The organism is Kitasatospora sp. NPDC051984 (genome assembly GCF_044593455.1).
Classification (GTDB): domain Bacteria; phylum Actinomycetota; class Actinomycetes; order Streptomycetales; family Streptomycetaceae; genus Kitasatospora.
The window spans coordinates 49,646-93,819 of sequence record NZ_JBIUCB010000008.1 but is presented as its reverse complement, the minus strand read 5'-3'; the positions used below and the strand labels follow the sequence as shown (position 1 = coordinate 93,819).

The window sequence follows — 44,174 nt, the reverse complement described above, 5'->3', positions numbered from 1 at the left end:
CTTCGGATCATCCCCGCGCGATTAGCTCAGCGGGAGAGCACTACCTTGACACGGTAGGGGTCACTGGTTCAATCCCAGTATCGCGCACCAGACATGAGAGCCGCCGTCCGATATTCGGACGGCGGCTCTCGGCATTTGCGGCAGCGGGCAGGTGCGGCAACAGCCGGGCGTGGCAGCGGACATGGGTATGGCCGGGAACAACACGCCCTCACCGACGTGTTGTTCCCGGCCACCGGGTGAGCCGGAGCTGCAGCCTGCGCCACTCATTTCGTCCGTCCACGACTTGATGAGGGTTGCTCCGGCCGGCGAAGACCCCTACCCCATTGGGGGTCAGCGCCCGATCAGGTCGGCGACCGCTTGGGTCTGCGTCGCCAGTTGGTCCCACGCCCCGAATAGACCCATCAGCAGGACCGCGCAGGGCAGGGCGATGGCAAGGGCGACCATCGGGTGCCGGGTCTCCGCGGGGTGCGGGGACAGGGGCCGGCGGCGAGGGGCTCTGTTGAGCGGTGCCATGTCTGCTGTGCTCCTGCCGGGCTGCGGTGCTGCGGTCGGGTCGGGGACGGGTGGTGCTGCTTGGCAGCGAGGACGGTCATTCTCGGGGGACGAGCGGGGCCGTCCTCGCTGTGAACAACGGTAGGCGGGACGGCTTTCCGGGTCGTCATGCCGTCGTACTGTTCCGATCGCCTCCGCTGGTAGGAGGAGGGATGGGGCGGTGTACGCCTGGAGGCGGAGACGGGAGTACGCCGACCCCTTAGGCGACCCTGACAGCGCCCCTTGGGGGACGGCCGGATTGCCGGTGGAGCAAGGGATTTGGGGGTGCGCCAGCAACCCTGATCTGACAATCCGACCGGCGGTTCCAGTGTTGCGTGTCGGCACGGGGCCGCTACCAGTCCGTAAGCTGTGCCGAGACAGTTGTCTGACGATGCCCCAAATCCGACGGGGCCTCACCCCACAGGCTGACGGAACGGGAACGGGTACGGGCAAATGGCAATGATGCGGCTGCGGCGTGAGGACCCCCGCATCGTCGGCCCGTACCGGCTGCACCGGCGGCTGGGTGCCGGCGGGATGGGCGTGGTCTTCCTCGGTTCGGACCGGAAGGGGCAGCGGGTCGCGCTGAAGCTGATCCGCGCCGAACTCGCGGAGGACGCCGAGTTCCGCACCCGGTTCGCCCGGGAGATCGCGGCGGCCTCCCGGATCCGCGGCGCCTGCACGGCCCGGGTGATGGGCTCCGACATCGAGGCCGACCGACCGTGGCTGGCCACCGCGTACGTGCCCGGGCCGTCGCTGTACAAGCAGGTCTCCGAAGAAGGCACGCTGGCCTGGCCGGACGCCGCGCGGATCGGCGCGGCGCTGGCCGACGGGCTGGTGAAGGTGCACGAGGCAGGGGTGGTGCACCGCGACCTCAAACCGTCGAACATCCTGCTCTCCCCCAAGGGCCCGCGAATCATCGACTTCGGCATCGCCTGGTCGCGCGGCGCGTCCACCCTCACGCATGTCGGCACCGCCGTCGGCTCGCCGGGCTTCCTGGCGCCCGAGCAGGTGCGCGGCGCGGCCGTGACACCCGCCACCGACGTGTTCGCGTTCGGGGCGACGCTGGCGTTCGCGCTGACCGGGGAGTCGCCGTTCGGGTCGGGCGCCTCCTCCGAGGTGATGCTGTACCGGGTGGTGCACGAGGAACCGGACCTGACCGGGATTCCGCCGGTGCTGGCCCCGGTGGTGCGGGCCTGCCTGGCCAAGGAGCCGTCCGAACGCCCGCCGGCGGCCGCGCTGCACGAGCGCCTGAGCGAACTCGCCGCGCGCGGCCCCGGCGGCCGGGCCGCCCGGGCCGCGGCCCTGGCCGAGGAGCAGGCCGCACCCGCGCCCGCCGCCCCGGCCGGAAACCCGGCGGGCGGACGGCCGGACGGTGCGCCGGTGCGCCGCGCGGCCGGCCCGCAGGGCGCCCCGGTGCCCGGCGCGGGCCGGCGGCCCGCCGACCCCGCACGTGCCTCGGCCGGTGCGCCGCCCGTCCGCCCGGCGCCCGTCCCGGCGCCGAATGCGGACGGTGCGGCAGTAGCTGCCGCGATGCCCCGGCCGGAGGTGCATCCGGACGCCCGCACCGAGCGGGTGCGGCGCCCGGTCCGGGACGGCGACACGGTGCGCGAGCGCCGGCCCGCCGCCCCCGCCGGGCGGGAGCGCACCCCTGTGCCCGGCCGCGACCGCACTCCCCCGCCCGGGCGCCCCGCGGGCCCCGCCCGGCCGACCGCGCGTCAACGGCTGATGCGCCAGCGGCTGGTGGTGTTCGTCACCGTGACGCTCGGGGTCGCGCTGGCCATCGCGGTCGCGCAGGGCTGCGAGAGCCGTGCCACCCACAGCCTCGGGCCGACGCCGACCGCGACCGCACCCGTGAAGCCGACCTCCGGCGCGACGCTGTCGGTGGACGGCGTGAACACCGTCGGCCACAGCGGCTCGGGTCTGGGCCCGGCGCTCGGCAGCCCGCCGCCCGTGGACTGGCTCAACCGCAGCTACCACGACCCGTCCGGCGGCCCCGGGATCCAGCTGCGCGACGGCCACTCGACCGACGCGGGCGCGCCCGTCACGCTGACCGCCGTGCTGCCGGCCCGCTTCCGGGACGCCCAGGCGACGCTGGTGGTGCTGCGCCGGGGCGAGGGCTCCGTCCCGACCGACCTGGTGCAGCTGTACGGCTTCACCGGCGACACCCCCGTGCTGATCGCCGGCCGGACGTCCGCCGCCAACCCGGAGGCCGGGGCGGTGTGGCGGGTGGAGAACGGCGCGCTGATCCGCGAGGAGCGGGTGGACCGCACCGGCGCGGTCTCCTCGACCCGGTACACCGTCCGCCCGGACGGCAGCCTGGAGGAGTCCTTCCCGGGCGCGGGCGTCTCCGGGAACTGAAGCCACCGCTCAACTGCCGGTGACGGTCTGTCAGTGCCCGGCGGGAGCATGTGCCGCATGATGTGGACGACCGACGCGATGCACGTCGCGTACTGCCAGTATTTCCTGTACGGCCCGGAACTGCCGGACGGCTGGGACGCGCACGCGCTGGCCCGGCTGTTCCACGGCAACGGGGTGGCGGCCGGGTGCCCTGACCACCTGACGGTGCTGTGCGGCACCCACACCGGGCTGATCCGGCTCGGTGTGGAGCGCGCGGTCGAACGGCCCGCGGAGCCAGGGCCGGAGTGGGAGAGCGCCGTGGAGCTGTCGCTGTACAGCAGCGGCGAGCTGCGGCTGCGGGCCTGGGACGGCGTGGACATCGCCGAGGCCGGCAACCTGGCGCACGCCGGCCGCGGCTGGTACCGGGTCCGGGTGCAGACCCGGGGCCGCGACCGCGGCCGGGAGACCGACACCGCCGCCCGCCCCGTCGAGGAACACCGGCTGACGATCTGGCCCGCTCCCCCGGCCCCCGACCTGGTGCTGCGGGTCGGCGACCTGACGGGCCGCCGCCACCACAACCCGCGGCGGCCCGCGCCGCAACCGATATCGCCTCCGGCGGCGCGTCGTGCGGCCTGACCTGCGGGCCGGTCGCCGGTGGCGGCGGATAATGATCCGCAGTGCACGGCGAGCCGGGAGGTGGCGGAGCAATGACGCTGGTGGCAGGGCAGCGCGTCACGTTGGTGACGGATCTGACGCTGGGTGAGGCGTTCGGTGACGGGGAGGCAGCAGTCGGGTTCCTGCTGCTGGCGGCGGGTGTCGAGGGCACCGTCGAGCAGGTGGCCGAGGTGCCGCCGTCCGAGGAGGTCCGCGAGTACCAGCGGCTGCGGGCGCTGTTCGACGACTACGGGCACACCATGCCCGCGGAGAGCCGCAAGGCGCTGGAGGGGCAGATCGCGTCCCTGGAGCCGCACTGGGAGGCGTACGGCGAGCGCGGGCCGCAGGTGTCCGTCCGGGTCCGCTTCGACAACGGGTACGTGCTGGACGCGGCGGACGAGACGGTGCTGAAGGCGCTCTGAGGACGCTTCGGGGCCGTCAGAAGCGGTCGGGGCCGGACCACTCGTACCAGTCGTTGCCCAGCGGGGTGTAGTAGCCGAATGCGGGCGCGCCGGACGGGAAGTACGCGTAGCCGTGGTGGGCGAACAGGCCGGTGCCGGCGATGGCGAACTTGACGCCGTCGTGGGTAACTTCGGTCTCGGTGAGACGGTAGCCCGCGACCCATTCGGGGCGCGCCTCGTGGGTGGCCAGGGCGTGTGCGGCCCAGTCGGTGAGTGCCGGGCGGGCCAGCGCGAAGCGGGCCTCGGCCGGGTCGGTCTGGGTGACCGTCAGCGCGGTGGCGGCCACCAGCAGCGGAGCCACCGCCCAGCGCCAACGGCCGGCCGGACCTCCGGCGGGCCCGGCAACGGACCACTGCTGCCACAGCAGCCAGGCGAACGGCAGGCCGATCAGGGTTAGCACGCCGACGCTGAGCAGCGCCACGTCCTGGCCGGGGACGCTCATGCCCAGCACGATGGCGGCGCAGCCCAGCGCGACGCCGAGCAGTGCGCTGGTGCCGGGGCGACGCAGCCGGGTGAGCGGCCAGGACACCGTCGCGCCGACCACCACCACGCCGATCAGCAGCAGGGGGAAGATGAGCCCGATCATGAACAGCGGGAGCAGCGTGAACCGGTTGTGCAGTCGCCCGTCCGGCAGCGCCACGACGGCGGTCAGCATGGCCGCGACCAGGATCGGGCCGCGGAAGCCCGGGAACGTCAGGCGGCGGAGCGCGGCGGTGCCGTTGGTGATCATGGCGCCATGTCTACCGTAGATCTGCCCGGCGCGGAACCCTCAACTTCCGTTGTAGCGGCGGTAGTCAGCCGTGGTTGACCGCGTAGAACGCGATCGCGGCGGCGGCGCCGACGTTGAGCGAGTCGATGCCGTGTGCCATCGGGATGCGCACCCGCTGATCGGCGGCGGCGAGGGCCTTCGGGGTGAGGCCGTCGCCCTCGGCGCCCAGCATCAGGGCCGCCCTGGGGAGGAGATGGGACTTGGCGACCGTGAAGTCCTCGGCGCCGGACGGGGTGAGGGCGAGCAGTTCGAAGCCGGCCTCGCGGACGGCGGCGAGAGAATCCGGCCACGGGTCGAGGCGGGCGTACGGGACGGAGAACACCGCACCCATGGACGTCTTCACGGCGCGGCGGTAGAGCGGGTCGGCGCAGTCCGGGGAGAGCAGCACGGCGTCCATGCCGAGAGCGGCCGCCGAGCGGAAGATCGCGCCGAGGTTGGTGTGGTCGACCAGGCCCTCCAGCACCGCGACGCGGCGTGCGCCGTCGAGGACTTCGGCGGCGGTCGGGAGGGGCTTGCGTTCCATCGAGGCGAGGGCGCCGCGGTGAACGTGGTAGCCGGTCACCTGCTCGGCGAGAGCGGGTTCGACGAGGTGCACGGGTGCGTCGGTCTCGGCGATCACGTCGCCCATCACGCCGAGCCACTTCGCGGTGAGCAGCATCGACCGCATCCGGAAGCCCGCGGCGAGGGCGCGGCGGATCACCTTCTCGCCCTCCGCGATGAACAGCCCTTCGGCGGGTTCGCGCCGACGGCGCAGCTCGACGTCGGTGAGGTCGGTGTAGTCGCTCAGCCGGGGGTCGGCGGCGTCGGTGACGGTGATGGGGGCGGACATTGGACGATTTTCGCACGTGGGCGGGGTGGGGCGGGGAGGGGAGGGGACCAGAAACGGCGGAACGCTCAGCGCCCCGTTGACCACCAGCAGTCTCGGCCCCGCCGTTCCCCGGGCCCCTGAAGGGCCCTCCGGGCCCCTGGTTTCGCACCCATCAGCCCCCTGAGGGGGCTCTCACTCCCCCAGGACGTTGACCACGTCGCCGATGACGATGACCGCCGGGGGCTTGATGCCCTCCGTCAGGACGGTTTCGCCGATGGTGGCGAGGGTGGCGTCGATGCGGCGTTGGGCGCTGGTGGTGCCCTCCTGGACGACGGCGACCGGGGTGTCTGCGGGGCGCCCGTGCTTCAGCAGCTCCGCGGCGATCTTGGCGATCTTGTCGACGGCCATCAGGAGGACCAGGGTGCCGGTCATGCCGGCGACGGCCTGCCAGTTGGTGAGGGAGCGTTCGCCGGGGCCGACGTGGCCGGAGATGACGGTGAACTCGTGGGTGAGGCCGCGGTGGGTGACGGGGATGCCCGCGGCGGCCGGGACGCTGATCGAGGAGGAGATGCCGGGGACGACGGTGACGGGCACGCCGGCGTCCAGGCAGGCGAGGAGTTCTTCGCCGCCGCGGCCGAAGACGTACGGGTCGCCGCCCTTGAGGCGGACCACGAACTTGCCGGCCTTGGCGTGTTCGATCAGCGTCGCGTTGATCGCCTCCTGGGCCATGTAGCGGCCGTAGGGGATCTTGGAGGCGTCGATCACCTCGACGTGCGGCGGGAGTTCGGCGAGGAGTTCGCGCGGGGCGAGCCGGTCGGCGACGACGACGTCGGCGTCGGCGAGGAGGCGGCGGCCGCGGACCGTGATCAGGTCGGGGTCGCCGGGGCCGCCGCCGACCAGGGCGACGCCGGCGCCGCGGGCGCGGTACTGGCGGGCGGCGAGGGAGCCGTCGCGCAGGCCGGCGACGATGGAGTCGCGCAGTGCGGCGGAGTGCCGGGGGTCGCCGGTGAGGACGGCGACGGTCGCGCCGGCGTCGTGGCCGGAGGCGGGCGTCCAGGCGGTGGCGGCGGAGGCGTCGTCGCTGCGGGAGCAGAACACCCGCAGGCGCTCGGCCTCGGCGGAGACGGCGGTGTTGACGTCCGGGTCGTCGGTGGCGACCAGCACGTACCAGGTGTCGGCGAGGTCGCCGTCCGCGTACGGGCGCTGGTGCCAGGTGAGTTCACCGGCGTCGGCCATCGCGGAGACGGCCGGGGTGGTGGCCGGGGATATCAGGTGCAGGTCGGCGCCGGCGGCGATCAGCGCGGGCAGGCGGCGCTGGGCGACCTGGCCGCCGCCGATCACGACGACGCGGCGGCCGGCCAGTAGCAGCCCGACGGGGTACGGGGTGAGGCCCTGGGTGGACGGGTGCGGGTGCGGCGCGGTCATCGGCGGAGCTCCTGGGTGGGCGGCGGTGCGAGTCCCGTACCGGGCCGGGGTACGGGCCGACGGGCCGCCCCCCTGGGTGCGAGGGGCGGCCCGTCCGGTGGATCAGGCCTTCTCGGTGACTCCGGCGGAGTCGAAGGTGGCTACATCGTGCATCGCCCGGGCGGCGCTCTGCACCAGCGGCAGGGCGAGCAGGGCACCGGTGCCCTCGCCCAGACGCAGGTCCAGGTCGATCAGCGGACGCAGGCCGAGCCTGGCGAGCGCGGTCTGGTGGCCCGGCTCGGCGGAGCGGTGGCCCGCGATGCAGGCGGACAGCACCTCCGGCGCGATGGCCTTGGCGACCAGCGCGGCCGAGCCGGCGATCACGCCGTCCAGGATCACCGGGATGCGCAGCGAGGCCGCGCCGAGCAGGAAGCCCGCCAGCGCGGCGTGCTCCAGCCCGCCGACGGCGGCGAGCACGCCGATCGGGTCGGCCGGGTCCGGCTTGTGCAGTTCCAGGGCCTGCCGGACCACCTCGACCTTGCGGGCGTGGGTGGCGTCGTCGATGCCGGTGCCGCGCCCGGTCACCTCGGCCGGGTCGGTGTCGGTGAACACCGAGATCAGCGCGGCGGAGGCGGTGGTGTTGGCGATGCCCATGTCGCCGGTGATCAGCACCTTGTTGCCGGCCGCGACCAGGTCGCGGGCGGTCTCGATGCCGACCTCGATCGCGCGCACCGCCTCGTCCCGGCTCATCGCCGGGCCCTGCGTCATGTCGTCGGTGCCGGGCTTGACCTTGCGCGGCAGCAGGCCGGTGGTGCGGCCCTGCTGGATGGCGTCCGGGAGTTCGGCCGCAACGCCGACGTCCACCACGCACACCTCGGTGCCGACCTGCGCGGCGAACGCGTTGACCACTGCTCCCCCGGCCAGGAAGTTCCCGACCATCTGTGCGGTGACCTCCTGCGGCCACGGCGTCACGCCCTGGGCGTGCACCCCGTGGTCACCGGCGAAGATCGCCACGCAACCCGGCTCCGGGATCGGCGGCGGGCACTTGCGGGCCAGGCCGGACAGCTGCGCCGCGATGATCTCCAGCACGCCGAGCGACCCGGCGGGCTTGGTCATCCGCTTCTGCCGGTCCCACGCCTCGCCGAGCGCCTTGGCGTCCAGCGGACGGATGTTGCGCAGCGTGTCGGACAGCAGGTCGTGCGGCTCCTCGCCGGGCAGCGCGCGGTTGCCGTACTGCTCCTCGTGCACCACCCAGGACAGCGGGCGCTTCTTCGCCCAGCCCTGCTGCTGCAGTTCCGGCTCGTCCGGGAACGCGTCCACGAAGCCGACGCACAGGTAGGCGACGACCTCCAGGTGCTCGGGCAGGCCGAGCTCGCGGACCAGCTCCTCGTCGTCGAAGAAGCTCACCCAGCCGACGCCCAGCCCCTCGGCGCGGGCCGCCAGCCACAGGTTCTCCACCGCCAGGGCCGCCGAGTACGGGGCCATCTGCGGCTGGGTGTGGCGGCCCAGCGTGTGCCGGCCGCCGCGGGTGCGGTCGGCGGTCACCACGATGTTGACCGGCGTCTCGAGGATCGCCTCGATCTTGATTTCCTTGAACTGCTTCGCCCGGCCCTTGGGCAGCGAGTCCGCGTACGCCTCGCGCTGACGCTCCGCCAGCTCGTGCATCTTCCGGCGGGTCTTCGCGGACCGGATCACCACGAAGTCCCACGGCTGCGAGTAGCCGACGCTCGGCGCGGTGTGCGCCGCCTCCAGCACCCGGATCAGCACCTCGTGCGGGATCGGGTCCGGCCGGAAGCCGTTGCGGACGTCGCGGCGCTCGCGGATCACCTGGTGCACGGCCTCGCGGCTCGCGTCGTCGAAGCCGGGGGCGGCGGGGCCGCGGGGCTCCTCCGGGACGGGGGTGACATCGGCGTCGGGGGTGGGAGTGGAGTCGGTTTCCGGGGCGGGGGCCTCGACGGCGGATTCGGCGTCGGGGGCGGAGACGGGGACGGGGTCCGCGGTGGGCTCGGCCGCTGCTTCGGCGTCGGCCGGGGCCTCGGCGGGTTCGGCGGCCTCCGGGGCTTCCTCGGACTTGGCGGCCTCGGGAGCCTCGCCGGGCTCCGGCGCGGTCTCCGGTTCGGCGGCAGGCTCGGCGACGGGCTCGGCCTCGGCGGCGGGGTCGGGCTCGGTAGCGGGCTCGGGCTCGGTAGCGGGCTCGGGCTCGGTAGCGGGCTCGGCCTCGACCTCGGGGGTCGGCTCGGCGGCCGGTTCCGGGGTCTCGGCGGCCGGCTGCTCGGCAACGGCCGGGGTCTCGGCCTCCGCAGCCGCCTGAACGGGCGCGGCAGGCACCGCTCCCTCGGTCGGCGCGGCGTCCTCGGTGGCCTCCGCGGTCTCGGCAACCTCGGCGGCGGGCTGCGGCTCGGCCGACGGCGTCTCGGGCGTCAGCAGCGGCAGACCGGCGGGCGCGGCGAGGAACGCCGAGATGCGGCGGTGCGCACCCCGTCCGGCCGACTTGGTGGCCTGCGCGGGGATCGGCTGCTCCGCGGCCTCGCCCTCGGCGGCCTCCGCCTGGGCGGCCTGCGGCGCGGGCTCCTCGGTGGTGGCGGCTTCCGGCTGCTCGGCCGACGGGGTTTCGGCAGCGGCGGCCTCGGCCTGCGGCTCCGACGGCGCGTCAGCCGCCTCGGCCACGACCGACTCGACGGCGACGGGCTCGACCGCAACGGGCTCGGCGGACACAGTCTCGGCAGCCGGCTGGGCCTCGGGCTCGGCGGCGGGCGCCTCCGCAGCCGGGGCGTCCGCGGCCGGTGCTTCGGCAGCCGGTTCCTCGGCAGTCGGCGTCTCCGCCGGGGCCGCCTCGGCAGCGGGCGCCTCGACCACGACCGGCTCGGCGGCGACCGGCTCGGCGGCGGGCTGCTCGGCGGCAGCCGGGGCCTCGGGGGCCGGGGTGGTCTCGGCGGTGGGCGCCGGGGCGTTCGCGGGTGCGGTGGGCTCGACCGGCTCGACGAACACGGGCGTCAGGTTGGCGGCGGGCGCGGGGATCGCCACGGCCTCCGGCGCCGGCTGTGCGGGGGCCTCGGCGGCGGCGGGCGCGGGCTCGGTGACGACCGGTTCGGCCGCGACGGGGGCGACCGCGATCGGTTCGGCGGCCACCGGCTCGACGGCGATCGGCTGCGCGGCGGCGGCCTCCGGCTCGGCGGCGGGCGATTCCTCGGCGGGGGCGACCGGCTCGGCGACGGCTGCGGCAGCGGCGGCCTCCACCACGTGCGGCTGCACGGACGCGGGCACCTGCGCAGCAGTCGGCGCGGGTGCGGTCGCCTGGGCGGGCACCGGCACCGGCTGGGCCTGCATGGCCTGCGGCTGGACCGGTTGCTGCACCGTTTCGGCGTTGACCACGGGCACCCCGAAGGCGGGCGTGCCGCCGGGGGTGGACGGGCCGCGGTCGGCCAGCGAGCGGACCGGGACCTGGCCGGTCATCAGCGACGGGTCCGGGATCGGCGGGCCGGCGTGCAGCGGGCGGCGCTGGTGAGGAGGGGTCAGCAGCGGGGCCGCGGCGGGCTGCGCCTGCGGGGTACCGGCTGCGGGAGCGCTCTCCGCCACCGGCTCGGCGGTGAGCACCGGCGGGGCGAGCGGCGGCCAGGACGGCGCGACGGGGGTGCCGGGCGGCTGCTCGGCGACCGGCTCGGCGACGGCGGCCTCGGCGGCTGCCGGGGCGTCAGCGGGCCCGGCCGCCGCCTCGGCGGTGCCGTTCACGGCGTCGCCCCAGGCGGTCTGGGGGCCGGGCATCAGCAGCACGTCGTCGTCCTCGTCGCCGTCGGGCTGGTCGAGGAAGGTGTAGGCGGGCCGCTGCTCGCCGTGCCATCCGGCGGCGGCAGGCGGAAGGGGCGCGCCGAGGTGGTGCTCCGGGGCGGACCCGCCGGGCCCGGGTTCGGGCGCGAGGGGACCGGCGTGGGGGGCGTGGCCGCCGTCGGTCATGTCAATGCTCCTTCCAGGCCGCTTGCGCGTCCTTGGCGGGTGTCCCGGAGGTCCCGCCCACTTCGCCGGGGCGGAGCCGCACCGACCCGTCCCTTACTCCATCGGTCGTCACCCTCAGGGGTGGCGTGCCATCAGAAACAACGACAGCCCCGGGCAACCGGCACGACGGCACGGCCGCTTTCGGACGCTCACGGCATTCTTCCGGGCTGGTGCGCACCGCGTCGAATGCCCGCGAAGCGGGCTGTTCGGGTTGCAGTGCGTCAAATCGGCGGTAATCATGCCTGATCGGACACGGTGCTGCCGTGACGAATTGCGCCCCGGGGAAACCCTACCGGCCGCGACCGAACCGTTCTCGAAACCTTGTCCGGATGCGACGGGGATCACCGTACCGTCCGGGTCTGACGGTCAGTCGCGCGGTTCGGCCCAGATCAGCAGGGTGTAGTCGCCGCGCCCGAAGGAGGGTCCGGCGCCGCCGGCCGGTTCGGCGCGCAGCGGGGCCGATTGGAGCAGCAGTCCGTCGGTGCGGTAGCCGGCGGTGTCGAGGATCTGCCGGGTCTCGCCGGCTTCGGCGAGGCTGCGGGCGACGGCGACGACGCGTTCGGGTCGGCGGTCGACGACGGCGCGGACCATGACGGGTCCGCCGTGTTCGACGGCGACGGCGTCGGGTTCGGGGAGGGCGCCGAGGACGTCGGGTCCGGTGCCGGTGGCGGTTTCGATCTCGACGCCGGCCTTGCGGGCGTTGGCGGCTATCCGGGCGCAGTCGGAGGGTTCGGCTTCGACGGCGACGACGGCGGCGCCGAACCGGGCGGCTTCGACGGCGAGTGCGCCGTCGCCCGCGCCGACGGTCCAGAGCAGGTCGCCGGGGGTGGGTGCGAGGCGGGCGAGGGCGAGCGCGCGGACGTGCGGGGGCAGTGCGCGGGGGCGCCTGGTGTCGGCGTCCGCGCCGGCGTACGCCCGGTTGGGAAGCGCCCAGCCGCGCTGCGGTCCGGGGTGGTCGAGGGGTTTGCCGGCCAGCCAGCCCGAAGCGGCCTCGGTGGGCGGGACGTTGCCGATGACCAGGACGACGGAGGGGTCGCGCCAGTCGTGGTCGGGGACGCGTTCGGAGGTGAGGACGGTGACGTCCTCCTCGGGGGTGCCGAGGGCTTCGCAGACCACGAAGGTGCGGGGGACGCCGCGCAGCATCAGGGCGAGTTCGCTGGGTCCGGCACCGGCGGTGGTGAGGACGGCGACCTTGGGGTGGGCGCGGCAGACGTTGGCGGCGCGGCGCAGTCGTCCGCCGTGGGCGGAGACCACCTGGGCGTCCTCCCAGGGCATGCCGGCCCGGGCGAAGGCGGCGGCCACCGAGGAGACGGCGGGCAGCACTTCGAGTTCGAGTCCGTATTCGGGGCGGCGCAGGGTGCGGACGACGCCGAAGAAGCCGGGGTCGCCCTCGGCGACGACGACGGCGGTGCCGCGGTGGTCGGCGAGGCGGCGGGCGGCGGCCCGCAGGTCGGCGAGGCCGATGCGTTCGGCGCGTTCGGGGACGGGGAGTGCGGCGAGCTGGTAGCCCGCTCCGGCGACCAGGGTGGCGGCGGCGAGTGCGCCGGCGGCTGCCTGGGTCAGTGGGGTGCCGTCCCACCCGATGACCGTGATCCGGTCAGCCATCTGCGGCTGTTCTCCCTATGCCGTGTTCCGCCCCTGGTGGGTGCGCCGGTGGCGGATTCCGCCGTCGGTGTTCCCTGGGCAGAGGCTACCGCCTGCCGGGGGTGTGCGGAGCAGGGGCACGCGCCCGGGGGCGCGTTCAGTGGCGCAGGGCACAGAACGCGTCGGTGGCGCGGCGCGGGTCAGTGGCGCAGCGCGTGGTGCTGGTCGGCGGGGTGGGCGGGTTCGGGCGGGTCGAGGTCCTCGGGGAGGAGGCTCCACACGATCAGGTCGGTGTGTTCCTCCGGGCCGGGGCCCCATTCGCCGCCGCGGACTATCGCGGCGTTGCGCAGGACGCCTTCGCTGATCGCGCCGGTTTTCTGGGCGACCTGCTGGGCGGCGGTGTTGCCGGCGGCGGTGCGCAGTTCGAGGCGTTGGAAGCCGCGGTCCTCGAACAGCCACTGGGCGGTGCCGAGGACGGCTTCGGGGGCGTAGCCCTCGCCGCGGGCCCAGGGGGCGGTGATGTACCGGACCTCGGTGGCGCGCAAGTGCCAGTCGGTGTGGTCGAGTTCGAGGAGGCCGACCAGGCGCTGGGTGAGGTGTTCGGTGACGGCGAAAACGATTCCGCGGCCGCCGGTGCGGCGCTCGGGTGCCTGGCGGGTGATCAGGTCGTGGGCGTCGGCCTGGGTGTAGGGCCGGGGGTACTCGGACCAGATCTGGACGAGTTCGTCGGAGAGCATGGTGATCAGGCCGGGGGCGTCCTGGTCCTCAAGGGCGCGCAGCAGCAGCCTTTCGGTGCTGATGGCTGTCTCGGGGAAGTTCGCAACCATGCCGTCTCTCCTCGCCGGGTCGTGGACACACCGTACGCCCCGCCCTTGTCGGGCGTGTCAGCGTACCTGTTCCGCTCCTGACAGCTGGTCGGCACGGTGCCCCCGGCGGGGAGGCCGGGGGCACCGTGGGAGCCGATCGGGTCAGCGGGTGGTTCAGAACGCGGGGATGACGGCGCCCTGGAAGTTGTCGTCGATGTACTTCTTGACGGCGTCGGAGTGCAGCAGCTCGGCGAGCTTCTTGACCCGCGGGTCGCTCTCGTGGCCCTTCTTGACGACCAGGATGTTGGCGTACGGGTTGCCCTGGGCCTTCTCGACCAGCAGCGCGTCGCTGGACGGCTTGAGGCCGGCGCCGAGCGCGTAGTTGCCGTTGATGACGGAGGCGTCGACGTCGTCGAGCGAGCGCGGCAGCTGGGCGGCCTCCAGCTCCTTGATCTTCAGGTGCTTGGGGTTGGAGGCGATGTCGTCGGCGGTGGCGGTGGTTCCGGCGCCGTCCTTGAGGGTGATGATGTTGTTGTCGGCCAGCAGCTTGAGGGCGCGGCCCTCGTTGGTGGCGTCGCTGGGGACGGAAACCACGGCGCCGTCCTTGAGGTCCGCGAGGTTCTTGACCTTCTTGGAGTAGACGCCGAGCGGCTCGAGGTGGACGGTCCCGACGGAGACCAGGTCGGTGCCGTTCTTCTTGTTGAAGTCGTCGAGGTACGGCTGGTGCTGGAAGAAGTTCGCGTCCGCGGATCCGTCCTGGACCGTGGTGTTGGGGGTCACGTAGTCGCTGACCTCCTTGACGTCCAGCTTGAGGCCGGCCTGGGCCGCCAGGTTGTCCTGCACGAACTTGAGGATCTGCGCGTGCGGGGTGGCGCTGGCGGCGACCACCAGGGGCTTGTTGGGGTCGGCCGAGGCGCCGGAGTCGGAGCTGCCGCCGCTGGAGCAGGCGGTGAGGCCGGCGACGAGTCCGGCGGCGGTGGCGGTCAGGACGGTGGTCTTCAGAAACTTACGCACGAAAAGTGCCTTTCTGCGGGTGCGAACGGCCCGGGTGGGCCGGGGACCGCTTCCGGGTGGGGAGCGGTGGTCAGTGGGAGGAGACGAGGTCCTCTTCGACCGCCTCGGCGGTCTTCCGGGCGCGCGGCGCGGCCTTCGTGGCCTTCGCGGCGCGCAGCAGGCTCAGTCCGCTGCGGTAGTTGCCGCGGTGGCCGAGCCGGCGGGCGATCAGGTCGCCGAGCAGTTGCAGCGCGGTGACGATGATCACGATTTCGGCGACGATGACCCACATGAAGGTGGTCTCGAAGCGCTGGTAGCCGTAGCGGATGGCGAGGTCGCCGAGTCCGCCGCCGCCGACCACGCCGGCCATCGCGGAGTATCCGATCAGGGCGATCAGCGTGGTGGTGAAGGCGGAGACCAGCGAGGGCAGGCTCTCCGGCAGCAGGGTCTTGCGGACGATGGTGCCGGTGCCGGCGCCCATCGCCTTGAGCGCCTCGACCAGTCCGCCGTTCACCTCGCGCACGGCGGTCTCCACCAGGCGGGCGAAGAACGGGATCGCGCCGATGGCGAGCGGGACGGTGGCGGCCTGCCAGCCGAGCGAGGTGCCGCCCGCGACCACCTTGGTGAACGGGATCACCGCGACGATCAGGATGACGAACGGGATGGAACGCCCGACGTTGACGATCGCCCCGAGCACCCGGCTGACGGCGCGGTTCTGCAGCAGGCCGCCCTTGTCGGTGAGCACCAGCAGCAGCCCGATCGGCAGTCCGACCACCAGGGTGGCGAGGCCGGCGAGGCCGACCATGCTGAGGGTCTCCCAGGTGGCGGGCCACATCAGTTCCTGCATCCGGTCCCAGGTCATGCCGCCACTCCGTTCGACAGGTCGAGGACGTCCACCTGGAGTCCCTGTTGGCGCAGGTAGCCGATCGGCACCACGTTGTCGGTGTGGCTGCCGGGCAGTTCGACCCGCATGCGGCCGACCAGGCGGCCGGCGATGGTCTCCACGGCGGCGCCGAGGATGTTGATGTCGATCTGGTAGGTGCGGGCCAGCTGGGAGACGAACGGCTGGGCGGGTGCGTCGCCCTGGAAGGTGATCTCCAGGACGGTGCGGTCGGGGTTGCCGGAGCCGAAGTCGCCGAGCGGGAACAGGTCGCGGGCGATCCGCGAGTGGCCGTCGGCGAGCAGGTCGGTGAGCTGTCCGCTCTCCACGACCTTGCCGCCACGCATCAGGGCCGCGGAGTCGCAGACCGACTTGATGACGTCCATCTCGTGGGTGATCAGCAGCACGGTGAGGCCGAGCTGCTGGTTGAGGTCGCGCAGCAGCGCCAGGATCGAGCGGGTGGTCTCCGGGTCGAGGGCGCTGGTGGCCTCGTCGGAGAGCAGCACCTTGGGGTCGCCGGCCAGGGCGCGGGCGATGCCGACGCGCTGCTTCTGGCCGCCGGAGAGCTGGCCGGGGTAGCTGCGCGCCTTGTCGGCGAGGCCGACCAGGTCGAGCAGTTCGGCGGCCTTGCGGCGGCGGTCGTGCCGGTCGAGGCCGATGATCTCCAGCGGGAGTTCGACGTTCTGCTGCACGGTGCGCGAGGACAGCAGGTTGAAGTGCTGGAACACCATGCCGATCCGGCGGCGGGCCTCGCGGAGTTCGCGGCCGGCCCGGTGTTCGCTGCCGGCCAGCGCGGTCAGCTCGACGCCGTCCACGGTGACGGTGCCGGAGGTGGGCCGCTCCAGCAGGTTGACGCACCGGATCAGGGTGGACTTGCCGGCGCCGCTGGTGCCGACGACTCCGAACACCTCGCCCTGCCGCACGTGCAGGTCGACGCTGTCCAGCGCCAGGACGTCACGGCCCCGGGAACGGTAGACCTTGGTCAGGTCCTTGGTGGTGATCACAGCTGCTTCCGTTTGTTCGTCAGCGGACGACCCTTGGGGCATCCGCGCCAATGGAACGGCACCTGGTGCCGGGAGGAAGATCGGGGGCTGACGTCTTGTCGATCACGGCCGCCGGTCGGACGGACCGCGCACGGGCGCGGCCTTGTCGGGACATCGGAGGACGGAACGTCAGCGGGCGCTGGGCAGAGCTCTCAGCGACAACACATTCGACGGCACATGCGTCGCTCACCTGCCGGCGTTGCGCCGGTGGGGATGCATGTCGTCGTCGTGGTCATGGAACCCAGTAAATCAGACAATTGGTGAACGTCCCAACTTCCAGGACTCACTGTCCGACATGCGGACACGACCCTTGCGGGACAAGCACTGCGGCACCCGACCGGTGTCCGGTTCGGGTGCCGCAGTGGGTGGTTCAGGCCGCCAGCGAGGCCGCGCCGGGCTTGGCCAGGGTGACGATCGACAGCCGGCGGGAGACCTCGCGCACCTCGGTCTCGCGGTAGCCGAGGCTCTGGTAGAGCCGCAGGTTGCCGAGGCTGCGGTGGCCGGTGAACAGCTCGAAGCCGGCGGCGCCGTCCTCGGTGAGCTGCGCCTCCAGGGCGGTCAGCAGGCGGCGGCCGAGGCCGTGCCGCTGCATCCGCGGGTGCACCACCAGCTTGCCGATCCGGCCGGTGCCGGTCTCGTCCACCGAGCCGCGCACCGAGCCGACCACCTCGTCGCCCAGGCGGGCCACCAGGACGCGGTGCCCGGCGAGTTCGGCCTTCAGGCTCTCCAGGCTCTGGGTCAGCGGCTCGAGGGTCCAGTCGCTGTACAGCTCCGCCTCGCTCTGGTAGCCGAGGTACTGGAGCTTGAGGATCTGCTCCGCTTCATCAGGTCGTGCCGCTGCGATGATCACACTCATGCCCATGTGCGGGGGCCTCCATCGTCAATCGCCCGGCGCGCACGAGTGAGGGTCTGGCACCGGCCTTGTCCGAGGTGTGCCCGGACGGGGATCGGCCCGGCCCGGGAAAAGCGCGACACGTCCCGCCGGACGGTGGCCCGACGGACCGGAACTGACGCGCTCACGCTCAGTATCCGGACGGTCGGACTACGGTCAAGAGAGACGTTCGCCACCGCTCTACCCAGCCGACCACTGTTCTCAACCTCCTGGACGCCCCGACGTGGCGAGCGTCACGCCGGCCCCGGCCGTCACCCGTTCGGACGGATGTTCTGGTTCACCCGGAACAGGTTCCCCGGGTCGTAGCGCTCCTTCAGCGCCACCAGCCGCTCGTACTTCGCCAGCCCGTACGCCTCCACCACCCGCCCCTGGCCCTCCATGCCCATCAGGTTCACGTACGCCCCGCCCGAGGAGAACGGCCGCATCGCCTCCCAGCACTGCCGCACCCACGCCACCTGCGGCTCCGCCGGGCCGGTGGTCCACCGGCCCACCGCGCTCAGCAGGTACGGGGCCTGCCGGTAGGTGTACGCACTGTCCTCCGCGCCCACCCGCGCCACCGCGCCGCCCAGGAACGCCAGCTGGGCGTACGCGTCCGGCGAGGGCAGCGCGGCCGTCTGCTCCGCCAGGCAGCCGATCGCCGCGTCGTCCAGCACCGACAGGAACTCCGACCGGCCGAACACGCCCGCACCCGGGCCCCGGCCGGTGTCCAGCATCTGCTGCCACAGCGTGTACGGGCGGGTCTGCACGGTGTCCGCCACCACGCCCGGCAGAGCACGCAACGGCGCCAGCACCTCCCGGCCCCGATCGGCCCGGCCGGCCCAGCACAGGCCGATCCGCACCGCCGCCCCCGCCGGCAGCTCCGGCACCCCGCGCGGGTGGCCGAACTCGCACGCCACCGTCAGCCCGTCCGGGGCCTGCGCCATGAAGTCCCGCACCGCCGCCACCGTCTCCGCCAGCGCCTCCCCCGGCAGGTACAGCGCCCCGCACAGCACGTGCGGGCCAACCCGGTGCAGCCGGTACGTGAACGAGGTGACCACCCCGAAGTTCCCGCCGCCGCCGCGCAGCCCCGCGAACAGCTCCGGGTGCGAGGCCGCGCTCGCCGTCAGCAACCGGCCCTCGGCGGTCACCACGTCCGCCTCGACCAGGTTGTCGCAGGTCAGACCGTACGCCCGGGTCAGCCAGCCGATGCCGCCGCCGAGCGTCGTCCCGGCGATGCCCGCCCCCGAGTACGGCGCGCCCGGCGTGGCCAGGCCGAACGCCTGCGTCTCGTGGTCGAAGCCGCCCCAGGTCGCGCCCGGCTGCGCCCGGGCGGTCCGCCGCTCCGGGTCCACCCGCACCCCTGTCAGGCCGGACAGGTCGATCAGCATCGCGCCCTCGCCCGTCCCGAGCCCCGCCAGGCTGTGCCCGGCGCCGCGGACGGCCACCGGCAGGCCGTGCTCGCGGGCCACCGCGACGGCCTGCAGCACGTCCGCGACCCCGGTGCAGCGGGCGATCACCTCGGGCCGGCGGTCCACCGCCGCGTTCCACACCCCCCGCGCCCGGTCGTAGTCCACGTCCCCGGGCACCACGATCTCGCCCCGGAACCCTTCGGCAAGCGCCACGGCTGCGTCGGCCATGGATCCAGCCTAGGCGGGCCGGCCGCCGCCCGCTCCGGCGCGGACCGGCCATCGGGTGACGCACGTCACCGGCAGTTCCCGCCGATTCCGGCCGCCGGACGCGGGCGGACGGCATGCTCGGAACCGATGATTCGCGCGATCCTGCACGGGAACCCCGGCCTGCTGCCCGCGTTCCTGGTCACCGCCCTGCTGCTCGGGGCTCTCGTTCGTCGATTGCGGTCTCAGCCGAGCCAGGCCTGCTGGACGGCCAGGTCCTGCTTGATCTCGGCGAGCTGCACCGCGACGGCCGAGGGGGCGGTGCCGCCGCGGCCGTTGCGGGAGGCGATCGCGCCGTGGACGGACAGGACGGTGCGGACGTCCGGCGTCAGGTGGGAGGAGATGGCGGCGAACTGCTCGTCCGTCAGGTCGGACAGTTCGATGCCCTCGGCCTCGCAGACCTTGACGCAGGCGCCGGCCACCTCGTGCGCGACGCGGAACGGGACGCCCTGCTTGACCAGCCACTCGGCGATGTCGGTGGCGAGCGAGAAGCCGGCCGGGGCGAGCTCCTCGAGGCGCTCGCGGTGCACGGTGAGGGTGGCGATCATGCCGGTGAAGGCGGGGAGCAGGACCTCGAGGGTGTCGCAGGAGTCGAAGACCGGCTCCTTGTCCTCCTGGAGGTCGCGGTTGTAGGCCAGCGGCAGCGCCTTGAGGGTGGCGAGCAGGCCGGTCAGGTTGCCGATCAGGCGGCCGGACTTGCCGCGGGCGAGCTCCGCGATGTCGGGGTTCTTCTTCTGCGGCATGATCGACGACCCGGTGGAGAAGGCGTCGTGCAGCGTGATGAAGCCGAACTCCTTGGTGTTCCAGATGATGATCTCCTCCGCGATCCGCGAGAGGTTGATGCCGATCATCGCGGTGACGAAGGCGAACTCGGCGACGAAGTCGCGGGAGGCGGTGCCGTCGATGGAGTTGCCCACCGAGCCGCGCTCGAAGCCGAGTTCGGCGGCGACGGCCTGCGGGTCGAGGCCCAGCGAGGAGCCGGCCAGCGCGCCCGAGCCGTACGGGGAGACGGCGGTGCGGGTGTCCCACTGGCGCAGCCGCTCGGCGTCCCGGCCCAGCGACTGGACGTGGGCGAGCACGTGGTGGGCGAACAGCACGGGCTGGGCGTGCTGGAGGTGGGTGCGGCCGGGCATCGCGGTGTTCGGGTGCGCCTCGGCGAGGCCGACCAGGGCGTGCTGGAGGTCGAGGATCAGCGCGCCGATGGTCTTGGCGTGGTCGCGCAGGTACATCCGGAACAGGGTGGCGATCTGGTCGTTGCGCGAGCGGCCGGCCCGCAGCTTGCCGCCGAGGTCGGCGCCGAGGCGCTCCAGCAGGCCGCGCTCCAGGGCGGTGTGCACGTCCTCGTCGGCGACGGTGCCGACGAACGCGCCGGACTCGACGTCGGCCAGCAGCTGGTCCAGCCCGCCGAGCATGCCGGTGAGCTCGTCGTCGCTGAGCAGGCCCGCCTTGTGCAGGACCCGGGCGTGGGCCTTGGAGCCGGCGATGTCGTAGGGGGCGAGCCGCCAGTCGAAGTGGACGGAGGCGGAGAGCTTGGCGAGGGCCTCGGAGGGGCCGTCGGCGAAGCGCGCGCCCCAGAGGCGAACGTCTGCGGGCTGGTTCGCGGTCATCGCGTGGACTCCTTCGAGGGTGGGACTGAGTGTGGAGATGCCCCGGCCGCCGTGGCGGATACGGCGGGCCGGGGCAGGTACTGCGGGTGGATCAGGCCAGGTCGCGGCGGGCGGCGATCTTCGAGGACATGCCGAAGATCTCGATGAAGCCCTTGGACATGGACTGGTCGAAGGTGTCGCCGGTGTCGTAGGTGGCGAGGTTGAAGTCGTACAGCGACTGGTCCGACTTGCGGCCGTTGACGACGGCGCGGCCGCCGTGCAGGACCATCCGGATCTCGCCGGAGACGGCCTGGTTGGCCTCGTTGACGAAGCCGTCCAGGGCGCGCTTGAGCGGGGAGAACCACAGGCCGTCGTAGACCAGCTCGGCCCAGCGCTGCTCGACCTGCCGCTTGTAGCGGGCGAGTTCGCGCTCGACGGTGACGTTCTCCAGGGCCTGGTGGGCGGTGATCAGGGCGATCGCGCCGGGGGCCTCGTAGATCTCGCGGGACTTGATGCCGACCAGGCGGTCCTCGACCATGTCGAGGCGGCCGATGCCCTGGGCGCCGGCCCGCTTGTTCAGCTCCTCGATGGCCTGCAGGACGGTGACCTTGCGGCCGTCGATGGCGACCGGGACGCCCGCCTCGAAGGTGATGACGACCTCGTCGGCCTCGCGCGGGGTGGCCGGGTTCTGGGTGTACTCGTAGACGTCCTCGATCGGGGCGTTCCAGATGTCCTCGAGGAAGCCGGTCTCGACGGCGCGGCCGAAAACGTTCTGGTCGATCGAGTACGGGTTCTTCTTGGTGGTGACGATCGGGAGGTTCTTGGCCTCGGCGAAGGCGATCGCCTTGTCGCGGGTCATCGCGTAGTCGCGGACCGGGGCGATGCACTTCAGGTTCGGGGCCAGCGACTGGATGCCGACCTCGAAGCGGACCTGGTCGTTGCCCTTGCCGGTGCAGCCGTGGGCGACGGTGGTGGCGCCGTGCTTCTGCGCGGCGGCGACCAGGTGCTTGACGATGACCGGGCGGGACAGCGCGGAGACCAGCGGGTACTGGCCCTGGTACAGGGCGTTGGCCTTGAGGGCGGGCAGGCAGTACTCGTTCGCGAACTCGTCGCGGGCGTCGGCGACCTCGGCCTCGACGGCGCCGCAGTCGAGCGCGCGCTGGCGGATGACGTCGAGGTCCTCGCCGCCCTGGCCGACGTCGACCGCGACGGCGATGACCTCGGCGCCGGTCTCCTCGGCGATCCAGCCGATGCAGACGGACGTGTCCAGACCGCCCGAGTAGGCGAGTACGACGCGCTCAGTCACGGCTTTCTCCTTCAGTACAGGTTTCATGCGGCGTTAGGCATAAGTATGCACGAGTGCGTATGCATTGCCAAACCGGTGGCACTCAGTGAGACGGATAAGGGGTGGAGGGCTACTGCGACTTGGCCTGGGCGAGCTGCATCAGGTGGTCGGCGAGCGCCTGGCCGCCGGCCGCGTCGCGGCTGATCAGCAGGACGGTGTCGTCGCCGGCGATGGTGCCGATGATCTCGAACACCTCGGCGGTGTCGATCGCGGAGGCCAGGAACTGGGCGGCGCCGGGCGGGGTGCGCAGCACGACCAGGTTGCCGGAGGCGGTCGCGGAGACCATCAGCTCGCCCGCCAGCCGGGCCATCCGGGCCTCGCTGGCGGACTCGCCCATGGGGGCGCGCGGGGTGCGGTCGCCGCCCTCGGCCGGGACGGCGTAGATGAGCGCGCCGTCCCGGTTGCGGATCTTCACCGCTCCGAGTTCGTCCAGGTCCCGGGAGAGGGTGGCCTGGGTGACCACCAGGCCGTCGTCGGCGAGCAGCTTGGCCAGCTGGCTCTGCGAGCGGACGGGCTGACGGGTCAGCAGGTCCACGATCCGGCGGTGGCGCGCGGTGCGGGTCTGCGGGACCTGCGGCGTGGGCGCCGTGGTCGACTCGGGGCGGGGTTCGGTCATAACTGAAGATTCTCCTGAAAGACGCTCAGCTGTTCGCGTCGGGGGCCGTTTCGCGGACCGTTCGGAGGATCGCGGGCAGTGCGGCGAGGAACCGGTCGGCCTGCTCCTCGGTCAGGATCAGCGGCGGAACCAGCCGTACGGCGTCCGCGACGGCCGCGTTGACCAGGAAACCGGCGTCCTGCGCGGCGGCCTGGACCTGGGCGGCGACGGGCTGCGTGAGCACGATACCCAGCAGCAGGCCCTTCCCGCGCACCTGTGCGACCAGTGGATCGCCGATCGCCTCGATGCCGTGGCGCAGCCGCTCGCCGATCTTGGTGACGTGCTCCAGCAGGCCCTGCTCCTCGATGGTGCGCAGCACGGCGAGGCCGGCGGCGGCGACCACGGGGTTGCCGCCGAAGGTGGTGCCGTGCTGGCCGGGGGCGAGCAGTTCGGCGGTGTCGCCGAAGGCGAGCACGGCGCCGATCGGCAGGCCGCCGCCGAGGCCCTTGGCGAGGGTGACGATGTCCGGGTCGGCGCCGTCCTCGGCCTGGTGGGCGTACCAGTGGCCGGTGCGGCCGATGCCGGTCTGGATCTCGTCCATGACCAGCAGGGTGCCGGTGGCGCGGGTGATCTCGCGGGCGGCCAGCAGGTAGCCGTCGGGCAGCGGGACGGCGCCGTTCTCGCCCTGGACGGGCTCCAGGAAGACGGCGGCGGTCTCGGTGGTGACGGCCTGGCGCAGGGCTTCGATGTCGCCGAGCGGGACGTGCGTGACCTCGCCGGGCAGCGGCTTGAAGGGTTCCTGTTTGGCGGGCTGGGCGGTGAGCGCGAGGGCGCCCATGGTGCGGCCGTGGAAGGCGCCCTGGACGGAGACCAGGTGGGTGCGGCCGGTCAGCCGGGAGATCTTGAAGGCGGCCTCGTTGGCCTCGGCGCCGGAGTTGCAGAAGAACACCCGGGCCGGGCGGCCGGCCAACTCGACGAGCTTCTCGGCGAGTTGGATGGTCGGCTCGGCCATGAACAGGTTGGAGACGTGGCCGAGGGTGGCGATCTGCTCGGTGACGGCGGTGACGATCGCGGGGTGCGCGGTGCCGAGCGCGTTGACGGCGATGCCGCCGACCAGGTCGAGGTACTCGTTGCCGTCGGCGTCCCACAGCAGGGCGCCCTCGCCGCGGACCAGCGGGATGCGCGGGGTGCCGTAGTTGTGCATCAGGGTGTGCCGGTACCGCTCGGTGATCGACGCGTTGCTGATGGCTTCGTGCTCGCTCATGCCAGGCCCCCCAGGACGGTGGTGTCGTCGTCGGGCACGACCATGGTGCCGATGCCCTCGTCGGTGAAGATCTCCAGCAGCAGGCTGTGCTGGACCCGCCCGTCCAGCACGCGGGCGGTGCCCACGCCGGAGCGGACGGCGCGCAGGCAGCCCTCCATCTTGGGGAGCATGCCGCTGGCCAGGGTCGGCAGCATCTCCTCCAGTTCGGAGGCGTTGAGCTGGCTGATCACGTCGTCGGAGTTCGGCCAGTCCTTGTAGAGGCCCTCGACATCGGTGAGCACGACCAGCATTTCGGCGCCGAGCGCGACGGCCATCGCGGCGGCGGCGGTGTCGGCGTTGATGTTGTAGATGTGGCCGTCGGCGCCGCGGGCGATCGAGGAGATCACCGGGATGCGGCCGTCGGCGATCAGCGCCTTGACCGCGCCGGCCTCGATGTTGACGATGTCGCCGACCAGGCCGATGTCGACCTGTTCGCCGTCGACCACGGCGTAGCGCTTGACCGCGGTCATGGTGTGGGCGTCCTCGCCGGTCATGCCGACGGCGAACGGGCCGTGCGCGTTGAGCAGACCGACCAGTTCGCGCTGGACCTGCCCGGCGAGCACCATCCGGACCACGTCCATGGTCTCGGGGGTGGTGACACGCAGGCCGGCGGTGAACGAGGACTCCAGGCCGAGCTTGTCGAGCTGGGCGCTGATCTGCGGGCCGCCGCCGTGCACCACGACGGGGTGCAGGCCGGCGTAGCGGAGGAAGACCACGTCCTGGGCGAAGGCGGCCTTCAGGTCCTCGTCGACCATGGCGTTGCCGCCGAACTTGATGACGACGGTCTTGCCGTGGAAGCGCTCCAGCCAGGGCAGCGCCTCGATCAGGGTGCGGGCCTTGGGCAGGGCGGCGTTGCTGCGGGCCTGTTCGCCCTTGGGTGCGATCTGCATGGCGTGTGTCGATTCCCCCGGGTCAGCTGGAGTAGGCGCTGTTCTCGTGCACGTATTCGGCGGTCAGGTCGTTGGTCCAGATGCTGGCGGAGGCCTGACCGGCCTTCAGGTCGGCGGTGATGACGACCTCGCGGCCCTTCATCGAGACGAGGTCGCGGTCCTCGCCGACACCGCCGCCCCGGCACACCCAGACGCCGTTGATGGCGACGTCCAGCTGGTCCGGGTCGAAGGCGGCGGAGGTGGTGCCGATCGCGGACAGCACCCGGCCCCAGTTCGGGTCCTCGCCGTGGATGGCGCACTTGAGCAGGTTGCTGCGGGAGATGGTGCGGGCGACGTCGACGGCCTCGTCCTCGGTGGCGGCGTTCACGATGTCGATCCGGATGTCCTTGGACGCGCCCTCGGCGTCGCCGATCAGCTGGCGGGCCAGGTCGGCGCAGACGGTGCGCACGGCCTCGGCGAACTCGGCCTGCTCCGGGGCGAGTTCACTGGCGCCGGAGGCGAGCAGCAGCACCGTGTCGTTGGTGGACATGCAGCCGTCGGAGTCGACCCGGTCGAAGGTGGTGCGGGTGGCGTCGCGCAGCGCGGCGTCCAGGGCCTCCGCATTCACCACCGCGTCGGTGGTGAGCACGACCAGCATGGTGGCCAGGCCCGGGGCGAGCATGCCCGCGCCCTTGGCCATGCCGCCGACCGTCCAGCCGGCCGGGCTGGTGACCTGGGCGGTCTTGTGCACGGTGTCGGTGGTCTTGATGGCGATCGCGGCGCTCTCGCCGCCGGTGGGGCTGAGCGCCTCGGCGGCCTGCTCGATGCCGGGCAGCAGCTTGTCCATCGGCAGCCGGACGCCGATCAGGCCGGTGGAGCAGACCGCGACGTCGATCGCGCCGACGCCGAGTTCGGCGGCGACCTTCTCGGCGGTGGCGTGGGTGTCCTGGAAGCCCTCCGGGCCGGTGCAGGCGTTCGCGCCACCGGAGTTGAGGACGACGGCGGTCAGCTCGCCGTCCTTCAGCACCTGCCGCGACCACTTCACCGGCGCGGCGTGCACCCGGTTCGAGGTGAACACGCCCGCGGCGGCGTGCAGCGGGCCGTCGTTGACGACCAGCGCCAGGTCCGGGGTGCCGGACGCCTTGATGCCGGCGGTGACGCCCGCCGCGCGGAAGCCCTTCGCCGCGGTGACGCCGATGTTCTGGGTGTCCGTCATGGTGCGACTCCGTTCAGCGGGAGGCCGAGCTCCTCGGGGAGGCCGAGGGCGATGTTCATGCTCTGCACCGCGCCGCCGGCGGTGCCCTTCACCAGGTTGTCGATCGCGCTGATCGCGATGATCCGCCCGGCGTGTTCGTCCAGCACGACCTGCAGCACGGCCGCGTTCGACCCGTACACGGACGAGGTGTGCGGCCACTGCCCCTCGGGCAGCAGGTGGACGAACGGCTCGTCGCCGTACGCCTCCTGGTACGCGGCTCTGATTTTCGCGGCGGTGGTGCCGGGCTTCGCCTTGGCGGAGCAGGTGGCGAGGATGCCGCGCGGCATCGGCGCGAGCGTCGGCGTGAAGGAGACGGTGACCGGCTCGCCCGCGAGCGGCGTCAGGTTCTGCGCCATCTCCGGGGTGTGCCGGTGGCCGCCGCCGACGCCGTAGGGGCTCATCGAGCCCATCACCTCGCTGCCCAGCAGGTGCGTCTTGGCGGCCTTGCCCGCGCCGGACGTACCGGACGCGGCGGTGATCACCGCCTCCGGCTCGGCCAGGCCCGCGGCGAACATCGGGAACATCGCGAGCGTCACCGCGGTCGGGTAGCAACCCGGCACCGCGATCCGCTTGCTGCCCTTCAACGCGTCACGGTGGCCCGGAAGTTCGGGCAGACCGTAGGGCCAGGTGCCGGCGTGCGGGGAGCCGTAGAACTGCTCCCAGTCGGCCGACGACCTCAGCCGGTGATCGGCGCCGAGGTCGACCACCAGGACGTCCTCGCCGAGCTGGGCGGCGATCTCGGCGGACTGGCCGTGCGGCAGACCGAGGAACACGATGTCGTGCCCCGCCAACGTCTGCGCGTTCGTCGGCTCCAGCACCCGGTCGGCCAGCCCGATCAGGTGCGGCTGCAGCGCGCCGAAGCGCTGACCCGCGTTGGAGCCGCCGGTCAGCGCCCCGATCTCCACCTCCGGATGCCCTTGCAGCAGGCGCAGCACCTCACCGCCCGCATACCCGCTCGCTCCGGCGACGGCAACTCGCAATACCATGGCATTCCCTCCTGAAGCCCAGCATGAATATACGCAGCTCGGCAAAATCATGCAAGAATGACGACTGTGGTACCGGCTGTCGTACACGCGTCCTAGCCTGCCGCCATGACCGAACTCGCCGTACTGGACCGCCTTCTGGACGACAGCGACTTCCCGGTGGAGCAGCTGACCTGCCATCCGCGACTGCCGCTGGCCGTCGGCACCTCGACCGACTGCCGTACCGTCCGCGTCTTCGACTGCGCCGAGGGGCGGCTGCGCGAGCTCGCCGCGCTCGACGCCGAGCCGGGCACCTCGCCCTGGGGCGACTCGGCCCCGCAGGCGGTGGCCTGGCACCCGCACCGGCCGCTGCTGGTGGTGGCCGACGGGGAGTTCCTGCTGCGGTGGACCGCTGACGACCCGTCCGGCCCGGTGCGCGTCCCGGCCGGGGCCGAGTACGACGCGCTGGCGTTCAGCCCGGACGGCGGCCGGCTGTGGGCCACGCCGTCCGCCGACGACGGCTGGACGGGCTCGGACGTCCTCGACCCCGCCACCGGCGCGGTCACCGGCACCGCCCGGCACTGGGACACCGGCGTCGCCGTCCACCCGTCCGGCGAGCTGGTCGCCACCCTGGCCAGCGACCAGGGCGCCACCTACTGCCTGTTCGCCCGCCCCGGCGACGGCCCCGCCGCGGCGATGCGGACACTGCGACAGGCGCTGATCCTGGACTGCGACGGCTACGGAGCCCCGCTGTTCAGCGCCGACGGGCGGCACTTCGCGATCCGCGGCAACGCGTACGTCGACATGCTGGAGGTCTTCGCCTTCCCCTCGCTGCGGAAGGTCCTGTCGACGACGCTCGCCGAGGACAGCTCCGAGGAATGGCCGCGCGGCAACCTCGCCTGGAGCGCCCGGCCCGGCGTGCTGTGGATCGGCACGCCGACCGGCTCGCTCCTCGAACTCGACGTCGAGGCCCGGGAAGCCGCCGAACACGCCTCCCCCGACGGCGTCCCGGTCGCCGCCCTGGCCGCCACCGCGAACGGCGACCTGCTGCTCGCCCGCACCGACGGCGAACTCGTCCTGCTGTCGGTACGGCCCGCCTTCGCTGCCGCGGAGCCGAACGACGACGTCGCGGTGTTCCTCGCGGGGACGGAAGAAGCGCCCCTGGACGGTGCGGTGGACGAACACCTGGAGGTCACCGACGGCATCCGCAGCTGGACGGACGACGATCTCGACTCGGTGACCGAGACCTCCGACGACGACCCGACCTGGTTGCAGATCCAGGCCTCGATGAACCGCTTCCGCGGCACTCGGGCCACCTGACACCGAAATCGGCCACGCTCCGGCCGCACAGATCCGACCGCGCGGATCGGGGTGCGCGTTCCGCCTACCGCTGCCGGGCGGGCCGGGGCGTTCCGGCTGCCGCGCCGCGCCGGTCGAGGATCTGGACGGCCAGCTCCCGCGCGAAGGCGACCGGGCCGGTGTCCGGGCGGGTGGCCGCGGCTGCCAGGGCTCCGTCGATCAGGAGCAGGAGTTGGTCGGCGGCGCGAGTCGGCCGGGGAAGGGCCAGGGGACAGCAAGTTGACGTCACGTCAGGTATTTACGCCGATAACGGTCATCGTCAACGAGGCCGGGGCCCGACCGGCGGCCGGGCAGCGACAGCGCCCCGCACGGCGGTTGGCCGAGCGGGGCGTTCTGCTGTCCGGACACCCGCCGGGCGGGTGGGGCGGGTCAGTCGTGGGGGACGATGGCGACCGGCGACTTGGCGTGGTGGCTGACCGCGTGGGCGACCCGGCCCAGGCGGTGGCGGCGGCGGCCGACCACCACCAGGGCGGCGCCGGCGGAGGCGTCCACCACTGCCCCGGCACCGCTGCCGATCCGGCTGTCCTCGACCACCGTGACCTGCGGGTACTTGGCCCGCCACACGCCGAGCGCCTGGGTGAGCAGCTCCGCCTCGAGGACGCGGAACTGCTCGGCCTCGGTCGCCGGCGCCACCCCGCCCGCGTAGCCCCAGACCGGGGGCGGAGTCCAGCCGTGGACGGCGCGCAGCACCGCGCCGCGGGCCTCGGCCGCGCGGAAGGCGAATTCGACGACGGCGTCCGCCGGGGCGTGGGTGTCGATCCCGACGACCACCTCGCCGGGGGTCTCGCCCGGCTGCGGCTGCGCGGCCCGCACCAGCACGACCGGCACCTCGCAGCGCGCCGCGACGTCGAGGCCGATCGACCCCACCAGCAGGCCCTCGAAGCGGCCCAGGCCCAGCGAACCGACGGCGAACAGCTCCGCCTCGGCCGCCGCGGCGGCCAGGTCGGCGGCGGGCTCGCCGCCGGTCAGCAGGCCGGTGTGCAGTTCCAGCCCCGGGTGGGCCTCGCGCACCTGCTGCGCGGTGTCGGCCAGCATCCGCTCCGCCAGGGTGCGCACGGACTCCGGCTGGCTGGGGTCGGCGTGCAGGTCGTCCTCCCAGGTCCAGGCGTGGACGAGGCGCAGGGCGAGGCCGCGGCGCAGCGCCTCGTCGGCCGCCCAGTGCGCTGCGGCGGTGCTCTCGGCCGAACCGTCGGTGCCGGCCAGAACGAACGTGCCCATGGCGGTGTCCCTGCTCTCCGTTGCTCGGGGCGGCCCCGGGCGTGGTCGCCGGGGGTCCATGATCATCCTGGCCGAGGCGCACCCTCCGAGTCCAGTGCCTGCCCGGCCCCCGGGCCGGGCCCATGGTCCCGCCCGGTCGGGGGCCGGTGCGGGCGGTCCGGCGAGGCCGTCCCGGACGGGCGACGGCCTGCGGGACCTTCGGGACCCGCCGGGGGCTTCCGACCCCTGTCCGGACGGCCGGGGCCGCGGCGACGCTGACGGGAGCACGAGGCCGGGCGGACCGCCGCCCGGACCATCCGCACCCCCTGGAGGTCCTCCCATGTGCGATTCCGTCGTGGCCGGTGTCGACGGCTCTGCCGAGAGCGCCGCAGCGGCCCGCTGGGCGGCGGCCGACGCGCTCCGGCGCGGCGTCGCCCTCCGGCTGCTGTACGTGGCGTCACCGTCGGGCAGCGCCTTCGGGCACCGCGAACCGGCCGGGCACGCGCTGCCGGAGTTCGCGACGACGCTCCGGGCCGAGCTCGTGCACGCCCTGCCGGGGCTGGACGTCTCCTGCGAGGCAGTACCCGGCGAGCCGTGGTCCGTGCTGGCCGCCGCCGGTGAGAAGCAGTGGCTGCTGGTGCTCGGTTCCAGGGGGTCGGGCCAGCTTGCCGGGCGGCTCCTCGGTTCCGTCGCGCTGCGCACGGCCGCGGAGGCGCGGTGCCCGGTCGTCCTGGTGCCGGGAGGCGCCGCGGACCCGGACGGCCCCGGCGAGGTCGTGGTCGGCATGCGGGGCGAGCAGCCGTCCGGCGCCGTCCTCGGGTTCGCCTTCGAGGAGGCCGCCCGGCGCGGGGCCGTGCTGCGGGCCCTGGAGGGCGGGGCCGAGCCGCACGGGCCGCTGCGGACCGACGCCCCGATCGAACCGGCGGAGATCCGGCGGTCGCTGATGGAGGCGAAGACCGTCCGCCTGCAGGACGCGCTGGCCCCCTGGCAGGAGAAGTTCCCCGCGGTGCGCACGGTGGCGGAGGTGACCGGCTGGGGCGCGTCCCGGGCCCTGCTGGAGGCCTCGCGCGGCGCGGCCCTGGTGGTGCTGGGCCGGCGCGCCCCCGCGCATCCGCTGGCCGCGCCGCACCTGGGGCATCTGGCACACGCGGTCGTCCACCACGCCCACGGCCCGGTGGCGGTCGTCCCGCACGACCCGGCGCAGCCCCGGTGACCAGCGGCCCTCGGCGGCCGGGGACCTTCAGCCCGCCGCGAGTGCACCGCTCGACCCCTGTGAACGGCGGGCCCGGGCGGTGGGATGGAGACACAGCAGAACCGGCGCGGACCGGAAACCGCCGCCGTTCCGTACGAAGGGCAGGAACACCATGAAGGCCGCCGTCGTCCGCGACTTCACCGCACCGCTCGTCATCGAGGACCGGCCGGTGCCGGCCCCGGCACCGCACCAGGTGCTGGTCCGGCTGGAGGCCTGTGGGCTGTGCCACACCGACATCCACGCCGCCCGCGGCGACTGGCCGGTCAAGCCGAACCCGCCGTTCGTCCCCGGGCACGAGGGAGTCGGCATCGTCGAGGCGACCGGCGTGGACGTCCGGCACGTCCGGGTCGGCGAGCGGGTCGCCATCCCCTGGCTCGCCGAGGCCTGCGGCCGCTGCGACCACTGCGTGGACGGCTGGGAGACCCTCTGCACCCGCCAGCAGAACAGCGGGTACTCGGTGGACGGTGGCTACGCCGAGTACGCCGTCGCCCACGGTGACTACGTCGTCCCCGTCCCCGACGGGGTCGACCCGCTGGACGCCGCTCCGCTCACCTGCGCCGGCGTCACCACCTACAAGGCGCTCAAGGTCTCCGGCGCCCGGCCCGGCACGCGCGTCCTGGTCTCCGGCATCGGCGGCCTCGGCCACCTGGCGCTGCAGTACGCCCGGATCTTCGGCGCCGAGACCGTCGCGGTCGACGTCACCGACGACAAGCTGGCCCTCGCCCGCGAGCTCGGCGCCGACCACGTGATCGACGCCCGGGTCCAGGACGTCGCCGCCGAGGTGCAGCGGCTCGGCGGGGCGGACGCGGCGATCGCCCTCGCCGTCAGCAACGACTCCTTCCGCGCCGCGTACGGCGCGCTGCGGCGCGGCGGCACCCTCGTCCTGGTCGCGCTGCCCGCCGAGGGCGAGCTGACCCTGCCGGTGTTCGAGACGGTGCTGAACGGCACCAAGGTGGTCGGATCCATCGTCGGCACCCGCCAGGACCTCGCCGAGGTGTTCGCCCTGCACGCCCTCGGCCGCACCCGGGTGATCCGGGAGAGCCGCCGCCTGGAGGACGTCAACGCCTGCATCACCGAGGTCCTGGACGGCAAGGTCGCCGCCCGCCTCGTCTTCGACCTGCGCGGCTGAACCGCACCGCGCAACCACGCAACCCGACAACCCACCGATCGGAAGGACACCAGCATGAACGGGACCGGCAGCACGGCGCAGCGGCGCATCGTGGTGGGAGTGGACGGCTCGGAGTCGTCCCGGGCCGCCCTGCGCTGGGCAGTACGGCAGGCGGCCCTGACGGGTGCCGTCGTGGAAGCGGTGATCACCTGGGAGTTCCCGGCCATCTACGGCTGGGGAATGACGCTGACCGACGCGGACTTCACCACGGCCGCCGAGCAGACGCTCGCCCAGGTCACCGAGGAGGAGAAGGACCCGGCCCACCCGGTCGAGATCAGCCGCCGGGTGGAGCGCGGCAACGCGGCCCGCGTCCTGCTGGACGCCGCCAAGGGCGCCGAACTCCTGGTCATCGGCAGCCGGGGCCACGGAGGCTTCACCGGGGCGATGCTCGGCTCGGTCGGCCAGCACTGCGTCCACCACGCCACCTGCCCGGTCGTCGTCGTCCGGGACACCGAGTGCCAGGACACCGCCCGCGACACCGAGCACCGGGACACCGCCCGCGCCGAGCACGCCGACGTGCCGACCGCCGGTCACTGACCCGCAGCCCCGGCTGACAGGAGTTCCAGCCGGACGCACCGGACCCTCACCCGGCCGGGCCCGGTGCGTCCGGCTGCCGGGCAGCAGGACGCCGCCGCCGGGATGCCCGCCCGCCAGGCCGCCACGCAGGACGCCGAGCAGGTGCTCGCCCGCCTGGGCAGCACCCGCGCCGGGCTGTTCGACCCGGCCGACCGCGGCGCTCTGACGCCGGTCCGCCATAATGGCGCTCATGACTGGTGAGCCCTTGTCCATCTCCCTCGCCGACCTGCGCAAGTCGTTCGACGTGCTGCTGAGCCGCGTGGAAGCCGCCGCGGCGGGTGATTCTGTCCTCCTGGACAAGGAGTACTTCTGGTCCGTCCCCTCGGACGCGCTGTACGACGTCGCCAGGGATCCGGAGATCCTGACGATCGGGCAGCTCTCGGAGTCGTGGCAGCATCTGACGGCCCTGCTGGCGGACCAGGATCGCGCGACGGGGCACCACTTGGTGTGGCTCGCCGATGTCCTGCGGGCGATGGGCCAGGACCTTCCCGCGTAGCACGCCGTGTTGGTGTCACGCCCGGCCGCTACGGTGCCGCTATGACCCAACTCGCCCTGCTGGCCCACCTGTCGGCCGACGGCCGACGCCCCGTCGAGCAGCTCGCCCGCCACCCCCGGCTCCCGCTGGTAGCCGGTACTGCCAGGGAGAGCCGGCTGGTCCGGATCTGGGACTGTGACGGCGGGCGGTTGCGTGAACTCACCCCGGTGGACCTCGGGTTGGCGCCCGAACTCGACCCGGCCGACCGGTGGCGCGCCAACGTCCCTCCCCCGCTGGCGTGGCATCCCGAGCAGCCGCTGCTCGTCGTCGCCGACGGCTCCACCCTGACGCGCTGGACGCCCGACGGGCCGTCGGCACCCGAGCAGGTCACGGCCGTCTACCACCACCTGGCGTTCAGCCCGGACGGCCGCGCTCTGTGGGCGAAACCGTCCGGCGACACCTCGGACGTTCTCGATCTCGCCACCGGCGCCACCGCCAAGGGCCCGTACTGGGACACCGGGGTCGGCGTGCACCCGTCCGGGGAGCTCCTCGTCACGCTGGTCAGCGACCAGTCCGCCACCTTCTGCCTGTTCGCCCGGCCCGGCGGCACCGACGGCGGCATGCGGGTGCAGCGGCACGCGCTGATCCTGCACGTCGACGGCTACGACACGCCGCTGTTCAGCGCGGACGGGCGGCATCTCGCCGTCCGGGGCAACGCGTACGTCGAGTCGCTGGACGTGTTCGCGTTCCCCTCACTGCGGAACGTCCTGACGACGACGCTCGCCGAGGACCCGTCCGAGGCGTGGCCGCACCACAACCTCGCCTGGGACGCCCGGCCCGGTGTGCTGTGGATCGGCACGCCCACCGGTTCGCTGCTCGAACTCGACGTCGAGGCGCGGGAGTCCACCGAACACCCGCACCCGGACGGCGTCCCGGTGTCCGCGCTGGCCGCCACCGCGAGCGGTGAACTGCTGGTCGCTCGCGCGAACGGTGAGTTGGCACTCCTGTCGGTGCACCCCGTCGGCGCCGCGCCCGCTCCGAACGACGACGTCGCGGTGTTCCTGGCGGGGACGGAAGAGGCGTCACCGGAAGGGGAGTTGGAGGAGAACCTCGTGTTCACCGACGGCACCGCCGGCTGGGACGCCGAGTCCCTGGACGTGGTGACCGAGGCCGCCCCCGCCGCCCCGATGCGGCTATGAGCCCGATCCGCCGGCCGGACGAAGGCGCATAACTGACGCAACGTCACATCGATTCCCTGCACGCCAGTTGACGGTCCGCCCGACGATCCGGCGGCCGGGAGCAGACGGCCCGGGCGCCGGGCCGCGCCGAAGCTGGAGTTCGGTGCGGCCCGGGTGGCCGGTCAGGACTCCGGCTGTGCGACCGTCAGCCCCCAGTGCACGTCGGGGGCCGAGGTCAAGACCCCGACATAGAAGGCCCGGCCCTGTTCGGCCGTGACCACGACCGAGCCGCGGCCGACGGTGTCGGCGGGGCAGGGCACGGTGAACTTCACGGGGGTGGTGTCGCCGTACTCCGGCCGGTAGGTGACCTGCGCTTCGCCCGCGCCGTCGCTGCCACCCTGGCATCCGACCGTGACGACGACCGGCTGGCCGTTGGGGCTGGCGCCGCCGGTGACGGCTCCCCCGTTGCCGATCCAGTCCGGGATCCAGATCAGGCCGTCGGGCCCCGGGTGCGGCAGGATCTCGCCCGTGCCGGGCATGCCGTGGTCGGGTTCCCCGTCCTGTCCGGCGGCCGCCGGGCCCGCCGCCACCACGAGTGCCGCCACTGCAGCGACCCACGCGAAAGTCGTACGCTTCATGATTTTCCCCTCCGAGACCGTCGGGTTCCGAAATCCCGACGTGCCCGAACAGTTTCGTTCTCCCCCGACCGGCCCTGCCTGAGTACGGATACTCAAGTCCCCTGCCCAGGGCCGGAGCAGGCCGTCAGGCGTTCGCGTCGGTGGAGGCCCGGACGACCAGTTGGGGGGCGAAGCGTTCGACGTCCTCGGCCCGTTCCCTCGCGGGTGACTGCAGGAGGGTCAGGGTGCGTTCGGCCATCGCGGCGAGCGGGTGGCGGATCGAGGTGATCGGCGGGTCGAGGAGTTCGAGTATCTCGGTGTCGTCGAAGCCTGTGACGGCGATCTCGCCGGGCACCGACACGGCCGAGCGCTGCAGGGTGGAGACCAGGCCGACGGCGAGGACGTCCGCGCCGCAGACGACGGCGTCGATGCCGTCCCGTTGCGCGGCGATCCGCCGCCCGGCGGTGCGGCCGGCGTCGGTGGTGAAGCTGGGGAGCAGGACGGTGGTGGCGTCGTCGCCGCGGGCGGCGGTGAAGGCGGCAAGGCGTTCCGCGCCGGAGGAGGAGGCCTGGTCGGCGGCGACCAGGGCGATGCGGTGGCGGCCGAGGGTGTCGAGGTGCTCGAGGAGCAGGCGCATCGCGGCGGCGTTGTCGAGGGTGACCGCGACCGTCCCGGAGCCGCTGGCCCAGCGGTCGAACAGGACGAGGGGTGCGCGCTTGGCGGCGGCCCGGATGGCGGGGCCGGAGGCGGCGGCCGAGACGGGGACGACGACCAGGCCGTCCACCCGTCCGCCGAGCAGGGTTTCGATCTGTTCGGCCTCGATCTGCGTCGAGTTCGCGGCGTCGGAGACGACCAACTGCCCGCCGGCGGCGCGGACTTGCTGGGCGATGGCGTCGGCGAGCTGGACGAAGTAGGGGTTGGCGAGGGAGGGGACGACCACGCCGACGGTGCCGGTGGTGCCGGTGCGCAGCGCTCTCGCGGAATGGTTGGTGCGGTAGCCGAGTTCGCGGGCGGCGTCCTCGACGCGGCGGGCGAGTTCGGGGTCGACGTTGCGCGGGGTGCCGGCCAGGACGCGTGACGCGGTCGCGCGGGAGACGCCGGCGGCTGCGGCCACATCGAGGAGTCGGGGCGCTGTCACGTGGGGGTCCTCCCCGGTCGGGAATGGTGTCGGCGGTGGGCGCCGACGATTTCGGTGTCGAAACGATGTCGGCGCGGTCTCGGATCGGGCGGCCGCGGACCGGTATGTCCGAGCTGGCGGAATGCGCAGCACGAGGGTACTTGACGGTCGGCGAGGGCTGGGCCAGAGTGTGGGAAATCGATCTCCCAAGGAGCTCCCAAGGAGCGCAGATGCCGTCCATCACCGTCGTCGGTTCGGTCAACCGCGATCTTGTGCTGACCGTTCAGGACCTGCCGCGACCTGGCGAGACCGTGCTCGCGGAGGGCTTCGTGGAGGGTGTCGGCGGCAAGGGCGCCAACCAGGCCGTGGCGGCCGCCCGGCTCGGTTCGCGGGTGCGGCTGGTGGCCCGGGTCGGGGCGGACGCGGAACCGATCCTGCGGGCGCTGGCCGCCGAGGGTGTGGACGTCGCGGCGGTGCTCCCGGCCGAGGACGCCAGCACCGGGATCGCCTCGGTGGTGGTCGACCGCGCGGGCGAGAACACCATCGTGGTCAACCCGGGCGCGAACGCGGCACTCGCCGTCGCCGACCTGCCGGAGCAACTGGCAAGCGCCGCAAGCGATGTACTGCTTCTCCAGCACGAGATCGCCCCCGAGGTGGTCGCCGCCGCGGCACTCCGGGCCCGACAGCAGGGCGGCACGGTCGTCCTCAACCCGGCGCCGGCCCGCCCGGTGGCGCGTGAGGTGCTGACGGCGGTGGACGTCCTGGTCCCCAACCTGGGCGAACTCGCCTCGCTGCTGGGCGTCGAGCGTCCGACCGGCCCCGACGGCGCCCGCGAACTGCTGGAGAACGCCGAACTGCCTTGCGGGGCCGTGGTGGTGACGCTCGGCGCGGACGGGGCGCTGGTCAAGCAGCCCGGCCGGCCCGCCGTCCACCTGCCCGCCCCCGAGGTGGAAGCCGTCGACACCGTCGGAGCCGGCGACACCTTCTGCGGGGCACTCGCCGACTCCCTCGCCCGCGGCACCGACCTGCTCGCCGCCGCCGAACGCGCCGTCCGGGCGGCCTCGTTGGCCGTCACCGGGCTCGGCGCGCAATCCTCGATGCCGTACGCGACGCAGCTCGACTCCCCCACCGCACCCTGACTCCCCTACGCCTCCCTGACGTACCGTCACTTCACTGAGTTCCCACAGACTTTCCTGTCACCCGCAGCATCAGTTCAACGGAGAACACCCATGCGCAGCCTCAAGCTCGGACTGTTCGAGAACGCCCAGACCAACGCGAGCGGCACCGCCACCTGGCGCCACCCCGACAGCCATCGGCACCTGTTCGACACTCTCGGCTACTGGCGCGAGGTCGCGCAGCTCTGTGAGGACGCCAAGCTGGACTTCCTGTTCCTGGCGGACGCCTGGGGCTGGTCGGAGATCAACGGGGTGCGCCCGCCGATCGCCACCGAGGAGACCCTCGACCTGCCGCGCCTGGACCCGTTCGTGATCGCCTCGGCGCTGCTCGCCTCGACCACCGACCTCGGCCTGGTGGTGACGGGTTCGGTGCTGGTGGAGCCGCCGTACGGGTTCGCCCGCCGCCTGGCCACCCTGGACCAGCTGTCCGGCGGCCGGCTGGGCTGGAACATCGTCACCACCGGCACCGCCGACACCGCCGTGAAGGCGTTCGGGATGGACATGGTGGCGCACGACGACCGGTACGCGATGGCCGAGGACTTCCTCGACCTGGTCTACAAGTACTGGGAGGGCTCCTGGGAGCCGGACGCCCTGGAGAAGGACAAGGCCGGCCGGTTCGCCGACCCGGCGAAGGTGCACCTGGTCGAGCACGAGGGCCCGTACTTCCGCTCGCACGGCTACGGCAACACCGCCCGCTCCCCGCAGGGCACCCCGGTGCTGTTCCAGGCCGGCGCGTCCCCGGCGGGCCGCCGGGTCGGCGGGCGGCACGGCGAGTGCATGTTCGTCGGCAGCGGCAGCGTCGCACAGCTGGCGGGCCACACCAAGGCGATCCGCGAGGAGGCCGTGAAGGCCGGCCGCGCCGCCGACCAGGTCAAGATCATGTCGGCGTTCTCCTGCGTGGTCGGCGCGAGCACCCAGGACGCCGAGCGCCGCTGGCAGCGGATCCTGGACGCGCAGCGCCCGGAGGTCACCGTCGCCTCGTACGCGATGTTCACCGGCCTGGACCTGTCCTCGTACGCGCCGGACACCCCGATGAGCGAGCTGTCCACCGAGATGTCGCAGACCCAGGTCGCCCGGTTCGCCGACAAGACGGTCGGCGACGTGCTCGCCGACTGGCACACCCACGGCGTCGGCGCCCGCCCCGTGGTCGGCACCGCCGAGGAGATCGCCGACGAGATCTGCGCGCTCGCCGAGGGCGCGGACCTGGACGGCTTCCTGCTGTCGCCACCCGTGCAGCCGGCCTCCACCGTCGAGTTCGTCGAGTCGGTGCTGCCGATCCTGCGCAAGCGCGGCGTGTTCCGCGGCGAGTACACGGACGGCGAGTCGCTGCGCGAGCGCCTGACCGGTGCCGAGGACCGCGCCCTGCCGGCCAGCCACCCGGCCGCCCGCTACCGCCGCTGACCCTCCCCGCCCGCACACCCACGCCACCCACGCCATTCGCGCCATTTAGCGACGAGAGGACGACGACGGCCATGGCCACTCCTGCCCACCACCCCACGACAGCCGGTGACTTGAGCACGGCCGCTCGGCCGAGCACGACCGGCGACCTGGGCGCGGCCACGCTGCCCGGACCGACCGGCGACCTGAGCGCGGCCACGCTGCGCCAGGCCTTCGGGGCGTACCCCACCGGCGTGGTCGCGATCGGCGCACTGCGCGACAGTGCGCCGGACGGGTTCGCGGCGAGCTCGTTCGTGTCGATATCGCTGGAACCGCCGATGATCGCGGTCAGCGTGGCCCGCACCTCGACCACCTGGCCGCGCCTCGCCGACCTGCCGGTGCTGGGGCTCAGCGTGCTCAGCCACGGCCAGGGCACGCTCTGCCGCCGGCTGGCCGCCCGCTCGGGCGACCGCTTCGAGGGCACCGACTGGCAGGCCACGCCGGACGGCGCGGTGCTCATCGAGGGCGCCGCGCTGTGGCTGACCGCCCGGGTCGGCGCGGTGTACGACGGCGGCGACCACGAGATCGTCCTGATGGAGCTGCTCACCGCCGAACTGTTCCCCGGCGTGGAGCCGCTGGTCTTCCACACCAGCCAGTTCCGCGAGCTGTCCCCCCATGCCTGACCCCTCGCCCTCGCCAACCCGCCTGTCCGGCACCGTCGTTCACGGTGCCGGACGGGGCCGGGGCCTCGGCTTCCCCACCGCCAACATCTCCCCCGACCCCGGCGCGGACGTCCCGCCACCGGCCATCTACAGCGGCTGGCTGGCCCGCCCGGCCACCGGCGCCGTGCACCGCGCGACGATCAGCATCGGCACCAACCCCACCTTCGAGGATGGCCCGCGGATCCACACCGAGGTGTACTGCCACGACACCTCCGACGACCTGTACGGCGAGCACGTCGCCCTCTGGTTCGTCGCCCGGATCCGGGACACCGCCAGGTTCGCCTCGGTGGACGAGCTACTGCTCGCCGTGAAGGCGGACGTCCGCCGCTCGGAGGCGCTGCTGGACTCGGCGCACGGCTGCCACGTTCGGGCCGCTGCGCTTAGCTGACGTTTCGTCAACTTCCTTATCTTGCAGGTACGCACGGCCTCGCGGCCCGTACCCCACAAGCCGGTCGGCCCCGCCCCCGCTTCCCCCGATGCGGGGCCGACCACCCCCCTTCCCATTGCATGGCACGCACCCTCACCCCCACACCCACGTCTGCGCCCAACGCCCGCGTGCCCGGCCGGCCCCGCCCCCGCATCCCCCCGCGCAGGGCCCGGCCGCCCTCTTCCCCCTCCTCGCGCCCCCTCCCCCCCTTCCCATTGCACGGCACGCACCCTCACCCCCACACCCACGTCTGCGCCCAACGCCCGCGTGCCCGGCCGGCCCCGCCCCCGCATCCTCCCTCGCAGGGCCCGGCCGCTCTTCCCCCTCCTCGCTCCGAACGAACAAAGGTGTGAGCAATGAGCGCATTCAACTGGCTGAACGAGCAGTTCAGCTTCTTCGGACTCCCCGTCTACTGGTCCGACTTCCTGGGCAACATCCTCGCGCTCGCCACCGTCTGGCTGGCGCTGCGCCGTTCGCTGGTGGCCTGGCCCGTCCAGATTCTCGGCTCGGTCTTCCTGTTGATCGCCAGCCTGAACGTGCACCTCGGCGGCAACGCCGCCCGGCAGGTCGTGATCATCGTGTCGGCCTCCTGGGGCTGGGCGACCTGGAAGCGCAGCCGCGAGCAGGAAGGCGTCATCAACGTCCGATGGGCGACCTGGACCGAACGCGCCCTGCTGATAGGCGCGATGGTGATCGGCACTGCCGCGTTCGGCGCGGTGCTCAACTGGAAGGACGCCTCGTTCTACCCGGGTGCCCCGTGGTGGATGATCCTCGCCGACGCCTGGATCTTCATCGGATCGATTCTCGCCATGTACAGCCAGGCCCGCCGCTACATCGAGTTCTGGTTCGTCTGGCTGGCCGTGGACCTGGTCGGCGTGCCGCTGGCCATCAACTCGGAGCTGTACTTCTCCGGCATCGTCTACGGCATCTTCTTCGTCATGGTCCTGATGGGCATCCGCGACTGGGCGTCCCGCAGCAAGCCCCAGGACATCGCCTCCCCGCTGGAGCCCGCCGTCCAGGTCGAGAGCCGCTCCTGACACTCCCCCGCAACCGCGACAGGCCGGCCCCACCCCACGGGAGCCGGCCTGTTGCGCTTCTGATGCCGCGTCAGTTCGCCTGAAGCGCCCGGTAAACGGCCGCGATCAGCTTGTGGTTCTCCGGGCCCGCGCCGTAGCGCGACGGGAAGCCGAAGCGACGGCGGGTGTAGGCGTAGGCGAGGCCGGCGCCCGGGTCGGCGAAGCCGAGGGAGCCGGTGGCGCCGCTGTGGCCGAAGGCTTCGGGCCCCAACGGGCGGAACAGGGCGGTGAGTTCCTCGAAGCCGAGGCCGAAGACGTCCTCGTTGCCGGTGATCACGTCGGTGCCGTGGAACTGCGGGCGGGCGAACTCGGTGATGGTCTCCGGCTTCAACAGCTGGGCCCGGCCGTCCACTTCGCCGATCGCCGCCGAGTACATGCCCGCCACGCCGCGGGCGGTGCCGACGCCACCGGACGAGGCCGGCCCGAGGGCCCGCACGGTGGGGTTGTTGGCGAAGTCCACCAGTTCCGTCTTGTGTGGCCCGTTCTGGTTGCCGGCGACGGCGAGGATGCTGTTCGGGTCGAGCTTCCTGGCCGCGAGCCGCGCGGCCTCCTCCGGCGTCGGCAGGTGCGGCAGCGTCCCGGCCCGGCGCGGCTCCAACTCCTCGGGCAGGCCGAGGTAGAGGTCCAGCCCGTACGGGGCGCGGATCCGCTCCTCGAAGATCTGCTGGATCGAACGGCCGGTCACCCGGCGCACCACCTCGCCGGTCAGCGCGCCGATCACGAACGCGTGGTAGCCGTACGCCGATCCCGGCTCCCAGAACGGCCGTTGGGCCGCCAATCGGGCCGCGACCACCCGGTCGTCGGCGATTTCCTCGTCGGTGAAGCCGCCGTCCGCCCCGGGCACGCCCGAGCGGTGCGCGAGCAGCTCGCGCAGCGTCAGCCGATCCTTGCCGTGCGCGCCGAACTCCGGCCAGTACGAGGACACTTCGCGGTCCAGGTCGAGCACGCCGTCCTGCACCAGCAGGGCGACGACCAGGTGCGCCGCGCCCTTCGAGATCGAGAACACGTTCATCAGCGTGTCCGGCTCCGTCCCGTCGCCGGACCACAGGTCGACCACCCGGCGCCCGTCGACGTGCACCACCAGCTGCGCCTCCGGCGAGGCGTTCATCTCGCCCAGCGCGGCGGCGAATTCGTCCTGCACGCCCTCGAAGCCCGCCGCCACCGTGCCCTGCACCGCACCGCCCTGGTACGCCATGGCCGTCTCCCCCGTCCACTTCGGTCATCCGGCCGCATGTCGACCCGGAGTCCCCAACTACCGTTCCCCCACGAAGATTCCCGCTCCGGACGATCTTCTAGGATCACCTCCGTGACCAGCACTTTCCACATCGAACGCCGCTTCGCCGACCGGCCGTTCGCCGAGGCCGGCGACCCTGCGGTGGCGGTGACGGACGAGCGCCGCGCCCTGCTCGCGGTGGCGGGCCTGGCCCGCCACGGGCGGCCGGCGCCGGTGGCGGTGTACCGCACCGGCGACCTGGCCTGCGTCGCCCTGCTGCGCTCCGGCTACCCCGTGCACGCGCTGGCGTTCCACCCCGAGCTGCCGCTGCTGGCGATCGGCACCGGCCGGTACGACGGCGGGCACTCCTTCGAGGGCGAGCTGCTCCTGCTGGATCTCGAATCCGGCGCGCACGTCTCGCTGTTCGAGGACTGGACGGGTCGCGAGGTGCTCGGCCTGGAGTGGCTGGACGGGCAGTCGCTGCGGCTGCTGCTCGCCCCGCCGGACGACTGGCAGGACCGCGCCGCATGGCAGGACGGCCACCGCGCCGTACTGCACCGCCCCGACTGGCGCACCGTCGCCCCCGGGTCCGTCACGCCGGCCGAACTGGCCGGACCGCGCCTTCCCGTCCCCCGCCCGGACGGCGCCGAGGCGGCCCGCCGCCTGCTGGACGACCTGCACGGCGGATGGGCGCCGCGCGGTCCGGTCAGCGCCGTCGAGGAACTCCCGGACGGGCGCCTGCTGGTGGCGCTGCCCGGGGTGCTGGAGTGCCGCACACCATCGGACGCCGTCGCCTGGTCGGCGGAACGGGTGGACCGCGCAGGCGAGTTCGCGGTCGCCCCCGAGCGGCAGTCGGTCTTCGTCCGCAGCGCCGGACCGTGTTCGGTCACCGAGCTCTCCCTCGCCGACGGCTCCCGGCTCGCGCAGTATCAACCCCGGCGCAACACCGGGCTGTTGGCGTGCGCGGACGGCCTCCCGGTGATCGCCCCGTTCTGGCACCGCGATCTGCGGATCCGGCACAGCCGCCTGGTGTACACCTCGCCGCACCCGCCCCGGCCCGACCGGTGGGTGGCGACGGCCGACCCGTCGCGCCTGCCCGCCGCCGAACGGCCCTTCCGCACGGTCGGCCGGCTCGAACAGCGCTTCCCGCTGTCCTGGGACCCGACCGAAACCCACCTGCCCGGCCCCGGCGTCGAACTCCCCGACGGCGACCTGCTCCACGCCGGAACCGTCCACCACGGCCAGGGCCTGCAACCGGGCGGCTCCTTCGTGGTCCGCCGTGACCCGTCCGACGGCACGCCGCGCTGGGCCTTCCGCACCGACCGCCCGGCCCTCGCGCTGGACGCCGACTTCGACCGTGGCATCGCCCATGTCGCCTACGACGACGCCGAGTTGGTGACCCTCTCGGCCACCGACGGCACCGTCCTGCGACGCGCCCCGCTCACCGTCGGCCGGGTCACGACGGTCGCGACGGCACTCACCGTCCCCGGCCCCGGCCGTCTGCTGATCGGCACCGCGGACGGCCGCCTGCTCGCCTGCACCACCTGACGCGGGCCGGTCCGCCGCGCCGGCCCGTGCCATGATCGGACCATGACCGAGCCCGTGATCCGCCCGCGACGTGACGACGATCTGCCTTCCTGCGTACGGGCGTTGGCCAGCGTGTACGAGTCGGACCGGTACCCGGCGTACTGGCCGACCGAACCGGAACGCTGGCTGACGCCAACGGAGTTGCTCGGCGTGTGGGTCGCCGCCGACGGGCCGGAGGTGCTCGGCCACGTGGCCCTCACGCACAGCGGGCCCGTCCTGGCGGCGGCGGTCGGGCTCCCGGAAGACCAACTCGCTGCCGTGGCGCGGCTGTTCGTCGGGGTTCCGGCGCGGCGGAGTGGTCTGGCCGGCGCGCTGCTGGAACGGGCGGCGCAGGCGGCGGTCGAGGGCGGGCGGCGGCCGGTGCTGGAGGTGGAGTCCGGCGCTGCGGGTGCGATCGCGCTGTACGAGCGGGCCGGCTGGCAGTTCGTCTGCACCGCCACCGCGAACTGGCTGACGCCCGCCGGGGAGCCCGCCGTGGTGCACACATATCTCGGCCCGGCCTGACCCTCTCTCAGGACCTCCCGCCGCTCGTGGGACGATACGAAAATCGGTTCGCCTTCCGGCCGCGATTCACGGGAAACTGCCTGGTCGCGATCGGCGCGCCCGATCACCGCCGTCCCGAAGCCCAAGGTGCTGCCGCATGACCGTCCCCACCCCGCCCGACCGCCCCGAAACCGCTTCCGGGCCGGCGCCCGAAGCTGCTGCCGGGCCGGTGTCCGAGACCACGCCCGAGCCCGTCTCCATGGCGAAGCCCGAGGCCGAGCCCGCGCCCGTGTCGATGGCAAAGCCTGAGCCCGAGGCCGAGCCTGTCTCCGCGCCCGAGCCGGACGCCGAAGCCAAGTCCGAGCCCGTCTCCATGGCGAAGCCCGAGGCCGAGCCCGCGCCCGTGTCGATGGCAAAGCCTGAGCCCGAGGCCGAGCCTGTCTCCGCGCCCGAGCC

Annotated in this window: 40 protein-coding genes, 1 tRNA gene and 1 pseudogene; 19 read left to right on the top strand and 23 right to left on the bottom strand. The window is 73.4% G+C overall.

Features of this window, described 5'->3' with window-relative positions; all coding sequences use genetic code 11:
* Positions 1–15: 15 nt before the first annotated feature.
* From ACIHEI_RS18000 to ACIHEI_RS17985, 4 genes are all read left to right on the top strand, one after another.
* Positions 16–90, top strand: a tRNA-Val gene (locus tag ACIHEI_RS18000).
* Between the two features lie 894 nt (positions 91–984).
* The gene (locus tag ACIHEI_RS17995; RefSeq protein WP_396607306.1) at positions 985–2,889 is read left to right on the top strand and encodes a serine/threonine-protein kinase; all 1,905 of its coding nucleotides are present in this window, start codon (positions 985–987) and stop codon (positions 2,887–2,889) included.
* Positions 2,890–2,946: 57 nt separating this feature from the next.
* Positions 2,947–3,504, top strand: coding sequence for a hypothetical protein (locus ACIHEI_RS17990; RefSeq protein WP_396607305.1), 558 nt, complete (start codon positions 2,947–2,949; stop codon positions 3,502–3,504).
* Between the two features lie 71 nt (positions 3,505–3,575).
* The gene (locus tag ACIHEI_RS17985; RefSeq protein ID WP_380487291.1) at positions 3,576–3,944 is read left to right on the top strand and encodes a hypothetical protein; all 369 of its coding nucleotides are present in this window, start codon (positions 3,576–3,578) and stop codon (positions 3,942–3,944) included.
* Between the two features lie 16 nt (positions 3,945–3,960).
* Here ACIHEI_RS17985 and ACIHEI_RS17980 read toward each other — a convergent pair whose 3' ends face one another.
* From ACIHEI_RS17980 to argC, 18 genes are all read right to left on the bottom strand, one after another.
* Positions 3,961–4,713: a hypothetical protein gene (locus ACIHEI_RS17980; protein WP_396607304.1), complete on the bottom strand. Its 753-nt coding sequence runs from the start codon at positions 4,711–4,713 to the stop codon at positions 3,961–3,963.
* Between the two features lie 64 nt (positions 4,714–4,777).
* A complete protein-coding gene (locus ACIHEI_RS17975; RefSeq protein WP_396607303.1) occupies positions 4,778–5,581 on the bottom strand; it encodes a TrmH family RNA methyltransferase in 804 nt (267 codons plus the stop codon).
* Between the two features lie 171 nt (positions 5,582–5,752).
* Positions 5,753–6,985, bottom strand: coding sequence for a uroporphyrinogen-III C-methyltransferase (gene cobA / locus ACIHEI_RS17970; RefSeq protein WP_396607302.1), 1,233 nt, complete (start codon positions 6,983–6,985; stop codon positions 5,753–5,755).
* Between the two features lie 102 nt (positions 6,986–7,087).
* Entirely contained in the window at positions 7,088–10,915 is a 3,828-nt protein-coding gene (gene cobT, locus ACIHEI_RS17965; RefSeq protein WP_396607301.1) for a nicotinate-nucleotide--dimethylbenzimidazole phosphoribosyltransferase, read from the bottom strand.
* Between the two features lie 405 nt (positions 10,916–11,320).
* The gene (gene cbiE / locus ACIHEI_RS17960) at positions 11,321–12,559 is read right to left on the bottom strand and encodes a precorrin-6y C5,15-methyltransferase (decarboxylating) subunit CbiE (RefSeq protein ID WP_387642956.1); all 1,239 of its coding nucleotides are present in this window, start codon (positions 12,557–12,559) and stop codon (positions 11,321–11,323) included.
* 179 nt (positions 12,560–12,738) lie between these two features.
* A complete protein-coding gene (locus tag ACIHEI_RS17955; RefSeq protein ID WP_392954819.1) occupies positions 12,739–13,365 on the bottom strand; it encodes a GNAT family N-acetyltransferase in 627 nt (208 codons plus the stop codon).
* A 153-nt stretch (positions 13,366–13,518) separates the two neighbouring features.
* Positions 13,519–14,358 carry a MetQ/NlpA family ABC transporter substrate-binding protein gene (locus tag ACIHEI_RS17950; RefSeq protein WP_396607300.1) on the bottom strand — a complete coding sequence of 280 codons (840 nt, stop codon included), beginning with the start codon at positions 14,356–14,358 and terminating at the stop codon, positions 13,519–13,521.
* A 70-nt stretch (positions 14,359–14,428) separates the two neighbouring features.
* Positions 14,429–15,199 carry a methionine ABC transporter permease gene (locus ACIHEI_RS17945; protein WP_396607299.1) on the bottom strand — a complete coding sequence of 257 codons (771 nt, stop codon included), beginning with the start codon at positions 15,197–15,199 and terminating at the stop codon, positions 14,429–14,431.
* Positions 15,196–16,221, bottom strand: a complete 1,026-nt coding sequence (locus ACIHEI_RS17940) for a methionine ABC transporter ATP-binding protein (RefSeq protein ID WP_387642960.1) — start codon at positions 16,219–16,221, stop codon at positions 15,196–15,198. Before ACIHEI_RS17940 ends, ACIHEI_RS17945 begins: the two co-directional genes overlap by 4 nt.
* A gap of 409 nt (positions 16,222–16,630) precedes the next feature.
* Positions 16,631–17,122 carry a GNAT family N-acetyltransferase gene (locus ACIHEI_RS17935; RefSeq protein ID WP_396607298.1) on the bottom strand — a complete coding sequence of 164 codons (492 nt, stop codon included), beginning with the start codon at positions 17,120–17,122 and terminating at the stop codon, positions 16,631–16,633.
* Between the two features lie 281 nt (positions 17,123–17,403).
* Complete coding sequence (locus ACIHEI_RS17930) at positions 17,404–18,768, bottom strand: FAD-binding oxidoreductase (protein ID WP_392954827.1); 1,365 nt, start codon at positions 18,766–18,768, stop codon at positions 17,404–17,406.
* 221 nt (positions 18,769–18,989) lie between these two features.
* Positions 18,990–20,411, bottom strand: coding sequence for an argininosuccinate lyase (argH, locus tag ACIHEI_RS17925; RefSeq protein WP_392954829.1), 1,422 nt, complete (start codon positions 20,409–20,411; stop codon positions 18,990–18,992).
* A gap of 91 nt (positions 20,412–20,502) precedes the next feature.
* Positions 20,503–21,696, bottom strand: coding sequence for an argininosuccinate synthase (locus tag ACIHEI_RS17920; protein ID WP_387642965.1), 1,194 nt, complete (start codon positions 21,694–21,696; stop codon positions 20,503–20,505).
* A gap of 109 nt (positions 21,697–21,805) precedes the next feature.
* Positions 21,806–22,351: an arginine repressor gene (locus tag ACIHEI_RS17915; RefSeq protein ID WP_387642966.1), complete on the bottom strand. Its 546-nt coding sequence runs from the start codon at positions 22,349–22,351 to the stop codon at positions 21,806–21,808.
* A gap of 25 nt (positions 22,352–22,376) precedes the next feature.
* On the bottom strand, positions 22,377–23,594 hold the full coding sequence (locus tag ACIHEI_RS17910; protein WP_396607297.1) for an acetylornithine transaminase: 1,218 nt from the start codon (positions 23,592–23,594) through the stop codon (positions 22,377–22,379).
* Positions 23,591–24,523: an acetylglutamate kinase gene (argB, locus tag ACIHEI_RS17905; RefSeq protein ID WP_387868546.1), complete on the bottom strand. Its 933-nt coding sequence runs from the start codon at positions 24,521–24,523 to the stop codon at positions 23,591–23,593. The genes ACIHEI_RS17910 and argB overlap by 4 nt, the downstream gene beginning before the upstream one ends.
* 22 nt (positions 24,524–24,545) lie before the next feature.
* A complete protein-coding gene (argJ, locus tag ACIHEI_RS17900; protein ID WP_392954931.1) occupies positions 24,546–25,700 on the bottom strand; it encodes a bifunctional glutamate N-acetyltransferase/amino-acid acetyltransferase ArgJ in 1,155 nt (384 codons plus the stop codon).
* A gap of 14 nt (positions 25,701–25,714) precedes the next feature.
* Positions 25,715–26,743 carry an N-acetyl-gamma-glutamyl-phosphate reductase gene (argC, locus tag ACIHEI_RS17895; RefSeq protein ID WP_392954836.1) on the bottom strand — a complete coding sequence of 343 codons (1,029 nt, stop codon included), beginning with the start codon at positions 26,741–26,743 and terminating at the stop codon, positions 25,715–25,717.
* 105 nt (positions 26,744–26,848) lie between these two features.
* Between argC and ACIHEI_RS17890 the strand changes: the two genes are divergently transcribed.
* Positions 26,849–28,039 (top strand): hypothetical protein, encoded by a 1,191-nt coding sequence (locus ACIHEI_RS17890; protein ID WP_396607296.1) that lies wholly within the window; start codon positions 26,849–26,851, stop codon positions 28,037–28,039.
* A 64-nt stretch (positions 28,040–28,103) separates the two neighbouring features.
* Here ACIHEI_RS17890 and ACIHEI_RS17885 read toward each other — a convergent pair whose 3' ends face one another.
* Both ACIHEI_RS17885 and ACIHEI_RS17880 read right to left on the bottom strand, forming a co-directional pair.
* Positions 28,104–28,307, bottom strand: coding sequence for a hypothetical protein (locus ACIHEI_RS17885; RefSeq protein ID WP_396607295.1), 204 nt, complete (start codon positions 28,305–28,307; stop codon positions 28,104–28,106).
* Between the two features lie 140 nt (positions 28,308–28,447).
* Positions 28,448–29,296 carry a universal stress protein gene (locus ACIHEI_RS17880; protein WP_396607294.1) on the bottom strand — a complete coding sequence of 283 codons (849 nt, stop codon included), beginning with the start codon at positions 29,294–29,296 and terminating at the stop codon, positions 28,448–28,450.
* Between the two features lie 319 nt (positions 29,297–29,615).
* Here ACIHEI_RS17880 and ACIHEI_RS17875 point away from each other — a divergent pair, with 319 nt between their 5' ends.
* The 6 genes from ACIHEI_RS17875 (at position 29,616) to ACIHEI_RS17850 (ending at position 33,945) form a co-directional block, all read left to right on the top strand.
* Positions 29,616–30,488: a universal stress protein gene (locus ACIHEI_RS17875; protein ID WP_396607293.1), complete on the top strand. Its 873-nt coding sequence runs from the start codon at positions 29,616–29,618 to the stop codon at positions 30,486–30,488.
* A 151-nt stretch (positions 30,489–30,639) separates the two neighbouring features.
* Complete coding sequence (gene adhP / locus ACIHEI_RS17870; RefSeq protein ID WP_392954844.1) at positions 30,640–31,656, top strand: alcohol dehydrogenase AdhP; 1,017 nt, start codon at positions 30,640–30,642, stop codon at positions 31,654–31,656.
* A 54-nt stretch (positions 31,657–31,710) separates the two neighbouring features.
* Complete coding sequence (locus ACIHEI_RS17865; protein ID WP_396607292.1) at positions 31,711–32,232, top strand: universal stress protein; 522 nt, start codon at positions 31,711–31,713, stop codon at positions 32,230–32,232.
* Positions 32,233–32,295: 63 nt separating this feature from the next.
* Positions 32,296–32,472 carry a hypothetical protein gene (locus ACIHEI_RS17860; protein ID WP_396607291.1) on the top strand — a complete coding sequence of 59 codons (177 nt, stop codon included), beginning with the start codon at positions 32,296–32,298 and terminating at the stop codon, positions 32,470–32,472.
* Positions 32,462–32,767, top strand: coding sequence for a hypothetical protein (locus ACIHEI_RS17855; protein ID WP_392954850.1), 306 nt, complete (start codon positions 32,462–32,464; stop codon positions 32,765–32,767). The genes ACIHEI_RS17860 and ACIHEI_RS17855 overlap by 11 nt, the downstream gene beginning before the upstream one ends.
* A gap of 41 nt (positions 32,768–32,808) precedes the next feature.
* Positions 32,809–33,945 (top strand): hypothetical protein, encoded by a 1,137-nt coding sequence (locus tag ACIHEI_RS17850; protein WP_396607290.1) that lies wholly within the window; start codon positions 32,809–32,811, stop codon positions 33,943–33,945.
* Positions 33,946–34,106: 161 nt separating this feature from the next.
* Here the strand turns inward: ACIHEI_RS17850 and ACIHEI_RS17845 are convergent, their stop codons facing one another.
* Together ACIHEI_RS17845 and ACIHEI_RS17840 are read right to left on the bottom strand one after the other, a co-directional pair.
* Positions 34,107–34,562, bottom strand: a complete 456-nt coding sequence (locus ACIHEI_RS17845; RefSeq protein ID WP_392954854.1) for a hypothetical protein — start codon at positions 34,560–34,562, stop codon at positions 34,107–34,109.
* Between the two features lie 124 nt (positions 34,563–34,686).
* Complete coding sequence (locus ACIHEI_RS17840; RefSeq protein WP_396607289.1) at positions 34,687–35,679, bottom strand: LacI family DNA-binding transcriptional regulator; 993 nt, start codon at positions 35,677–35,679, stop codon at positions 34,687–34,689.
* A 209-nt stretch (positions 35,680–35,888) separates the two neighbouring features.
* Between ACIHEI_RS17840 and ACIHEI_RS17835 the strand changes: the two genes are divergently transcribed.
* From ACIHEI_RS17835 to ACIHEI_RS17815, 5 genes are all read left to right on the top strand, one after another.
* Entirely contained in the window at positions 35,889–36,797 is a 909-nt protein-coding gene (locus tag ACIHEI_RS17835; protein ID WP_396607288.1) for a ribokinase, read from the top strand.
* A 90-nt stretch (positions 36,798–36,887) separates the two neighbouring features.
* Entirely contained in the window at positions 36,888–38,234 is a 1,347-nt protein-coding gene (locus tag ACIHEI_RS17830) for an NtaA/DmoA family FMN-dependent monooxygenase (RefSeq protein WP_396607287.1), read from the top strand.
* Positions 38,235–38,344: 110 nt separating this feature from the next.
* On the top strand, positions 38,345–38,893 hold the full coding sequence (locus tag ACIHEI_RS17825) for a flavin reductase family protein (protein ID WP_392954861.1): 549 nt from the start codon (positions 38,345–38,347) through the stop codon (positions 38,891–38,893).
* Positions 38,886–39,320, top strand: a complete 435-nt coding sequence (locus tag ACIHEI_RS17820; RefSeq protein WP_396607286.1) for a riboflavin kinase — start codon at positions 38,886–38,888, stop codon at positions 39,318–39,320. The genes ACIHEI_RS17825 and ACIHEI_RS17820 overlap by 8 nt, the downstream gene beginning before the upstream one ends.
* 395 nt (positions 39,321–39,715) lie before the next feature.
* Positions 39,716–40,396, top strand: a complete 681-nt coding sequence (locus ACIHEI_RS17815) for a nicotinamide riboside transporter PnuC (RefSeq protein ID WP_396607285.1) — start codon at positions 39,716–39,718, stop codon at positions 40,394–40,396.
* A 70-nt stretch (positions 40,397–40,466) separates the two neighbouring features.
* Here the strand turns inward: ACIHEI_RS17815 and ACIHEI_RS17810 are convergent, their stop codons facing one another.
* Positions 40,467–41,630 (bottom strand): serine hydrolase domain-containing protein, encoded by a 1,164-nt coding sequence (locus tag ACIHEI_RS17810; RefSeq protein WP_396607284.1) that lies wholly within the window; start codon positions 41,628–41,630, stop codon positions 40,467–40,469.
* Positions 41,631–41,741: 111 nt separating this feature from the next.
* On the opposite strand from ACIHEI_RS17810, the gene ACIHEI_RS17805 reads away from it, so the two are divergent.
* The 3 genes and pseudogenes from ACIHEI_RS17805 to ACIHEI_RS17795 form a co-directional block, all read left to right on the top strand.
* Positions 41,742–43,196 (top strand): hypothetical protein, encoded by a 1,455-nt coding sequence (locus ACIHEI_RS17805; RefSeq protein WP_396607283.1) that lies wholly within the window; start codon positions 41,742–41,744, stop codon positions 43,194–43,196.
* Positions 43,197–43,238: 42 nt separating this feature from the next.
* A complete protein-coding gene (locus tag ACIHEI_RS17800) occupies positions 43,239–43,739 on the top strand; it encodes a GNAT family N-acetyltransferase (RefSeq protein ID WP_396607282.1) in 501 nt (166 codons plus the stop codon).
* 136 nt (positions 43,740–43,875) lie between these two features.
* Positions 43,876–44,174, top strand: a pseudogene (locus ACIHEI_RS17795) (Toxic cation resistance protein); the annotation flags it as partial.

Excerpts from the sequence above, each read along its gene's own strand:
- ACIHEI_RS17995 (WP_396607306.1), top strand. The coding sequence starts at position 985 with ATGGCAATGATGCGGCTGCGGCGTGAGGACCCCCGCATCGTCGGCCCG.
- ACIHEI_RS17990 (WP_396607305.1), top strand. The coding sequence starts at position 2,947 with ATGATGTGGACGACCGACGCGATGCACGTCGCGTACTGCCAGTATTTC.
- ACIHEI_RS17985 (WP_380487291.1), top strand. The coding sequence starts at position 3,576 with ATGACGCTGGTGGCAGGGCAGCGCGTCACGTTGGTGACGGATCTGACG.
- ACIHEI_RS17980 (WP_396607304.1), bottom strand. The coding sequence starts at position 4,713 with ATGATCACCAACGGCACCGCCGCGCTCCGCCGCCTGACGTTCCCGGGC.
- ACIHEI_RS17975 (WP_396607303.1), bottom strand. The coding sequence starts at position 5,581 with ATGTCCGCCCCCATCACCGTCACCGACGCCGCCGACCCCCGGCTGAGC.
- cobA (WP_396607302.1), bottom strand. The coding sequence starts at position 6,985 with ATGACCGCGCCGCACCCGCACCCGTCCACCCAGGGCCTCACCCCGTAC.
- cobT (WP_396607301.1), bottom strand. The coding sequence starts at position 10,915 with ATGACCGACGGCGGCCACGCCCCCCACGCCGGTCCCCTCGCGCCCGAA.
- cbiE (WP_387642956.1), bottom strand. The coding sequence starts at position 12,559 with ATGGCTGACCGGATCACGGTCATCGGGTGGGACGGCACCCCACTGACC.
- ACIHEI_RS17955 (WP_392954819.1), bottom strand. The coding sequence starts at position 13,365 with ATGGTTGCGAACTTCCCCGAGACAGCCATCAGCACCGAAAGGCTGCTG.
- ACIHEI_RS17945 (WP_396607299.1), bottom strand. The coding sequence starts at position 15,199 with ATGACCTGGGACCGGATGCAGGAACTGATGTGGCCCGCCACCTGGGAG.
- ACIHEI_RS17935 (WP_396607298.1), bottom strand. The coding sequence starts at position 17,122 with ATGGGCATGAGTGTGATCATCGCAGCGGCACGACCTGATGAAGCGGAG.
- ACIHEI_RS17930 (WP_392954827.1), bottom strand. The coding sequence starts at position 18,768 with ATGGCCGACGCAGCCGTGGCGCTTGCCGAAGGGTTCCGGGGCGAGATC.
- argH (WP_392954829.1), bottom strand. The coding sequence starts at position 20,411 with ATGACCGCGAACCAGCCCGCAGACGTTCGCCTCTGGGGCGCGCGCTTC.
- ACIHEI_RS17915 (WP_387642966.1), bottom strand. The coding sequence starts at position 22,351 with ATGACCGAACCCCGCCCCGAGTCGACCACGGCGCCCACGCCGCAGGTC.
- ACIHEI_RS17910 (WP_396607297.1), bottom strand. The coding sequence starts at position 23,594 with ATGAGCGAGCACGAAGCCATCAGCAACGCGTCGATCACCGAGCGGTAC.
- argB (WP_387868546.1), bottom strand. The coding sequence starts at position 24,523 with ATGCAGATCGCACCCAAGGGCGAACAGGCCCGCAGCAACGCCGCCCTG.
- argC (WP_392954836.1), bottom strand. The coding sequence starts at position 26,743 with ATGGTATTGCGAGTTGCCGTCGCCGGAGCGAGCGGGTATGCGGGCGGT.
- ACIHEI_RS17890 (WP_396607296.1), top strand. The coding sequence starts at position 26,849 with ATGACCGAACTCGCCGTACTGGACCGCCTTCTGGACGACAGCGACTTC.
- ACIHEI_RS17880 (WP_396607294.1), bottom strand. The coding sequence starts at position 29,296 with ATGGGCACGTTCGTTCTGGCCGGCACCGACGGTTCGGCCGAGAGCACC.
- ACIHEI_RS17875 (WP_396607293.1), top strand. The coding sequence starts at position 29,616 with ATGTGCGATTCCGTCGTGGCCGGTGTCGACGGCTCTGCCGAGAGCGCC.
- adhP (WP_392954844.1), top strand. The coding sequence starts at position 30,640 with ATGAAGGCCGCCGTCGTCCGCGACTTCACCGCACCGCTCGTCATCGAG.
- ACIHEI_RS17865 (WP_396607292.1), top strand. The coding sequence starts at position 31,711 with ATGAACGGGACCGGCAGCACGGCGCAGCGGCGCATCGTGGTGGGAGTG.
- ACIHEI_RS17855 (WP_392954850.1), top strand. The coding sequence starts at position 32,462 with ATGACTGGTGAGCCCTTGTCCATCTCCCTCGCCGACCTGCGCAAGTCG.
- ACIHEI_RS17850 (WP_396607290.1), top strand. The coding sequence starts at position 32,809 with ATGACCCAACTCGCCCTGCTGGCCCACCTGTCGGCCGACGGCCGACGC.
- ACIHEI_RS17845 (WP_392954854.1), bottom strand. The coding sequence starts at position 34,562 with ATGAAGCGTACGACTTTCGCGTGGGTCGCTGCAGTGGCGGCACTCGTG.
- ACIHEI_RS17835 (WP_396607288.1), top strand. The coding sequence starts at position 35,889 with ATGCCGTCCATCACCGTCGTCGGTTCGGTCAACCGCGATCTTGTGCTG.
- ACIHEI_RS17830 (WP_396607287.1), top strand. The coding sequence starts at position 36,888 with ATGCGCAGCCTCAAGCTCGGACTGTTCGAGAACGCCCAGACCAACGCG.
- ACIHEI_RS17820 (WP_396607286.1), top strand. The coding sequence starts at position 38,886 with ATGCCTGACCCCTCGCCCTCGCCAACCCGCCTGTCCGGCACCGTCGTT.
- ACIHEI_RS17815 (WP_396607285.1), top strand. The coding sequence starts at position 39,716 with ATGAGCGCATTCAACTGGCTGAACGAGCAGTTCAGCTTCTTCGGACTC.
- ACIHEI_RS17810 (WP_396607284.1), bottom strand. The coding sequence starts at position 41,630 with ATGGCGTACCAGGGCGGTGCGGTGCAGGGCACGGTGGCGGCGGGCTTC.
- ACIHEI_RS17800 (WP_396607282.1), top strand. The coding sequence starts at position 43,239 with ATGACCGAGCCCGTGATCCGCCCGCGACGTGACGACGATCTGCCTTCC.